Here is a 57,671-nt window from a genome sequence, read left to right on the forward strand (position 1 = left end):
GCTGAGAATATTACCAACTCCGAAATTGTCGCCAATTCTAGCAATATTTCTCTCCAACCTTTACAGGGAATGGATGAAGATGGGGAAATTGTCGGTTTCAGAATTACCCAACTTCCTGTTAATGGACGACTGTTTTTCAATGGTGAATTACTGGATGTTAATGAAGAAATTCCCCTCAACCAAGCAGGAAATCTTACCCTAACTCCTGATACTGATTTTGTCGGAAATCTGCAATTTCAGTACACTGCTATTGATGACGATGGCGATGAAGATTTAACTCCTGCTACTTTTAGCATTCTTGTTGTTGCTGAAAATATTCCGACAAATATTCCACCTGTTGCTGAAAGTCAAACAATTCCTACTGTTAAAAACACTCTGTCTCAAGTTTCACTTCCAGCTTTAAACGCCACTGATGAAGATGGAATTGTTGAGAGTTTTACGATTCTAGAATTACCAACCGGAGGGGAATTACTTCTCAGTGGGGAAGCGGTTCAAAATAATCAACCTATTTCGATTAATCAAGCCAGTCAATTAACCTTTATACCCAATCAAGATTTTGTTGGAGAAAGCCAATTTAGTTTTATTGTAACCGATGATGACGGAGCAACTTCCAATCTTGCAACTGTTACTATTCCCCTGATTGCAAATCAACCGCCAATCGCTGAATCTGTGGCGACTCAACCTTTTTTCAATAATCAGGTTAATGTTGCTTTTCCGAGTTTAATTGCTAGCGATTCTGATGGGGAAGTAGAACTATTTTCTCTTACGAACTTACCAGCGTCTAATCAAGGTAAACTGTTTTTAGATGGGATTGAAGTTAGCAATATATCTCAAGTTAAACAGTTAACCGATTCCCAGATTTCTTCACTGAGTTTTACGCCGAATTCCACCTTTGTCGGTAATCTAGAGTTAGGTTATTTTGCGATTGATAATGATGGAGAGTCTTCTAATATCGCAACGATTACTTTTCCGATTATTACCCAACAAGTTCCATTAGATCCTCCCAACTTACCACCGATTGCTGAAGATTTAAGTCTTTTTGATTTAATAAATGATGCTTCAGATATTACCATTCCGACATTAACTGCAACTGATACTGATGGTCAAGTTGTTAGTTTTATTATTAACAGTTTACCCTCTACAGGTCAACTTTTTCTCGATCAAACCGCCATTACAACGTTAACTCAGGTTCAACAATTAACCCTTGATCAAGCCTCTCAATTAACCTACGTTCCCAATTCGGGCTTTTTAGGAACTGTTACATTTACTTATCAGGCTACTGATAATGATAACGCTATTTCTAATATAGCAACAATCACCCTAGAAATTGACAGTACGACGATTCCCAGAGAAGATGATGAGATTGACCTAATTTGTGGCTGTATTCCTCTACCCATATTAGAAGGAATTCCCCTACCGGAACCGCCCGTTTTCCCCAGAATTTCCTTTGATTCTATTCCTATATCCTTAGAAGGAACAGAAAACGATGATATTTTATTCGGTTCTAATGAAAGTGAAAGAATTGTTGGTCTAGGTGGAAATGATTGGATATTTGGAGAAGCTGGAAATGACTCATTAGAAGGAAATTTAGGGAACGATTTCATTAATGGGGGAACAGGTGATGATCTGATTGATGGCGGAAGCGGAAATGATGTTTTATTTGGCTGGTTGGGTGAAGATACTCTGTTCGGAAATTCAGGAAATAATACCCTTTTTGGCGGAACAAACGATTTATTTATTCCTGACTTAAACGGGCGAGATTGGTTAATTAGCGGTGATAACGATGACTTTCTCCAAGGAAATGAAGGAAATGATGTTATTAGTGGCGGGAACGGAAATGATCTCGCCTTTGGGGGAAAAGATGACGATAAAATCTATGGAGATTTAGGAAATGATACCCTATTTGGAAATTTAGGAAATGATACTTTAATTGCTGATCCAGGTCGAGAAAATATTCTTGATAATACCAACAATGCTGATGTTTTGTATGGGAATCAAGGTAATGACTTACTGCAAGGTAGCCTGGGTAACGATACGATTTATGGCGGAAAAGAGAATGATTTTGCCTACGGTGGAAAAGATAATGATTTACTGCGAGGTGAATTGGGGAATGATACTCTATTTGGAGATAAAGGAAATGATACCCTATTTGGAGATACAAACGACCCCAATCAAACTGAATTAGAAGGACGAGATTTGTTATGGGGAGGAATCGGAAATGATGTAATTTTTGGGAATTCCGATAATGATACTCTGATGGGTGGTGAAGCCGAGGATAAACTCTACGGAGGAAAAGGCGATGATTTGCTGTTTGGAGAAGTCGGAAATGATCTGTTGTTTGGTGATTTAGGAAATGATACTTTATGTGGAAATGATGGCAATGATACTTTATTTGGAGATATTATTAGTCTTGAAGATTCATCGGAAAATGTAGATTTTCAGGATCAAGTTTATGGCGGGAGAGGCGATGATTTGCTGTTTGGAAATGGCGGCGATGATCTCCTCTGTGGAGGAGAAGGAAATGATACCCTCTATGGCGGTAGAGGTGATGATACGCTTGTTGGAGGTGACGGAGATGATAGACTCTTTGGTGATATCGGAAATGATACTTTATACGGAGATTTAGGTCGAGATGGATTTATCTTAAGTTCAAACAGTGGAACCAATAGGATTATTGATTTTACAAATGGCGAAGATTACTTAGGATTAATTGGCGGTTTAACCTTCTCCGATTTAACAATTGAAACCGGAGAAAATCAGACTTTAATTTTTGTTGAAACTAAACTTATTGCTCAATTAATAGGTGTACAGGTCAACTCTATTACGGCGGAAGACTTCCTTGAGTTGGAATAAATTTGCTAGATATTAGCTGATCAAGTTCTGGCAGTATAGATTATTATTAGTGATCTCTACTGTCTGTCCGACTCCCCCAATCAGCGAAAAGTTAGGAAGGGTTTGTGTCAATGCGGTTTTGTAAAATCGGTTGTTGCAGTTGATCACTCTCTACAACTCTTCGTTAATATGAAGCTAGAATGCTTATAGTATGTTAGTTTGGCAGGGTAAAGATAAAATGGATGAGACAACCCGGATAAAAAATGCCAGACTGGGTAAGGAAGTCAATTTTTCAGTCTCTGACTAGAAAGCTTAGTGAGTTTAGGGTGCTTCTAAGTTTAATCCTGAGTCAGCCAAGTTACCTCTGAAGTATCTATGCTTGATTTTAATCAGCTTCGTCTATCCTCTTATGTCAAATTAAAATTGATTAACGCTGGGATAAAATGTCTATCAGGCTTATTCTGCGTAGCATGGCTTAATGTTGCTCACGCTCAAGCTCAACAACCTAATCTAGTTTTTCCTCAGCCATCAAACATTACAAATTCAGCAGATACAGACGCTTACACCCTCGGGCCAGGCGACCTTTTGCGTGTGGATATTCTGGATGTTCCCGAATATAGTGGAGAATATCTCATCCTCAACGATGGTAGCCTGACTATGCCTTTGATTGGACGCCTGAATGTTGCTGGCTTAACTGTTTCTCAATTAACGAATTTAATTACAACAGAATACACTCCGTTTGTTCAGCAACCTTTTGCGACAGTCAGTCTTTTATCTCCTCGTCCTCTCTCGGTTGTGGTTGCAGGTGAGGTGCTTCGTCCAGGAAGTTATGTGATCCCGCTTTTAGTTCCTAACTCTCAAACCCGACAATTTCAGTTTTTCAAAGTAACACAGCTTCTTCAACAGGCGGGAGGAGTGACTCAGCTTGCTGATATTAGTCAAATTCAGATTCGCCGCATTAATCCCAATCAACAGTTAATTACTGTGAATTTGAAAGACTTACTAGAACAGGGGAATATCAGTCAGGATGTACTTCTGCGAGATGGAGATACAATTTTTGTTCCCAAAGCCCCAACCTTTGACCCGATAGCCATTCGTCAACTGACTTCAGCTAGCTTTGCCTCAAAGGAGATTGAGCCATTTTCTGTTGTCATTGTCGGTGAAGTGTTTAACCCCGGTACTCATCAGGTCGGTGGACAGTCCGGAGCTACAAGTTCCCAGCCTCCTACTATTACCCAAGCCATTACCAGTGCAGGCGGAATTACACCTCTAGCAAATATTCGTGAAATTCAACTTCGCAGACTCACAAACGCTGGGGTAGAAGAGGTGGTGACAATTAATTTGTGGGAACTTCTCACTCAAGGAGATGTGACTCAGGATGTGGCGTTGCAACCCGGAGATTCGATTACCATTCCCCAAGCGAGGGAAATTGACTCCACAGAAGTTACTGCTTTAGCTAGAGCGAGCTTTTCTCCCCAAACGATTCAAGTTAATGTGGTGGGTGAGGTGATCCGTCCTGGCGCTGTTAATGTTGCACCAGATACTACCCTAAATCAAGCAATCTTAGCGGCTGGAGGATTTGATCAACGCCGAGCCAATAAAGAAACCGTTGAACTGATTCGTTTGAATCCCAATGGAACGGTTTCTCGACGAAATATACCGATTAACTTAGAAGCCGGAATTAATGAAGCGACCAATCCTATTTTAAAGCGAGATGATGTGATTCTTGTGAGTCGCTCTGGTGGCGCTAGATTTGGTGATTCTCTAGAAGAGGCGTTGAAGCCTTTTGGCGGAATTATCGGCATTTCGTCCGTGTTAAATGTGATTCAGTTCTGGAGTAGATAATCTGAAAGAAGACTATATTTTTATACATTTAAGGAGGAACTTATGGAAGATAGAGAATCAATTGATTTAGACATTGGTAAGTATTTACAAACAGTCAAACGATATTGGTTAATAGTGATTAGTGTTTTTTTACTCTGTGTAGGTTTGTCTGTCTATGGTACTAAATATTTAAAGCCCACTTATGCAGCCAGTGGCAAACTCTTATTTAAAGTAGATAGAACTTCCTCTCTCGCTGGTATTGGTGAGGGTTTAGGAGAGTTGAAAGCCTTACTGGCTGACCAAACGCCTCTCAGCACACAGATTGAAATTATCTCTTCTAATCGTTTATTGAATCAGGTGATTGAGCAATTAAATTTAGTGGATGATGAAGGAAAATTAATTGATCCACAAACTATTAGAAATAGTCTAGAAGTTAAGATCATTGGTGGAACAGATATTGTTTCTCTATCTTATGAAAGTCCAGATCCGCTAGAAGCAGCGAATATTGTGAATACTTTGATGGAGGTGTATATCCAAACCAATGTTAATATGAACCAAGATGAAGCAAGAGAGGCAAGAGAATTTATCTCTCAGCAACTTCCTCCAGTTCAACAAGAAGTTTTTCGAGCTGAACAAGCTTTACGGAGCTTTAAAGAGAAAAATCAAGTATTAGATTTAGAGGAAGAATTTAGAACAGCCGTTCTAGAACAAGCAGAATTAAATCGAAAAATTACAGTTTTAGAATCAGAACTCAGTGGAGTTAATGCTCTAGCAGAATCCCTACAAACTCAAGCCGGATTCGACCTAGAAGAAGCAATTGCAATTAACACGCTCAGTCAATCTCCAGTGCTAATTGGGATTCTCACAGAGCTTGAGAATGTCGAGTCTGAATTGGTGAATGAAAGAAAACGTTTTAAAGATAAAAATCCAAGAATTATTGCTTTGAAACAAAAGCGAGATTCACTCAATGCAGCTTTACAAGAACAAGTTGAACAAGCGTTAGGAAGTCAAGCTGTTGTTCCAGAAGGTCTATTACAAGTTCCACAAGGTCAGAAAAATAATCAGCTTGAAAGATTTATTGCCAATGAGATTCAGCGCGTCGAATTAACTCGTCAACTAGAGTCTCTATATGCTTCTCGCAGAAACTATGAACAGCGATCGCAAAATCTTCCTCAACTTGAACAGGAACAACAAGAACTCCAACGAAAAGTTCAGGTTGCACAAGTGACCTATGAAACATTACTGAAAAATTTAGAAGAAGTACAAGTTGCAGAAAATAAAAGTACCAATAATGCTAGAGTAATTGAAGAAGCTGTGGCTCCGGAAACAGGCAGCACGGCAAAAACCAAACTTATAGCTTTAGGGATAATGCTCGGATTGGTTGGCGCAACAACATCTGTTTTAATTTTAGCAATGGGAGATCAAAATGTTAGAACCGTCGAAGAAGCTAAAAAGACATTCAGATATACATTATTGGGTATTATTCCCATGTTTAAGAGTAAGCGGTTATCTCGCTATTTTCAAGGAGAAAAAGCAACTCCAGATATTCCGGTTGTTGAAGCATCGGACTCGTTTATTAGCGAGATTTACCGGATGCTACAAGCCAACCTCAAGTTTCTGAGTTCTGATAAACGAATTAAAACTATTGTGGTCACTAGCTCCGTTCCTAAAGAGGGAAAATCAACCGTTTCTGCGAATTTATCTGCAACATTGGCTCAACTGGGATATCGGGTAATGCTGATTGATGCAGATATGCGTCAGCCTTCTCAACATCATCTCTGGGGATTAACAAATGCCGTCGGGTTAAGTGATATTTTAGTCGGTCAAGCTGAACTCTCAAGCGTGATTCGTCAGGGAATTGAACGATTAGATATTATTCCATCCGGAGTCACTCCCCCAAATCCTCTGGCTCTCCTGGATTCTAAACGAATGACCTCTCTAATTCGCAACTTTTCAGAAGACTATGATTTTGTGATTATCGATACTCCACCCCTAATTTTAGCGGCGGATGCTCTAACGTTAAGTCAAATGGCGAGCGGTGTCCTACTCGTTGCTCGTCCTCGGGTTTTAGATCGAGCCAGTGCCAAATCAGCAAAAGAAATGTTAGAACGATCTAATCAACGGGTGTTAGGTTTGGTGGTTAATGCGATTAGTAAAAACGAATCTGCTCAGTATTTCTACCATGCAAAACGTTACTTTCCGACGAAAAAAGTGAAACCTCAGATTTATCCAAAGTCTTCGACTAGAGTTTAGTTAAGTTTCTCAACTCAAACTGTCTATATTAAAAATCAACCCTACTATTTCTAAATAAACAACCATGAAAATGACTATTGTTGCGATGGAGATTCCTTATCCTCCCATTCACGGAGGAAGAGTAGATGTTTGGCGTCGGGTGAAAATGTTAGCGGAACAGGGAACAGAAATACAGCTAATTTGTTGGTCTCGTGAAATGCCCAATGCTGAGAGTTTAGGTGTCATTCATCAGTACGTTAAAGAGTTTGATCTCATCATTTATAAGCGGGGTTTAGAGGTTTATATTCGTCGGGTATTGGATTTATTTTCATACCCTTTAGAAGTGACATCTAGAATTGTGCGAGGAGAAGAATGGAAACGAATTTTAGACTCGGTTCAGGGTTTTCAGCCCGATGTAATTTTCTGCGATCACATTCACAGTGGTTGGGTCGCTTCTCGGTTGAGTAAGGCTTTAGAAATATCGATGATTGTGCGATCGCATGATATCGAACATTTGCATTATCGCTATTATCTTCAATGTGCTAAGGGATATAAAAAGCTCCTTAGATTGTTGTCTCTTAATCATTTAGAAGCCTATGAAAAGTCGCTTTTAAAAGAAAGTTTAGCTTTTTATGATATTTCCAAAGATGACTTAAATTTTTGGAAAAGTCAGGGATTACAAAACGGCTATTTTTTGCCTCCTCTGATTGAATTTTCTCAAGAAAATAATCAAAATAATGATACAAATAGAGAAGTAAAATCCTATGATGTCGTCTTTCTCGGAAATCTGAATTCCGAAAACAATGTAGCAGGTGTAACTTGGTTTGTTGAAGAAGTTTTTCCGATTTTGAAAGGGCGATCGCCGGGGATTAAAGTTTTGATTGCGGGTTCAAACCCCGTTGCGAAAATCAAAACAATGTGCGAAAATAAGGAAGGTTTGGATTTAAAGATTAATCCCCCTGACGCCATGACAATTTATCAGTCCGGTCGAGTTTTAATCGATCCGGTAGCAACCGGAAGTGGTGTTAGTATTAAGTCAATCGATATGTTGGCGATTGGTCAACCTATTATTTCTAGACCCAAAGGATTGTCCGGTTTACCAGAAGCCGCGAGACAATATTTCCGAGTCGCATCCGATGCGCCATCTTTTGCCAATGAGATTCTAAATTGTTTGGCGGAGGAGCAATCAAACAGACCGGACCGTGCTTTGCTGGAGTCGCTATTTGGGTATGGTGTAATTGAGAATTTTCTCTCTCAACTCAACTCCCTTCTCAAACAAGATTAATTCACAAAATTAAGCCAAAAATTATCAGTTTTTTCTAGATACCGACTGCAAATAATCTGCTTTTATATAATAAATCGTGAGTAATTAGTGCTGATAATATTCACGAATTGTTTTCAACAAAATACTCTCAATTCCATCGATCATTGTTTGAGGACTAAAGCGATCAACCACATACTGACGACAGCGCCGACCCAATTCGGGGTCAAAATCTCGCCAATCTGCAACCGACAGGAGAACTTCGGCTAATTGTTCTGGACAACTCGGTTCAACAAGATACTGACTGAGTTCACCCGTCATCATTTCCGGAATTCCTCCGACTCGGCTTCCGACAACAGGCGTACCACTCGATAAGGCTTCTAAGACCACGCGGGGACAGGGATCGGGCCAAATACTGGGAACAACCGTGACATCGCTCGCTCGGTAAAGATCGGGTGTATTGGGAACGTGTCCGAGAAACTGAACAACTTCTCCAATACCCAAGTCATGTACCATTTTTTCTAAAGATTGACGGTAGGCAATCCTCGCTTCTGGTGAATCTTCTGTCGGTTCAAGGGCGGGATTTCCTGCAATCAGTAAACTCACATCCGTTCTGCGATTGGCAACCAAAGCAAAGGCTTGAATGAGAACTTCTATCCCTTTATTGGGGTTAAGTCGTCCGAGGAAGGAAAAAACTCGCTTTGATCCCAAAATATTAAAATGATTGCAGCGAGATATGATATCATTCCCGGGACTAAACTTTTCGGGATCTATGCCATTGTAAACCACATCAATTTTGTCAGAATCAACACCACAAAACTTAACCCATCTGTCTTTAGTGACTTGAGAAACAGCAATAAATTGATGCACACCGGATAAGCCCGGACGCCACTTTAACTTAAACGGAGTTCCCGGTAACTGCAAATAAGAGACTAAAGGAATTATTTTGAAAACTGATAAACTATAACCCCAAAATACCGAGCGAAAATCATTAGAAAAAATCACCGGATCGGAGCCTGTAGAAATTTTCAAAACGTCCCGAAAAAGATCTAAAGTAAACTGGAGGATATCTGCCGGATTCTTGTGGTAAAGTTGATAGCGTTTGACGGGAATTAAGTTTTTGCAAAACTTCCCGTAGCTCTCCAATAGATCTCCTTCTTCTGTATAGACTAAACTAATTTCATGCCCGCGACTGGTAAGACTTTGACAAATCTCAAGCAGATTTAATTCTTGACCCCCTAGAGTGGAGGAAGGTTGGCTTTCTAAAGCAATCAGGTGCATGGCTGATGATTTTTTATCCTACTCTAAAAAAACGATGAACCAGTATTTGCACCTCTAGCCAATTCAATCTCGGTTTAACGTTCTAAGATCGAGTTGGCTAGAATAGACATTGATGCTGTAAATAAAACTCTAAGCGATTTTATAAACAGTCGATTCAGGTAAGGGAACAGCCAATAAATCAGCATCACTACAGGAACGTTCAAAAGCAGTTTGGAGAGAATACTTAGGCTTCCAGTTTAAAACCTCTTTAGCCTTGTGATTACTATATCTTAGAGGCTTAAACCGAGCGTGCAATTTTGCGGGGACAAAGATACCCGGTAAACGGGCTTTACCTTTGAGAAACCAGTGGTTGTACAACCAGGCACTGCGAGCAATTAATCGGATTACAGTCCAGCTTACAAAAAAAGTACGGGGCGTTTTTTCCATGTACTCCATGAGTTTTTTTGCATAGATATTTTGCGTGGGTAAATCATCGTCAACGATGTTTATGGTGTGACCCACAGCCCCCTCGCACTCGCTAGCAATGACAATGGCTTCCGCGCAATTTTCAACGTAAGTTAGAGGCATAATGGCGTTGGCGCCAATTCTCAACCAGGCGCTTTCCCCCAATTCCGCACCCAAGCAAGCATTCCAAAGGTAATCCCGACCATAAATCATCCCCGGACGAATGATAGCAACTTGTCCGCCATCGCGCTCAAAATTTCGATAAAGTTCTTCTTGAATCAGTTTGGTTTGAGCATATTCATCCCGGTTCAGTGGATTTTTTTCTAGGGAAGAATTTTCATCCAAAATTTGACCGGAACGCATATTCAGATAATCATAAACTGAGAACGTACTGATCGCTGTTAAACGTTTAACTTCAGCTTTTTTCATCGCAGTTAAAAGATTCTCGGTGGCAATCACAGTCCCCGCAAACTGAGTATAAAAATCTCCAGCTTTTACGGCCGCCAAATGAATCACATTATCCACGCCCTGAAGCGATTCTATCAGACCGGACATTTCCCTGAGATCGAGCCGGACTAATTTCACCTCGGGATGATCGTACCAAGACAAGCGGCTAAGATCGGTTTTCGGCCGGATAACAGCACTGACTTGATGCCCTTTTCGCAAGGCTTCGGCGACAATATACTGTCCTAAAAATCCCGATGCGCCTGTGACAAATAATTTCATAGATAGTTCTCCTTGGTTACTAATGCGTTGACTAAACGGCTGGTTAACTCCATGTCTTCAAAACTGATCGGTAGTTGCTTGTTTTCCTGCAAAGCTTTGTAGGTTTCATCTAATAGAAAATGCAGCCCTTCGTAAGGAGTTTGTTGCAAAAGCTTACGACGAAAATTATTGACGCTTGCACTCATCAGCGTCCATCCATTGGATAACTGATTCGCCAATGGTGAAAGTTGTTTACCTACAGCACGAGGAACGATACATCGAACGTAAGGTTGAAAGATATCGGCTTCTGCATAGCCTCTCGAACCCCGTAAAATTACAGAAAAACAGTCCGGTTGAGTATAGGAACTAAAGCGAATGCGAGCGTGTTTACTCCCGGAAAAAACCAGTGCATCAAGGTCGTCATATTTGAACAAATCACCACCCCCGTAATTGTTCCATGCGACTTTAACGCCATCAAAGTCTTGAAGAAAGAGCAATGTCAGGTAACATAAGTGGGTAATGAAATCGTGAATGACACCTGCTGGAAGTTTGTGAAGTGGACTGGGAAGATTTTCATCCGCATAACGTCCCCCACTGCGAATATCCAACGCCATTCTAACTTCAATATCCTCGACTTCCCCTAAGGTTCCCTCTTGAACTAACTTTTGTAGCTTTAAAATCGGTTGGTTGAAACGATAGTTTTGGTTTTCGATTAAGTGGCGATCGCATTGTTTGGCGAAAGACCAAAGCTCTTTAAATTCGTCATAAGTTGGAGTAATTGGCTTTTCGCAAATGACATGGGCGCCCGCTTGAAGACAGTCCATTGCTATAGTTTTGTGGGTGTGAGGCGGGGTCAGAATATGAACAACATCTGGCTTCGCCTCTTCGAGCATCTGGCGGTAATTCGTATAGAATTTTTCCGCACCGAATCTCTGGGTTGCATAGTTGGCAGCCGCTTCAGAAAGGTCACAGACTCCGACTAAATTAACTCGACTAGACTCGGCTAAAAAGCTCAGATGCTCCTTGGAAATTAAGCCGGTACCAATGACCGTAGCTTTCAAGGTAGATATTTGTATTAGTGTTGTCATCACAATTTTTATTTATTGTTCTTTTTAGCAGATGCTTTTAACCTAAATTATAGTTCATATAAAATCAAAAAACAAGAGTAAATCCTCGATAAAACAATTTTTTAAAAGTTGCAGATAAAAGAGCTTATAGACTGGAAAAATGATGGCTGTGCTAGCCCGCTCGACTTGAATCTCATCACTAATATTCTCCCCCTTAGCAAGCAAGATTTGTAACTAGCCTGTCATCATTGGATTGGGTAAGTTGTTCGGAAAAGCTCTACTTAGAATCAGTCCCACTATTGAGCAATGTCTTGTGCATACATTGGGCTACTTTCTGAGTAAAGTTCCCCAAATTGTATTTTTGTTCTGCAAGATAACGAGCTTTTTGACCCATTTCTTGAGTCTCTTGGGGATGGTCTAAAAGATATTGGATGGCTTGTTTCCAAGCTAAACTATCTTTAAGGGGAACAGTGATTCCAATTCCTTCTTTTTCGAGATCAACTCCCATGTCTTGATTTTCGGTAGCTATAACAGCTTTTCCCATACACATGGCTTCAATTAGACTAGATAATCCTACGGTGTTATAGGGTTTATGCTCAGGAAGTGCAAGCGGAATAGCTACTGCATAAGCATGATGATATTTCGGTAAGAGTTGAGCTGTCGAGAGTAATTTTTCTAAAACTTTAATGTTTTGAGGGAGTTGATTGACTTGATAATTATTCGGAAGATGTGCTAATACATCAAGGGCAAGAGTTAGGGTAATATTAATATGTTTAGGGATAGAGTTGAGGCGTTCTAGGATATTATCGCTATAGCCAATAATTTCTAAAGGAAAGTCAATCTCTTCAAAAGCTTTTATTAGAGTATCGTAGTCTCTGAATGATTTCCCCGCACTCAAAATATATCCTTCTTGACGACAATTATCAATATTAGATAGAGCGGGTGGATGAAATTCTGTATTATAGCCCCATTCAATAAATTCTAATTTTTCAGGGGAGATATTAAAATCGTCTTCAAGATGCTTTTTAATACCATCACTAAGGCAGATGATCTTATCATTACCTGCTAGGGTCAACTTGGCAAATATTTTGGCAAAAAAACTGGGTCGGGGAGATTGAAAAGCTACCGCTACTATAGGTTTTTTGAGTATTCTCAATCTTCGCAATAGCCCCAGTAAAGATGTCGTTAAATAGTGTCCCGAATAGATTAAATCGTATTGAGAGATTTGTTTGATTACCCTTATTTCTTGATCCAGATCGCCTAATATTTTTAGCTTTTGACTAAGATTCTTAAGATTTTCATAAACCTGATATTGAATAAGATCAGCTTTGATTTCATACTTGTCGAGTTGTGTTATTCCCCAGAGTTGATGTTCTGCTTGACCATCTTCTTGCCATTCTTCTAGGGTTCGATTCAAGTCGTAATTATTTAAGAGTAGTATTTTCATGCTTTAAATTTGTTGTCCGTTTCAAAATTGCGAAGCTGAAACATAAACGGGACTATGATCGATCCCTCAGTTGCTTGATGTTCCGGGTTGAATCGGTTGTAAATTGCTCTGTACTTAGCATAGTTTAGGATCGGTTAAACGTCAAGAAAATTTGATTTTAATTTTTTTTAAAAGCGATACTATTTTTTGTGCTTGAGATCACTTTGTCGAACTTGTTGCTGGTAAAAAAATGCCACGGCTCCCCACAAAAGCAACGTTTTTATACTATCTGAAGCCAGGGTAGCCCACGTTGCTCCTTTCCAAGAATAAATAGGAATCAAGAAGTAATTAATAGTGACATTAAAAAAAGCCGTGCATAAGGTGATCAATCCCCGAATTCGTTGATATCCAGATCCGCTCAACGTATCAGCCGCAATCCATTGCATTCCAATTAAGAATGGCATCGGTGATAACCAAAGCAATACTGGAGTAGAGGCTTGATATTCTTCTCCTAAAATATAGGGAATAAAAGGATAAAAAAGCCAATACCCGATACAAGCAACAATCCCGTAAATTATAACAATAGGAACCAAACGTTTTGCCAAGGCAAGAGTTCCAGAAATGCCAGTCTTTCCCTGCTCAAAAAATTTTGCATAAGTTGATGAAAATATAGATAGGAGAGGTATATATGCAACTTCTATTAAACGATAAGCCGCAGCATATAAACCTGTTTCATTGGGCGTTGCCAGACTTGTCAACATAGTTTTGTCAATACTGGCATTCACCACATCAGCCGAGGCTCCAATTGAAAAGTAAATACCTTGGTTAAAATTGGATTTAATTTTTGATAAGTTTGGTTTTCCGGGGAAACCTACCATTTTATTAACCAGCAAAATCGCAACTAAAGCGGTTATCCCATTTCCTAAAAAATACAAAATTGACCAAACAAAAACATTTGGTTCTTGAAAGCCCACCGCCAATAAAATGGCAGCAACCAGCTTAGAAAAATTCAAACAAACTTGAAGTTGAGCTGCTTTTTTGAGCAAACCCACTGCAATTAATGCGCCGGAAGAAAGATTCCACAGTGCTAATCCGACAAGATCGGATGCTAGAATTAGTAATATTGCTAAAGGAGGAATCTTTTGAGGAAAAATATACAATGCTGTCAACAGGGCTAAAATAATTAGACAACTGCCCGAAACTGCTGTCGTTAATAAAGCATTAGCCCATCCTTCTCGAAACAATGAGCGATCGCGAGAAACATCTCTAATTAGAAGATCTGCACTTCCCAGAGTCGAAAAGGGATTGAGTATCACAGCTAAAGCACTGACTCCCATAAACATCCCAAAATTATTAGCTCCCAATGTTCGAGCAATGAGAACAAAATAACCGGCTTGCATTGCGATGCCAATCACTCGGCTACCCAGCATCCATAAAGTTCCCCGAAATAGCGGTTTTTCCAAGATGCTGATGATTTTAGACTTGAAATTATTGAAGTTAATCACAATCAGTTTTTAGTGAGTAAGTGGGATGAAATTTCTGATGGCAGTTTGGGTTGAGTTGGTTTCTCAATTGGCATCGTCATAGAAAGTGATAAAGCCGTGTACAAAACCCAAAATATATTGTTCTGAGCAAGAATTCCCCCTTCTGAGGCATTCGTCAGAATGAGATACGTGAGAAAAATCAAAGGCCAAAGTCCATCCAAGTCCAGACTAAATCGAGCCAAAAAAATGGCTTTCAAGAAGTTAATTCCAAACCCCAGTAAGTATGCAGAAACACCCAGCAAACCGATGTCCAACCAAAGATCAAGAATGCCATTATGGGAGTAAGGTACTGGCCATCTAGCCGCTCGAATTATATAAGCAGACTCACCATCTAATCCCTGCCAAAATGCTGTATAGCCATATCCCAGCCAGGGGCGCTTGTCAATCATTTCTCCGACCCAAGCCCAAATATCAGTACGACCTGTCAAAGACGGATCTTTACCAATTAATCCTAGCAATTCCTCAGCATTTGCAGTATAAATTTCAAAAATAGTCATACTCAAAGTGACCAGGGCTAGGAATGCAGGAATTAGCAAAAGAAAACGAAACCGAAGAATTCGATAGGCTGTCAGGCTGATGATTAACAGTGTAAAATTAATCAGTGAACTTGATGATTTCGCCATCAATAAAAGAAAGCAAGCGAGACCCAAAGCCGTTCGACAAAGCCACCGATCTTTCTTTTCAAAAAGACTTGGTGATAACGCAAAAACGACTCCTCCCATTGTCATCCCTCTTCCCAAGAGATTCTTATGGTTATATATTCCTCGCCAAGCCCCCGCATGAACGGCTTGTTCGACCCCATATCTGGGCAAAGCGATCGCGAAAAGGACACTCAATACTGCGATAATTCCATAAGCCCAAACTAAAAGCTTCAGTTGCTCTTTCAGGGTATAACGACTCCCCAAATAAACGCCGAAAAGTGTGCTTCCAATTAACCCGATACAGCTTCTAAGCGTTCGCGCCGGAAAGTCAGACCAAAAATAAGAAGCCAGTGCGATCGCCAGCATAACCCATATAATTGACCCTTTTTTAACACAAATCAGAAACTTTTTCCATCGCAGTAATAATAGACTTGCCGAAATCACATAAGTCAGGAGAAACAGAAGAACATTTAAGGTAAAATCAAATGAATTTATATCGGTTCCATCTCCCTCACTTGCCCCTCCTGATAAAATCAAAGGAAGCCAGTTTGCAGAATAATGAATGATTGCCAGAACAGCAAAAGTCGGTTCAAAATACTTGAGTAATTTTTCCATAGAAAAATCTTTTGAGTTTGACTAGGACTGCGGTTCTCGCTTGGCAATAAAATGTGAAAGCAGCTTTAGATACGAACTTTGATAATAAATACCCGGTTCAGTAATTTCCCAAGTATTGACTGGATAGGCATCATTGCGATCAATATAAGCTTTCATCGGAGGTTGTGTTCTAACTTTTTTAATTGAGCCAGTGTAGTCTTTGTTTGCTCCTCCTGTCAGATATCCTGGAGCCGGACCAAATTTAGAAGAAAGCGCATTGTCATAAACCCCTTTCCCAAACCATTCGTGATACATTTCATTAGCTGAATATTCGGCTCCATTCTCATACATATTGCTGAGATAAACCATACCTAATGGATTAACTCCATGCAAATAATGTAAATGATCCAGCGCCCTGATTTTGTAACGTTCTTGCTCGCCAGAATCTATGTTTAAAATAACGACATCGTAGTTCGTGTTGCCATAGTTTGCTTTCACAGCATTACTTCCCCAATGATACTGCGAATCCGGCATATAAGAACGATAAGGAGCAAGATTTTCATTAAAACCATAAGAGTTAGCATTAGAAGTAACCATCTCTTGAAATCGGCTCAAAATCTGTCGGCTTAAATCTCGATCGGCTTCGGGAAGTTGAGCATAAAACAGCAGCGCATCACCCTCGTGAGGTCGATACCGAGACCAAGTATCATCTAAAAAGGGTTGCGTTGAACTCAAATTTGGTTTAATATAATCGCCGTATTTAGAGTCTCCATTCAGGGCAAATAAATAAACCGCAGCAACCACAGAAGTTGCCGTCTGTTCCTCCAAACTTCTATCCGCATCTCCCGACTTAATTTCCTGGGAATCACAATCGGTTTTCTTCGGGTTACTTTCGTACCATTTCCAAGCCTCTATTGCTCTGTTATTTAAGTCATTAGCCTCAGCTTGTAAAGCAGGAAACTGCTGCAAAACGAATGCAGAATGAGCAAACATACTGGCCGTTGCAATCGTTGCAGAAGAACATTTCGGCCCGTAATATCGAGGACGCCGATCTAGACTCGGTTTTTCAGCAGCATTATGATCGATATTGCCAATTTTAATAAAAACTCCGCCATCATTATCCTGCATTCTTTTCAACCAATCGAGTTCAAACTTAATCTCATCAATTAAGTCAGGAATGCCATTTTTTGATTCAGGAATATTAAAATCATCAGTCCAAATTGATGGGTTTTCCATGTATGCACTTAAAAGCTGATGAATCGGTTGATTGGCAAATGTAACGTACTTATTCATATCACCCGCATCGAACCAACCCCCCCGCATATCTTTTTCTAAGTTAGGGTTTTCCTTATCATATAAATACCGAGCAGAACTATCTTGTTTATCTCCTAAAAAAGCGGCTCCATCTTGCCATTTTGGATCAGCAAAGGGAGGACGTTTTGCAAAGCCACTGCGTTGATAAAAAAACATCCGAGTGGCAGTAATCAAAACCTGACGATAGACATCATCTCGAATATCAAACGGGAAAGAACGCTCGTTATTTTCAGGATCATAAATATAGTAATCACCCGGATTTTTAACTTCCGAAAAGTCAAACCACCAGGCTTTATCTCCCGATTGAGAATCTATTTTTCCATCAGCCCAGAGTTGAATTTCACCAGAATATACGGTTCGATCTGTTTTCGCATCTCGAACTTCATAGGTTTGTCCGGGTGAGAAAGAAACTTGCTCGTTAAAACCCAACTGCGGATCGACAATAACTGCAACTTTATGATCTTCCGGTCTATAGCCAAATTGATCGACCCTAATCAAGTTAGCTGATGTGGCTTTGAGTTTAACTCCAAAAAGAAGATTTGTCGTTAGAAAAAATAAGCTACTAATGACGATATAACTGAAGAATCTTAACGGTTTACCCATAATCATCAGTATTTTCCTCAACCCGTTCTTGAAATTCTCATTCGATATCCCTAGTCAACATTTATTGCAGAATGTACTTGATCATGTAAATTGTTCGCTTTAGCGATTGCGCTCGGGTATAATCTTGTACCAGAAAGTCTGAGACAAACTTCCAGAAAACTAAAGTAATCCCTAGAACTTAAGATAGAACTACCAGATCACTCAATAAGTATTCACTTTTGCAAAAAATACTTGCTCTGCTGTAGACTTACCACATTTAGGATCTCATCTTACCCAAACTAGCATCTACGCTGATATTTGAACACCCCGACTCTTTTGAAAAAAAGTACATTTCAAACATATCATAAGATCTTGATAGGTGTCACCTTTTGAAGTCATTAACTCGAATCTCAACAGAAAAGGGTGCAACCATTCAGGTTACACCCTTTGATTCATTCACAGAAACAGTTGGCTAAGAAGCTGTCACCGCAACTTTCGACCCAGAACCCTCCGAACTTGCTTCCGGTGAATTTTCCTCAGAAGGCGGAACCACCTGCCAGAACATCGGTAAATAATTCGACCAATCCGCGAGAATTTGCTTGGCCTTCTGACTGCCTGTGCGTTCCGCGTGTTGTTCAATCAGTCCCTTCAACTGCTTTTCTCCCGCAGGCGTACAAACCCGTTGAATCTTGACAATTTCGCCATTAACTCGTTCCGGGAACTGATTATTTTCATCAAGAAAATAAGCCAAACCCCCAGTCATTCCAGCCCCAACATTGCGACCAACCGCACCCAACACAACGACAACACCACCCGTCATATATTCACAACAATGGTCGCCAGCGCCTTCTATCACTGCCTGTCCCATCGAGTTCCGCACCGCAAAGCGTTCACCTGCTTTACCCAAAGCATAAAGCGTTCCGCCCGTTGCGCCATACAAACAGGTGTTGCCAATAATCACATTTTCAGAGGCATCAAAGGTTATTGAGTCAGACGGCTTGATAATCAACTCTCCGCCGTGCATCCCCTTCCCGACATAATCATTCGCCTCACCCGTCAACACCAGAGTCATCCCCGGTAAATTAAACGCGCCGAAACTCTGACCCGCAGAACCGATAAAATTCAGCGTAACTTGTCCGACATATCCGGTATTGCCATACAACGCCGCAATCTTACCCGCAATTCGCGCCCCCACAGTCCGATCCGTATTCACCAGTCGAATAGTTTTTTCAACAACACTCTGATTGCGAATAGCCGTCGCAATATCAGTATCTTCCAGCAACACATCATCCAATACGGGGCCGTTGCTGTGAACGCCATCATGCTTCAACCAATCTCGGTTTGTGCGAGTATCCGGCAGATTCATCAGACAGTCGAGGTTAATCCCCCCAGTCTTGGTTAATTTCACCCCTTCCCGCATTTTCAGCAAGTCGGAACGGCCCATAATTTCTGTTAAAGAACGATAACCCAACCGCGCCAACAACTGCCGAACTTCCTCTGCAATCATATAGAAGAAATTCACTACATGGTCAGGCGTACCGGGGAAGCGTTTCCGCAAGTCTTCTCGCTGCGTTGTTACTCCCACCGGACAACCGTTGGTATGGCAAATCCGCGCCATAATACAACCCTCAGCAATCATCGCAATGGTACCAAAGCCAAACTCTTCAGCCCCCATGAGTGCGCCCATAACCACATCCCAGCCGGACTTCAAGCCGCCATCAACTCGTAACCGCACGCGATCGCGCAGTTTGTTCTCCATCAACACCCGATGAACCTCAGTCAACCCCAACTCCCAAGGGGTTCCGGCGTGTTTAATCGAACTCAGAGGACTCGCCCCCGTACCGCCATCGTGACCCGAAATCTGGATATAATCAGCATTAGCCTTCGCTACACCCGCCGCAATCGTCCCAATGCCAATCTCTGCGACTAACTTCACTGATACCATTGCCTGGGGATTAATCTGGTGCAAGTCAAATATCAGTTGAGATAAATCCTCAATCGAGTAAATATCATGGTGAGGCGGCGGAGAAATCAACGTCACACCGGGCTTTGAGCGTCGCAACATGGCGATATAAGCACTCACCTTCTTACCCGGTAACTGTCCGCCTTCTCCGGGTTTTGCCCCCTGAGCAATCTTAATCTCAATCGAGTGAGCATTCATCAAATATTCCGGCGTCACCCCAAAGCGTCCCGAAGCCACCTGTTTAATGGCGGAACTGGCGCTATCGCCATTGCGTAACCCTTTGAGATAGGGACGAGTGGCGGAATTTCCCTGTTCATCGACATCCTCAAACGCTTTAAACCGGGCTGGATCTTCCCCGCCTTCACCCGAATTCGATTTTCCGCCTAGACGGTTCATGGCGATCGCTAACGTCTCATGGGCTTCAGGTGATAACGCCCCCAAAGACATCCCTCCCGTACAGAAGCGCTGAACAATTTCGACAACAGATTCAACTTCTTCGATGGGAATTGATTCGCGATCGCTGTTCAAATCTAACAAATCTCGCAACGCCGAAATCGGTTGACCTTTCAGATACTCTTGATAGGCTTGATAATGGTCATATTTCTCAGCCGAACCATTGCCATTTTCAGAGCGAATAGCTGCGTGTAAAACCTTCGCCAATTCGGGGTTATTGCTGTGAAATTCACCTCGTTTAAAGAAGTTGACAAAGCCAAAGTTTTCTAACTTTTTCTGAGTCATTTCTGGGAAAGCTTTACTGTGGGATTGATTCACTTCTTGACTGAGTTCTTGAACCGTTAACCCGCCTATGCGAGAAGTGGTACCTTTAAAGCCCAAATCCAGTAAATCACCCCCAATCCCAATCGCCTCAAAAATCTGCGCCCCTTGATAACTTGAAAGCAGGGAAATTCCCATTTTTGAGAGGATCTTTAACAACCCATCTTCAACCGCTTTGCGATAATTTTTCTGAGCGACACTAATACTAATCTGCGGTAACTTACCCCGCTCCATCGCCCCTTGAACCTTCGAGCTAGACCACCAAGCCCGAACACTTTCAAGCGCTAAATACGGACAAATCGCCGCAGCCCCGTAACCAATCAAACAAGCAAAATGATGGGTACTCCAACACTGCGCCGTCTCCACAATTAAAGACGCCTTCAACCGAAAACCACTAGCAATCAAATAATGATGAACCGCACCAACAGCTAACATTGGCGGAATATAAGTCAATTCAGAAGACAAATTGCGATCGCTTAAAACAAGAATGTTCTTACCGGATTTTACCGCATCTACCGCCTGTTCACAGAGTTGTTGAACGGCTTGTTTTAATCCCTCGGGTCCTGCTGAAACTGGATACAAAGTTGAGAGTTTAATACAATCAAACTTACTGTGAAAGATTGTTTCAAGTTCAGCTTCATTGAGTACGGGAGACTCTATTTGCAACATTCCCGCATCTTGGGGTTGAGGGTTCAGCAAATTTCCCCGTTCACCGAGTCGCATATTCAACGACATGACAATCCATTCGCGCAACGGATCAATCGGCGGATTCGTCACCTGAGCAAACCGTTGTTTGAAATAATCATAAAGCAAATGGGGTTTATCCGACAGCACCGCCAACGGGATATCATCACCCATACAAAAAGTCGGTTCTTTCCCCAAACTCGCCATATCGGCGATCACCATATCCAGGTCTTCCGAACCGTAACCAAAAGCCGTTTGCAGACGAAGCTGAGTTTCCTCATCTAAATGAGTTTTTTCCTCAAAAGGCTGCGGTTCGAGGTTAACGCGATATTCATCCAACCACTGGCGATAAGGATGAGCCGCCGCAATGCGTTCTTTGATTTCCCAGTTTTTCAGGACTTCGTGGCTTTCCAGGTCAACCGCCAACATTTGTCCAGGTCCCAAACGACCTTTTTCAACAATGTCAGCATCAGGAATATCAACCACCCCAGCTTCCGAGGCGACAATCACCAAATTATCTTTCGTAATACAATACCGCGCCGGACGCAAGCCATTTCGGTCAAGGGTCGCACCGACTTGTTTTCCATCACTAAAGACTAATAACGCCGGCCCATCCCAAGGTTCCTGCAACCCACTGTAATACTCATAGAAATCAACAATTTTTTCCCGTCCCTTCAAGTCAGGCTGATTCTTATAAGCCTCCGGCACCATAATCATCAACGCCTCTATAGGAGTCCGTCCGGTTCTCACCAACAACTCCATCACATTATCAAGATTCGCCGAATCACTATTATTCGCATCCACAAACGGCTTTAAAGTCTTGAGTCGTTCTCCCCAAACCTCCGACTCCAGCTTACCTTCAGCCGCCCGCATCCAGTTAATATTGCCCAGAAGCGTGTTAATTTCGCCATTATGACCCAACAACCGCATCGGTTGAGCCAGAGGCCACTTCGGCATCGTATTGGTACTAAAGCGGCGATGATAAACCGCAAAGGCACTCTTGTAGGCGGGATTTTTCAGGTCTAGATAAAATTCACCCAAAACCGCCGAACGCACCATCCCCTTGTAAACAATCGTTCGACAGGAGAAAGAGCAAATATAAACATTTTGCCCCCAAACCAGTCCTTGCGCCTCCAGAGCCACACCAGCCCCACGTCTAGCTAAAAATAACTGTCGTTCCAGGGCATCTCCGGTTAAGCTGGGGGAAGACACCACCAACTGTTCAATTAAAGGCTGATTTTCCCGCGCAAGTGGCCCCAAAACCTCAGAATTCACCGGAACTTTCCGCCATCCCACCGCCTGCAATTCCAACGGCCCCAATGTGTCTTCAATAATTTTTCGGGCAGTCAGAGCCTGTTCATCGGGGGGGAGAAACACCATCGCTACTCCCAACTGTTCTAGGGGAATTTCTGAAGATGCTGACAGTTCCGGGGTTTGTTGCAGCAACTCCCAGGGAATAGCGCTCATTAACCCTGCCCCATCTCCTGAGTCATAGTCAGCGCTGCATCCGCCTCGATGTTCTAAACAAGTCAGCGCAGGTAACGCTTTCGCAATAATATCATGGCTAGCAATCCCCGATGGGTTAGCTATAAATCCCACTCCACAAGCATCTCGTTCTTCGACTAACCAGCGTTGACCTGCGTAGGGCATTCCCTGAGAAGATGAAGACTGGGGAGTATTCTCTGTTCCCTGTTCCCTGATGTTTGTGTTCTCAACTGTTGTGAGTTGATTGTGATTGTCGATGCTGTTGATGTGATCCATGTCAATTTTCGATTCAACTAATTGTGGGATGGTGCGATGCGCCAAAAATAGCTACAGATGCAAGTTTGGCGATTGAATTGAAGACTATTTAAGTTCAGTTGACTCTTTCAGTGAGCGCGCTTTACATAAACCGATCATCGATCATTGACCCTTAATCCGATTTTCTACTGATGGCGATACCCCTGCTTCTATGCTTGAAACAGTCCCGACGGCGGGCGTTGATAGAAATTGTTAAGTAATTTACGATAAAGAAAAACAGGGAAAATTTCCATTCCTCGGAGTCACTAAAAAGATATCTATTCAAGTGTCAATTGCAGTTGGTATAGACTTAGAGTTGTGCTGGAAATTACGGATTGAGTCTTTTCCACTTCAGAATGTTGCTCTCTTTGAGGCGACATTGCCACTTGAGTCGCTGATTCTGTTGTGACCTTGTTTGATCTAAACCGATCTACCGGAGCTGATTATGTAGCCTAGAACACGGGATCGACGAGCTGCATAACTAACTGTCTTCAGTCACAATTTTGTGTAGTCACTAGGATACACTCAACCATAGTGTTGTGTGCATAGACTCTAGCATCTGAGTTGATGTCTGTTGTGTCTTTAGAGGTCTGCGGCGTTTCGGGATCAGGCTTCTCAAAAATTTAACCTTTAGGCTGAACTGACTTCTCCTTCATGCTCAAATTGATCAAGCTTTCCATTGCGGACATTGCCCTTTACACGACTCTATCGCTGATGTTTGGCTTTGAGACTTCTGTCGCACAAGCTTCTCAATCACCGAAAATCATTCGACAGGGTTCATCCGTGGAACTCAATCGCCAAAAGCTTGATTTGGCTTGGGTTCAGTGGCAAAGTACAAGTCTGATGCCGCTACAAATTGGAATTCAGGATACCGGGTTAATGACACTCATGGGTATAGACCTACTCAACACAAATGATAGCACTGAGCAACCTGTTGGGTGGTTTTCACAACCGGACTCAACTCCCCTGTCTTTACCGACTCTCTATCACTCCCCAAACCGATACTTAGAGATTACAACCTTAGCTGAAAAGGAACAATGGCAGCTTTCAATTGTAGGAACAAGTCTGAAAATTACCACCCCTGCCGCCAGCATTCAAGCCCTTCAACAAACTCCCCTTTCTCCCCCAGTTAACTTACCTTTTTCTCCCCAACTCAAACCCGCTTATCGACAGTTAAAGATTGAGTTAAATCGTCCCACTATCTGGGAACATCCTCAAATCGCTCCTCCTCATTCCTCCACAACTCCACAAACTCTTTCAGACGACCCCCAGACGCCCTCTATCCCCCCGTTAACCCCCTGGACGATCAGTTTAGCTGCTCAACTAAATCAAAAGATTATAGCCCCATTTCCGTCTCTCTCCGAGAACCCCCTTCAAGGACTCGAACAAGTCAGCGCTCAAAATCAAACTCAGCTAAAATTTAATGTTCCTGTGGGTTGGCGTCCTGTTGTTTCGAGCTTGAATGATCCTGATCATCTGATTGTCGAAATTCGACCCGATTTTTTAGTTGAACGGGATATCCTTTGGATACCGGGACTTCGTTGGCGTCAGCAATATATCGAAATTCCTCACTCTCAACAAACCGCTTCATCCGAGCCTTCTCGTTTTCCCGTCTTCTGGCTAGAACTCGATCTCAGTCAACCTCAACTGTCTTTAGAACCGATCCTCAGTCGAACTCAATCACGGGTGGGGTTAGCTCCATTATTAACTACTGCTGGGCGATCGCAAGCGGTAGCCGCAATTAATGGAGGATTTTTTAACCGTAATAATCTTCTTCCCCTGGGAGCAATTCGACATCAAGGACGATGGCTGTCGAGTCCGATTTTAAACCGAGGGGCGATGGGTTGGACAGATCAAGGTGAAATTTACATTGATCGCCTAACTCGTTCAGAAACCCTAATCACTGGGACGGGAGAACGTCTCCCCATTTTGCATCTCAATAGTGGGTATGTGGAAGCGGGTCTTTCTCGTTATACCTCAGATTGGGGGTTGAGTTATGTTCCCGTGATGGATCGCGAATGGGCGATTGTTACTCGCAATTCTCGCATTACTCAGCATATTCTACGGGAAAGACCGATTAAAAATCCGGTTTCCATTCCGACCGATGGAGATTTGTTGGTGATCCGTAATCATACCGCCAGAGTCGCTCAACTCCCGGTAGGAACAGCAGTCAAAATCGAGAGTCAAACCTCACCTGAAACTTGGGAGGCTTACCCGCAAATTTTAGCCGCAGGGCCGTTATTATTGCAGTCAGGTCAAATTCTATTGGATGCCCTTTCCGAACGCTTTAGCGAGGCTTTTAGCAACCAACAGGCGATTCGCAGTGCAGTAGCCAGAACCCCAGAAAATAAACTTCTGTTCGTTGCCGTTCACAATCGTCCTCTGGGTTCGGGGCCAAGTTTAACAGAACTTGCTGAAATTCTCCAACAACTCGGGGCTGTTGAAGCTTTAAATTTGGATGGGGGAAGTTCTACCAGTTTGTACTTAGGCGGGCAGTTAATTGACCGTCCTCCGCAAACAGCCGCCCCGATTCATAACGCATTGGGTGTATTTTGGCAACCCTAAGTTATAGGGGTAATATCAGCTTTAATCTTCTATACATTCATCGATACTTAAGTAAAGATTGCGTAAAGATTACTAAAAATCCGTAGAATCAGGGATGACAACCTACCATATCTATTTGCTATGTTGGTTTATAGCGTCTAAGAGGCGGCAGGTTCTAAAACGAGTTCGGGCCTGAGTGTTTCTTAAGAGCAACTTGTAGGCTTCAGCCAGTTGAGTTGAGCCAAAAGCTTCATGCAGTGATCGCTGAGGTTTACTCAAATCCCCTCTGGATGTTGTGGATTCTCCATCAAAACTTAAATTAAACTTTAGTGCTGAAAGCCTGGGTGCATTGACTCAAATTTTTCTTTCAAATCATTTATCTATTAAGGACAGATTATTATCATGGTAGCCATTCAAGCAAAGCCCTCAACTGCCGCCCTATCTAAAGCGAATTCTCATGGTGTTGCTGCCACTGAGTTACGTCCCTGGGGATCTTTTACCACTTTAGAAGAAGGCTCGGGTTATAAGATTAAGCGTATTGAAGTTAATCCCGGACATCGCCTCAGTTTACAAATGCACCACCATCGCAGTGAACACTGGATCGTTGTTTCAGGAACAGCCAAAGTGACTTGTGGAGATCACGAAGAGGTGCTTTTTGCCAATCAATCAACTTATGTTCCCCAATGTACCTCTCACCGCTTGGAAAATCCCGGCGTGATTCCTCTGGTGTTGATCGAAGTTCAAAATGGGGAATATTTAGGGGAAGATGATATCGTTCGTTTTCAAGACGATTATTCTCGCGCTCCAGCTAAGGCAAAATAGGATAATATCTATATTGGATAACTAGGGATGAGACAGTAGGCTTTAAGGGTTTATCCCTGGCCTTTTCAGTCCCTAGTTTTCAATTAGTTATTTGAAGTTTGAGTTATGATCCAAGTCACTCCATCGGCTACTCGTGAGGTGTTGCGTCTGAAGTCAAAGCAAAAAGATCCCAATGTTCTGTTTCGCTTGGCAGTGGAGTCAGGGGGATGTTGTGGTTGGTTTTATCGGATGAGGTTTGAGCCAGCCTTACAGCCAGATGATATTGTTTACAACTGCGGTGCAATTCAAGTTGTGATTGATGCTCAAAGTTTGAGCCACGTTGAAGGTTTGATCTTGGACTACTCAGAAGATTTGATGGGAGGAGGATTTCGCTTCAACAATCCCAATGCCGCTAAAACCTGTGGTTGTAGTCATTCCTTTGTCGCTAGAGCTTGACAGACTTGAAGGATGTTTAAGACTTTTTTGAGAAATACCCTTGACAAATTATAGTTTTATTACCTATAGTAACAATTTGGGTATCAAGATTCTTAAAGAATCGGTCGAGTATCCCCGGTTCAGCCGCTAATCTTTTGGAGACAGTCACAGCTTGAGCTTTAGGCAGAAAGTTGTCGGCTTGTCAGCAAAGCGATCAAAGCGAGGGATTGGATAAACGGTCAGTTAATCCTGTAACGATGATGAGTCCTGGCGAGTGAGTCTAGGTTAATAGACTAACTCTTCAAAAATCTTTAGAGATGAAGCCGAAAAGCATACTAGACAGAGATTTTGTTAACGAGGGGATTCATCTGCTACAGGGTAGATGTTAAAACATCGGAAGTGGATTGACAATCTTCCGAAACTAGAAATTGCCGATTTGAGGAAATATGTTATAACTCATGCCCACTATACAGCAACTTATTCGATCTGCACGAGAACAAGCCCAGAAAAAGACAAAATCTCCAGCTCTTAAGAGTTGTCCGCAACGCCGAGGCGTTTGTACGAGAGTCTATACAACCACACCGAAAAAGCCCAATTCGGCACTTCGCAAAGTCGCAAGGGTACGTTTGACATCAGGCTTTGAAGTGACTGCTTACATTCCAGGGATTGGCCATAATCTACAGGAACATTCGGTTGTGATGATTCGCGGAGGTCGGGTTAAAGACTTACCGGGAGTCCGATACCACATTATTCGAGGCACCTTGGATACTGCCGGAGTTAAAGATCGCCGCCAAGGACGGTCGAAGTATGGGGCTAAACGTCCGAAGTCGTAGAGTAGAAAGTCAGCTTGTCAGATGACTGAATCTTTGATGAAATGACCAATAACCAAAACAATTAGGGTAAAAGTTAGATATGTCTCGTCGTAGAGTCGTTCAAAAACGTCCGGTTCCCCCGGACTCGGTGTATAATAGCCGTCTGCTCAGTATGATAGTCCGTCGCATTATGAGGCACGGGAAAAAATCCCTAGCTTACCGAGTGATTTATGATGCGATGAAAATTATTGAAGAGCGAACCGGGTCTGAGCCGTTAGAACTGTTTGAAAAGGCAGTGCGAAACGTTACCCCCCTAGTGGAAGTCAAAGCTAGACGAGTTGGTGGTGCAACCTACCAAGTTCCGATGGAAGTTCGCTCAGAACGGGGAACAACTTTGGCATTACGTTGGTTGATCCAATATTCCAGACAACGTTCCGGTCGGACAATGGCGATGAAACTTGCCAATGAACTAATGGATGCTGCCAACGAAACCGGAAGTGCTGTCCGCAAACGCGAAGAAACCCACCGTATGGCAGAAGCGAACAAAGCCTTTGCCCATTATCGGTACTAAAATGAATGAGGTGGGGATAGCAGTGATTTCCGCAAACAGATAGAATCTTAATGAAGGCTTAAAAAGGAGGTAGCTGTGGCACGTACTATCCCGCTTGAGAGAGTACGTAATATTGGTATTGCAGCCCACATCGATGCGGGCAAGACTACCACGACCGAGCGTATTTTGTTTTATTCGGGTGTGGTTCACAAAATGGGTGAAGTCCACGAGGGTACTGCGGTAACTGACTGGATGGCTCAAGAGCGGGAGCGTGGTATCACAATCACGGCTGCTGCAATCACAACCAGTTGGAGAGATCATAAGATCAACATCATTGACACTCCGGGTCACGTTGACTTCACTATTGAAGTCGAACGTTCCATGCGGGTGTTAGATGGGGTGATTGCCGTCTTCTGCTCTGTCGGTGGTGTTCAGCCTCAATCCGAGACCGTTTGGCGACAAGCAGAACGCTACAAAGTTCCTCGGATTGCATTCATCAATAAGATGGATCGCACAGGTGCTAACTTTTTCAAGGTTTACGAGCAAATTCGTGATCGCTTGAGGGCGAATGCCGTTCCGATTCAAGTTCCGATCGGCAGTGAAACTGATTTCCGAGGACTGGTGGACTTGGTGGCGATGAAAACCTATATCTATACCAATGATTTAGGGACAGACATCCAAGAAACTGATGAGATCCCGGATGAAGTGAAGGATTTAGTCACCGAGTACCGGGAAAAAATGCTGGAATCTTTGGCTGAAGCCGATGAAGGCATTATGGAGAAGTACCTCGAATCCTTAGAAGGGGGCGATCTGCCGACTGAAGAGGAAATTCGCCTGGCGATCCGTAAAGCAACGATTGCCGGAACAATTGTCCCGATATTGTGTGGTTCTGCCTTTAAGAACAGAGGCGTGCAACGGTTGTTAGATGGTGTGGTCGATTACCTCCCCGCTCCGACCGAAGTTCCGGCGATTAAAGGTACACTTCCAAGTGGAGAAGAACAAGAACGTCCCGCCGATGACGAAGCTCCTTTGTCTGCACTGGCATTCAAGATCATGGCAGATCCTTATGGTCGTTTGACCTTTGTGCGGGTCTACTCTGGAGTTCTTCAGAAGGGAAGCTATGTTTTCAACTCAACTAAAAACAAGAAAGAGCGAATCTCTCGCTTGATTGTGTTGAAAGCAGATGATCGAATTGAAGTCGATGAACTGCGATCAGGAGACTTAGGAGCCGCTTTGGGTCTCAAAGATACCTTAACCGGAGATACGCTGTGTGATGATAGCTCTCCGATCATTTTGGAATCTTTGTATGTCCCTGAGCCGGTCATTTCGGTAGCGGTCGAACCCAAAACCAAACAAGACATGGAGAAACTCTCCAAGGCTCTACAATCTCTATCAGAGGAAGACCCAACCTTCCGAGTTTCTGTTGATCCAGAGACGAACCAAACCGTAATTGCCGGAATGGGTGAACTCCACTTGGAGATTCTCGTAGACCGGATGTTGCGGGAGTTTAAGGTCGAAGCGAATGTGGGCGCACCCCAGGTTGCCTATCGGGAAACCATTCGCAAGTCTGTTAAGTCTGAGGGTAAATTTGTCCGTCAGAGTGGGGGTAAAGGTCAATACGGCCATGTTGTGATTGAACTCACACCCGGTGAACCTGGAAGCGGATTTGAATTCGTCTCCAAAATTGTGGGCGGTACTGTACCGAAAGAGTATATTAACCCAGCCGCAGAGGGGATGAAAGAAGCCTGTGAATCCGGTGTGATCGCGGGATACCCCTTGATTGATGTCAAAGCTACCCTCATAGACGGCTCCTATCACGATGTAGACTCTTCTGAAATGGCCTTTAAGATCGCCGGATCAATGGCGATCAAGCAAGGTGTAAAGAATGCCTCACCTGTGCTACTTGAGCCGATGATGAAGGTAGAAGTGGAAGTGCCAGACGATTTCATCGGTAACGTTATTGGCGACCTCAACTCCCGTCGAGGCCAGATAGAAGCTCAGGAAACCGATCAATCCCAAGGTCTTGCGAAGGTAACTGCGAAAGTTCCCCTCGCAACAATGTTTGGTTATGCGACTGATATTCGGTCTAATACTCAAGGACGGGGCATTTTCTCAATGGAATTTAGCCATTATGAAGAAGTTCCTCGCAGTGTGGCTGAAACCATCATTGCCAAGAGTAAAGGCGAATAACTGTTGAAAGGGGGCAGTAAGTGCAAGTGAGAAGATAAAATACAGATCGGTTCATCTTGTCTTCTGCTCCCCCAAACTCCATCTCAAGTGATCAGGCTTGAGCCTCAATCATTCAACATCTAAAATCTCGAATCAAAGATCAAGTAGGATATGGCACGCGCAAAATTTGAACGGAATAAACCCCACGTTAACATTGGTACAATCGGTCACGTTGACCATGGCAAAACCACTCTGACTGCTGCGATTACCATGACATTGGCAGCAGCAGGCGGAGCCAAAGCCCGTAAATATGAAGATATTGATGCGGCTCCTGAAGAAAAAGCACGGGGAATTACGATTAACACCGCTCACGTGGAGTATGAAACCGAAAATCGTCACTATGCTCACGTGGATTGCCCTGGACACGCAGACTATGTAAAAAACATGATCACCGGAGCCGCTCAAATGGACGGAGCGATTCTGGTTGTGTCTGCGGCTGATGGCCCCATGCCCCAAACTCGGGAACATATTCTGCTGGCTCGTCAGGTAGGTGTTCCGAGCTTGGTGGTTTTCCTCAACAAGAAAGACATGGTTGATGACGAAGAATTGCTCGAACTGGTTGAACTAGAAGTTCGGGAATTGCTCAGTTCCTATGATTTTCCAGGGGACGATATCCCGATTACTTCGGGTTCAGCTCTACGGGCTGTAGAAGCCTTGACTAGCAATCCCAAAATTAAGAAGGGAGAAGATGAGTGGGTAGATCATATCTACGCGCTGATGGATAGCGTAGATGAATATATTCCCACGCCCGAACGTGCCGTTGATAAGCCTTTCCTGATGGCTGTAGAAGATGTGTTCTCCATCACTGGTCGGGGTACTGTCGCTACAGGCCGGATTGAGCGGGGTAAGGTGAAAGTTCAAGAAACCGTTGAACTGGTTGGAATCAAAAATACTCGCAGCACAGTCGTAACGGGTGTGGAAATGTTCCAGAAAATCCTAGACGAAGGAATGGCTGGAGACAACGTAGGACTATTGTTGCGGGGTCTGCAAAAAGAGGACATTCAGCGCGGTATGGTGCTGGCTAAACCCGGTAGTATTACCCCTCACACTAACTTTGAGGCTGAGGTGTATGTTCTCAGGAAAGAAGAAGGCGGTCGCCATACTCCCTTCTTTGCTAACTATCGCCCTCAGTTCTACGTGCGGACAACCGATGTAACGGGTATAATCCAAGGCTACACGGCTGATGATGGTTCCAACATCGAAATGGTCATGCCCGGAGACCGGATTAAAATGACCGTTGAGCTGATTACTCCCATTGCGATTGAGCAGGGAATGCGTTTTGCAATTCGTGAAGGTGGTCGGACGATTGGTGCGGGCGTTGTGTCTAAAATTGTGAAGTAGGCGCAGACTCCAAACACTGATCACTTTCAACAGCTCGTCTTTTACCCGAGAGTTAATTGGCTCCTTGGGAACTTAGACGGGCTGTTTATCCCCATGCCCCTCGCTCAATTGTAGGCTTCTGAATTGGACTCACGCAGGGAAACCGCCTGAACATGAGTCCCTGAAAACTTAAAACTGAACCTGGAAAACTCAAAATCTAATGGCTACTATTCAACAGCAAAAAATTCGTATCCGTCTCAAAGCATTTGACCGCCGTTTGCTGGATACCTCTTGTGAAAAAATTGTCGATACGGCAAATCGCACGGGTGCAACCGCCATCGGCCCGATTCCCTTACCCACAAAACGACGCATTTATTGTGTTCTTCGTTCTCCTCACGTCGATAAAGATTCACGAGAACACTTTGAGACTCGAACTCATCGCCGCATCATTGATATCTATCAGCCTTCCTCTAAAACTATTGATGCTTTGATGAAACTGGATTTACCCGCAGGCGTAGATATTGAGGTGAAGCTTTAGGCTAAACCCGCAAAATAGAGACTTCACTGAGAAACAGGGGTAAGAAATCCGCTAAAGTAAAAGAAAGAAGCGCACACCTTAAACGGACAATGGCATCATCTTCCTCAATTGCAGTTCGAGAACTACCCCTGTTTCCACTTCCAGAAGTGGTTCTATTTCCAGCAATCCCTCTGCCGTTGCATATTTTTGAGTTTCGTTATCGGATTATGATGAACACTATCCTTGAAAGCGATCGCCGCTTTGGGGTTGTGATGTTCGATCCGATTCAAGGAAAAGTCGCTTCCGTGGGTTGCTGTGCAGAAATCATTCAGCATCAGCGTTTACCAGATGATCGTCTGAAAATGATCACCCTGGGTCAGCAACGGTTCCGCGTCTTAGAAGCTGTTCGAGAAAAACCTTACCTGGTTGGGTTGGTTGAATGGATAGAAGATGTCGCCCCTCAACAAGATCTCAGACCTTTAGCAACAGAAGTTGAAGGTTTGCTGCGAGATGTGGTTCGTCTCTCCAGTAAGTTAATGGATCAAAGCATTAAACTTCCAGAGGATATTCCCAGTTTACCGACGGAGTTATCCTACTGGGTGGCGAGTAACCTCTATGGTGTACCCGCAGAACAGCAAGCCCTTCTAGAAATGCAAGATACTGCTGCTCGCTTGGAACGGGAAGTGGAAATCTTGAGTTCTACTCGAAGTCACTTAGCGGCTAAAACGGTTCTCAAAGATACTTTTAACCCTGTTGATCCCAACTAACTGAATTCCACTCAGGATCATAAAATCATCCCCATTTGATCGAAAATCCTTTAATTTGGTTTTTCAAAATTCCATCTAAGCCTCCCTTGGGTACTGCAACCATAATCAAAGATTTGGTTGTACGGGGAATCGGAGACGGGGTTTGTGTTATCATTCTTTTATTCTCAAAGTATGATCTACTGGTGGTCAGCCAGAAAGTTACGCCCTAACCTGAAACAACAGGTTTTTTAGGAGAAATGATTGTCGGAGCGATGATCAGCCTGGGAATCGACAGTTAAGGTGCTTGTGCCTGAAAATCGAATGCAGGATTTGGAAACATTTCCTGAGAATCTGAAACCCTAATTTTTGATTCGGTTTTAGAGGTTCAAATCTTGTACCAATTTTGGACTGCTAGCCACCCCCCGGAGAGCAGTCCTGCTAGACTCAGGGTTAAACCGCTATAGGGTATTAATAATCCGAAAATCGGTAAAGCCACGCCTGCGATCGTGCAAATTATAGCGGCTAGAGATGCTTGACGATTGCTTCCTAACCCCCAAACTAGACCCAATAAAATCGGACAAATCAAAGTAAATGCGAGTCTAGCATCAATCAAGCGACTGGTATATGTCAGAGTTAGTATACAAGCAAAGAAAATTCCGGCGGCAATTGCAACATCTCTTAAACTCAGGGGTAATGAGAGATTGAGTAACAAAATCCACCACAAAAATATTGCAGGAGCTAACAATAGCAAACGCGGTAAAACGCCTGTATTCGTAACCCGATCAGTCGCCGTAAAGACACCAAAGGGATTGCGTACAGAGACATTTCCTTCAAAAATCCAAGTCAGTTCTCGCTCTCGAACTCCCTCTTGCGTCACAGTCGGGAGAGCGCCTGCAAAATCAGCATTAGGAAAGTTGGCGAAAGCCGTCAGACGAAAATTAGAAAGCAGTTGTCCCATAGGTTCATAAACCCAACGCGGCGCACCTTGGGCTTGATATGTCACCCGAAAACGAGTGCTTTCTCCGGGCGCTAAACGAAAGGGAAATCCATAGTCGCCTGGGTTAACGGATACCAACGCTTGACCCTCTCGTTCAACTTGAAAGTCTTGAAGAAGTTTATACCCAAAAGGCGGACGAATTTCAAAGAAAAACTGCTGAATATCACTCAGTCGGTTTACCACTTGATAATCGGCTTCAAAGCTAACATTATATAACCATTGACGAGTTGCTGGATCAGTTGCTTGATCAATTCTCACTTGAATTTGTGAAGCAGCGATCGCCAAAAACCGATCCACCATGCGTGTCGCTTCTTCCTCGATTTGTTGATTATCAACCCAGCGATAGTTTTTATAAGTTTCTTCCACCTGATAACGCACTTGAGGTGCTGCTTGTTCAAGCCGTTCACCTGCAACAGTGGTTGCAACTTGAGCAACTTTTTGTTGTTCCCAGTGATGATATCGGTTAGCCAGAGTCGAACACAGAAAAAACCCCCCCACCAGAATGAGTAAAATTAAACCAATGTGAGGTAACTTTTGAATCACTAAAACATAGCGTTCTAACCATTCTTTAAGAACTGTGGCAGTCGGCTCACCTTGACGAGAATTCGACCAAGTAATCAGAGCCATTACTACGCCAAACGCCACAATTAACAATCCCAATTGAAAAGAGAATTGAACAATTTGAGAGCCAAAATTAATCAGCTTATCAGGATGAGTTAAATCCGGTAAATTCGGAATGCCTTGAGACGAAGGATACATGAGAAAATCCTACGAGAAAAAACGTATAACTATACTTACATTCATCTTGTAAGTCTCTACTCCGGTCTGAATACAAAGAATTACACTCTTGTTTCCTTGTATTCCTGATGATTAATAAAATCCTCCTGCTCAACTCCACTTAACGATCAATGATCGAATAACTACCGAAAATTTTGAGTTGTTTTGTATAAGCGGCTAATTCAGTTAAAGCGGATTTAACCGATTCTTCACAAGCATTAGCTTCGAGATCGATAAAAAATAAATAATCTCCGAGCAAGCGCTTTGTCGGACGAGATTCAATCCGACTCATATTAATCCCTCGCTCTGCAAACAGCTGTAACGGTTTAACCAATACACCTGGCTTATTTTCCGGTACACTGAACGCTAAAGAAGTATAATTCCCTCCCGGCGAGGGTTGCAAACTTACCACCCAAAAGCGAGTACAGTTATCGGGATAATCATTAATCGGATGAGCAATAATGGGCAACTGGTATAAACTCGCAGCACGTTCTGATGCAATGGCGCAGGCGGTTCTCTCTGTATCTAAATGTTGTAGGGCTTCTGTTGTGGAATTCGTGGCAATTTGCCGCACTTGTGGAAGATTTTGATTTAACCACTCCTGACACTGGGCTAGGGCTTGAGGATGGGAATAAACAACTTGAATGTCTTCTTGACGACTCGCCAGGGAAATTAAAGCATGGGAAATCGGCAACACTAAAGCTTGCTGAATGTTCAGGGTATCAATTTGCCAGAGTGTATCTAAAGTCATGCTGACACTGCCCTCAATGGAGTTTTCCACAGGGACTACGCCTAAATGGACTTCTCCCTTCGCCACAGCCCAGAGCGTTTGAGCAATACTGGGATAGGGACAAAGAGATGATTTTAGGCTTTCGGGTGTTGTTTTTACTAAATATTCAGCGTAGGCTGTAGCGGCGGCTTCTGCATAGGTTCCCGCAGGGCCTAAATGAGCGATGGAAAGTTTCATTTTAATTAATTTGAACAGAGGAAAAGCTGACAACGGATAGAGAGTAAATTCATCCAAAAGGTGGAAATTACTTCCATTTTTTCTAGGTTTTGGTCATAGGTCGATCAAATGCGTTACAATTCTTAACTCTAGGCTCATTATTTGTACGCCTATGATGAGAAAATTAACTAACCCAATTGAGGCATATATAGCAGTCGAAGGATAGGTTAGGACATAGATTGATACTGAAAAGTAGACTGTGAACTACTTTTTTCCCAGATCCACTGTTTTTTGTTCCCTGCTATATATTGTTTTGCTCTCATCTGCACCTGCTCCTGACAACATCAAAAACTGTTAAACTTTATTAAAGTCCGTTTACAAAGCTTGAAATTAAATTTTTTTATGCTTACCCAATTCAACGCCTCTCAGTCTATTGAAATTGCCCTACCCCAACAGCAAATTCCCATTCGACATTATTTGCGTCAACCTCGGCGTTTGATGAACGCTTTAGCTGATTCCACAAGGTTAGAACAACTCAGTAAAGATACTTTTCGGCTAAAAATGCGCCCTCTTTCGTTTATGATGCTGAGTATTCAACCGACAGTCGATCTGAAAGTTTGGGCTTTAGCGGACGGAACCATTGGCTTAAAGTCAGTGGGCTGCGAAATTCGCGGCGTAGAATATATTAATCAACGCTTTTCTTTAAAATTAGTGGGACGTTTATCCCCCATAGAGATAGAAGGCGTCACTCATCTGACAGGCCAAGCGGACTTACAAGTTCAGGTAGAATTGCCTCCTCCATTGCAATTTACACCCCTATCAATATTAGAAACAACAGGCAATGGATTACTCAAAAGTGTTCTTCTAACCATCAAACAAAGACTGATGCACAATCTACTCTGTGATTATCGCAGATGGGCATCCGAACAGAGCGACACCTTGGTTAATCAGCCTGAGTCTGTTCTTTCGAGTGAAGGTCAAACCATCTAACCGGATTCAATCATATCCTTTTTAGGGCGAGATTCCATCCATCAACGTCATATTAAACCCAAGCCGATTTGACAAGGACTAAACGAAAGTCGGTGTTGCAAACAAGGGCCATAGCGTTGTAATGCTTGTTGGTGTTTTTTCGTTCCATATCCTTTATTGTTAATCAAGTCATATTCGGGATATTTGTTGGCTAAACGCACGATTAATTCATCTCGCCAGACCTTAGCCACAATACTCGCAGAAGCAATTACCGTTGAAGTTTGATCGCCTTTGATCACAGTTTGTTGGGGAATCAATAATCCAGGAATGGGTTGATTCCCATCAATTAAACACAAGTCAGGAGGCGGTTTCAACTTCAAAATTGATCGCTTCATCGCCAACAACGTCGCCTGGAGAATATTAAGGCGATCAATTTCTCGCACCGATGCAATGCCAATTTTACAGTCTAAGGCGATCGCTCTAATCTGATATGCGAGTCGTTTCCGAGCCTTGGGCTGTAACTGTTTGCTATCTCGCACACCAGAAGCCGCTAATTGAGCGATCGCTTCATCCGACAAGATCACCGCCGCCGCGACAACCGGGCCAAACAAAGCCCCCCGTCCGACTTCATCAACACCAGCAATGAATTGAGGCATAGAATTCTTTGATTACGAGGACTTGCTAACCCGGTTTCGTTCTCCACTGTTTCTGCTCTACAGTGACCAGTTTTTACAGTGAGCAGTTATCAATATTCTCTGTCTACTGGTCACTGTCTACTGGTCACTGTCTACTGGTCACTGTTCACTGTTTACCTAGTCAGGTACCGCAGAGGAACGCCGACGCCGACGCCGACGACTTGAGGAGTCTGAATCATCCTCTAAATCCAGAGAATCTTCTAAATCCTCTGCAACAGCTAACGATGGAGAAGGGGAAAACTCCTCAACAGCAATTTCCTCTGGAGGCTCAATAGAAAAAGAATCCATGCTCACCGTTGACTCAAAAAAGGGTTCAGGTGAAGGTACTTCTATGGGTTCTTCCTCACTTTCCTCTAAAAGATCCTTGGGTGAAGGCGGTTCTTCTCCAGGTAAACGGACAGTAACAATCACATTTCTGGTATTTTTTAGGGTTTGATGAGAAAGCAACAACGGTGAGATGCCCATCATGGCATACATCTGTTGTTCATCAGAAGTCATTTCAACAGAAATCACTTCCGGCTGTTCTGTTGGCGGTTTCAGGGTTTCGGACTTAACCGTGCGGCTTCTTTCTGCTAAGGTGCTTCGGGTTGGTAATCCTTCCGATAACTGAAGTTCTGGACGATTTTCATTGTATCCACTGGTAGGGGCGAGTCGCAAATGATTGCGGCTCGGTTCCGAATCACGAACCAAAGAATCCAACTCCCCAATTCGCCGACGCCGACGCCGACGAGCATTACCGGCTGTACTAATATCTTGATAGCTGGGATGGTTAATTAGCTCTAAATCTTGCAAATTGCTAGAAGAATCAAGCTCTACAGTTTCGGGTTCTTCTCGGGGTTGCGGTGCATCCAAAACAATCGTTTTCTCAGGAAGAAGCCGTTCTGTAATCTCCGGTAGACTACTGACAGACAATCCACTGCGAGGTGTTAATACCACCCGTTCCCCTGTCGTCATGCTTTCAGTCGGTTCGACTTCAGATTCACCCGGAAGATGAACTAAATGCCCTAATCCGTTACAAGTCTGACAAGGACGCCCAAACAACTCATAGATATTTTGTCCCTGACGCTTGCGGGTTAACTCTACTAACCCCAACTCCGACAATTGAGCAATTTGGGGTCGTGCTTTGTCAGCTTTGAGAACCTTATTAAAGTGTTCCAGCACTTGCAATTGATCACGGCGGGAATCCATATCGATAAAATCGACAATGATCACCCCGGCAATATTGCGTAAGCGCAACTGACGGGCAATTTCCGTTGCCGCTTCACAGTTTGTCCACAAAACGGTTTCTCGCGAGGTTGCTGAACGGGTAAACGAACCGGAGTTGACATCAATCACCGTTAAAGCCTCTGTTGGCTGAATCACAACATACCCTCCCGAGGGTAGATCAACTCTAGGTCGCAGGGCTTCACGAATCGCCGCATTTACCCGAAAATATTCCAGAATCGGAATGCGTTCTCGGTGGTGATCAATCAAAACTCCCTGGGGTGCTTTACCTGCACTCCAGTTCATCAAATGTTGCTTAACGCGCTTAATCCCGGAGTGAGAATCTACGACAATGCGATTGACATCGCCACTGTACATATCGCGCAACACCCGTTGAATAAAGTCATTGTCGCGATTGAGTAAAGCCGGAGGTCGAGTTGAACTGCCTTCTTGTTGAACGTTTTCCCATTGTTTTTGTAGACTTTCCAAGTCTTCCAAAATGGCATCTTCTGCCATCCCTTCCGCTTCTGTTCGCACTAACAATCCCATCCCCGAGGGTTTAATTAAAATGGCAAGTGCTTTCAGGCGATTTCGTTCCGTTTCCGAACGAATCCGACGGGATAAATTGACACCCCGTCCGTAAGGCATCAGGACTAAGTAGCGACCCGGTAAGGTAATATTTCCGGTGAGTCGCGGGCCTTTCGTCCCGGTGGGTTCTTTCATCACCTGCACCAACACTTTTTGTTGAGGTGCTAATAATTCGGTGATCGAACCGGAAGACTTTTTCAACCGTAAAGGGCCGAGATCAGAAACATGGATAAATCCGTTCCGTTCTGCGTCCCCAATATTCACAAACGCTGCATCAATTCCGGGCAGGACATTTTCAACAACTCCTAAATAAATATCACTAACTTGGTGATTTCCGGTTGCAACAACGAGTTCTTGAATTTGATCTTCGGAAAAAACAGCTGCAATTCGATGCTGTTCGGCAATGATAATTTGTTTTGACATCTAATTTCCTCAAAACTTAGCAACACAGGAGGCAGCTACGCTGCGTGTACCTCTGATGTTGACTTGAATTGTTCGCGGAGCGTCTCCGGAGGAGCATCGTTGATCAATGATGTTTCTTCTAACGATTTGAGTTGGAACGGGAGAATAAACCCTGCGATCTGCGGCTCACAGAGAATTTCTAGAATAATAAACTGAAACAGATATTTATTAAGAAAGAACGGATTTTAGACCGGGTACTGGGCAATGGGTACATCAATTAAAAACTTCAGAAGTTCAGGAGTTCATAAGTTTAATAAAAAACAGTCACCTGTCATCTATAAACTCTCACCTAAACAGTCCCCTATCACCTTTCACCTGTTCCCTAAATTATCCGTTTTTCTGCTGACTATCCGTTGTCACTTAACAAGCAAATTTTCGCAACTTGGGTAATTCCTTGAGAACTAGATTAGCCTGTTAACATTGAGTAAACTGTAATCATTTTTTGTCAAGCAATTCTTCTCTGACTAGAGATTTTGTTGACGTTTTACCGTCCTCAATACCCGCTCAAATACTCGTTCACCGTAGAAGAAAATCACCCGATCAATGGTCGTTGGTCTTTGGGATGAACGAGGGCTGATTAACATTAAATCATTCCACTGTTCGGCTAACTCACCGTTTGACTGACTGTTGATCATCCCTTCTAGCCTGAGTGGAGTTGGTTTGCTCAGTTTGGGGGTTGCTCAACAGATGCCTGGCTGAATATACTGCCTACCCTACAAGAAAACTTTGCCCAGATCAAGAGCAAGTTCGCCGATCATTTGGGCAATTCTCAAGCAAGGGTTCGCTTGGGTTCGCTAGCCCCTTATTCCCCCAATTTAGAATAAAGGTTGCTTCATTTACCATTGACACCACGATTTGCAATTAACTCCTTTAGCTATCTGTTTTGGTCACGAACGATCTGCGGCTCACCTCTGCTGCAAAAAAGCAAGTCCGGAATTTTTCAACGCTCCAAGATCAACGAAGAAATCTTACAAGTGTTGAGAAGTTCCACAGTGATCAACCGAATCCTTCGACTGGAATTTTATACCGATCTGTCGGTTCAATCCTCCAAATCTTGATGAATCGCTCCTAACAGAACAGCTTTGCTGGATTCTCACCCCAAACTCTATGCAATTATCCCATCAGAGGTTGTTTGGATAAAACGGTTTAAAATTTTTCCGAGGTGAAATACCTATTATGCTCACCCAATGTCAGCAAGAGGGCAGCTTTTTTTCCGGAACCTTCCCAGTTGAGTTCTTCTCAGTCTCGGTTGTCTCACCGATCTCAATAAGCGACTCTAGCTAAAGATTTTTAGGCTTGTAGCCTTAGCCCTAGATTTTATAATAACACCTATTTTAATACAACAAAAGGTACGAAATCTCCCGAATCGGAGTAAGACTCGGGCAAACAACCCCAAAGATCGCCATTCACTATCAATCTCGGGGTTGTTGTCTACCTGTCTATCTTAACGGGGGGGGCTGGGGGGCTATAGCACTGCCCCCATAATCTTTGATTTGGGGGTAGGTACATGGACACCCCAGGTAAAAAGCGAGGCATTCGACCTGTCCGCTTTTTACAATCTCCGTATCAATTGTTAAACTTAATGACATAGAGTCAAAACAGCCATGTTGGTATTCGAGGCTAAATTACGAGGAACAGACGAGCAGTACGTCATCTTGGATGAGATGATTAGAACTGCTCGTTTCGTGCGTAATAGCTGCCTGAGATACTGGATGGATAACAAAAGGGTCAACAGGTATGATTTGAACAAGTATTGCAAAATACTCAGAGAACAATTTGAATGGTGCAAAAAACTTTCAGCGCAAGCCTGTCAAGCTAGTGCTGAAAGGACATGGAGTGCTATCGCCAGGTTCTTTGATAATTGCAAGAAAAAGGTTCCGGGCAAGAAAGGTTTTCCTAAGTTTAAGAAGCATCAAACTCATGGCTCAGTCGAGTACAAAGTTGATGGATGGGTGTTATCGGATGACCGATTAACCATTACATTTAGGGATGGTTTCAAAGCTGGAACTTTTAGAATGTGGGGAACTCGCGATTTGCATTTTTATCAAAAAAAGCAGATTAAACGAGTGAGTGTTGTGCGTCGAGCCGATGGATATTATGTTCAGTTTTCCATCGACCAAGAGCGAAATGAACAACATAAACCCACAAATCGGATGGTAGGCATAGATGTTGGTTTAAACTATTTCTACACTGACTCTGATGGTAACAAAGTAGAAAACCCAAGGTTTTTGAGGAAAGCCGAGAAGTCTTTAAAACGCGCACAAAAACGTGTTTCTCGTAGAACTAAAGGGTCAAGAAATCGCTTCAAAGCCATTAAGAAATTAGGTAAAACGCATCTCAAGATATCAAGGCGGCGTAAAGACTTTGCGGTAAAAACTGCTTGGGCGCTTATCCTGTCGGCAGATTTGGTAGCCATTGAAGACCTAAAAGTGCGAAACATGGTTAAGAATCATCGTCTAGCTAAATCAATATCTGATGCTAGTTGGACGTTGTTTAGGCAGTGGTTGGAATATTTCGGGAAAGTGTTTAACGTGCCAGTGATTGCTGTTGCACCTCATTACACTTCTCAAAATTGCTCCAATTGCGGACAAGAAGTTAAGAAAACTTTGTCCACTCGCACACATCAATGCCCACATTGCGGTTATTTAGATGACCGTGACACAAATGCCGCCATTAATATTTTGATGAAAGCATTGCAAGGGTTAGCACAACTACCGAGGGGCACTCGGAAAGTAACGCCTGGGGATGAGATGATCCACTGCTTAGAGGGAGAAATCCCAAAAAGTAAGGTTGCTCGTAGAGCCAGGAATTCTCATCAGTAATGATGGGAATCCGCCTCCATAATCAAAGATTTGGAGGTGGAGGATGTCAAGGTTATGCACAAGCAACAGTTCAAGGTTTTCCAAAGTGCAAATGCTCTCAAGCACAATTTTGTTTCATCACTAGCTTTAGCTGGAGGTGTCGCGATCAGCTTGGGATTTATTAATATCATGCCGCTTCCAACTCATCGTTTTCAGTTTCAGCAACAAATTGGGGATCATCAACTCTCGGGCGTGTTTGAAGGAACAGACAAAAACGCCAATGGCCTGGTGGAATTATCGGAGTTAGACTCCTTTGAAGCCAGTTGGGGCGACTATTCCTGGACGAAAGAAGATTTAGAAGTCTTTAGCTGGGGAGAAAAAGCAATCAGTCAAAACCAAGAGAAAGTTTACGGTATCGAAGGACTGAACTTTTTCGCCCGAAGCCGCCAACAACTCAAATCCCAAGCTTTACAGGTTTGGAACCGACAAGTTAGCACGCCTGAAGGTTCATCCGAGAATCAAGGTGTTTACGGAATCGAGTATGCCGCCAACACACCCGATAATACCTTATTTTCTCAAGAGCAACTGCCCTTAGTCGTTAACCCCCTCCAATCTCCGGCAGATGTCTCTGTGTTGATGATGTTACTCTTGGTTGGAAGCGCAGGTTTATTGGTTTTAAATCCCTGTTTTTATGGCAACAGCCCAGACGGTAAACCCTGTTCGAGTCAAGGAAAAATTTAAAATTTGATCAACTCTTAGATCTTTGCTAGAGAACTCCTTTTGAACTGGGAATCGTTCCTGCACGTCGGGGATCAATTTCTACAGCCATTCGTAGCGATCGCGCTAAGGCTTTAAACGTCGCTTCAATAATGTGATGGGAATTAATCCCGTCTAACTGACGAATATGCAGAGTCATCAAACTATTATTAGCCAGGGCGACAAAAAATTCTCGCACAAGCTGGGTATCATAGGTGCCAACCCGTTGAGTGGGAATCTCTAAGCCATAACTCAGATGAGGACGCCCAGAAAAATCCAACGCCACCTGAATTAAAGCTTCATCCAGGGGGGCGACAAAATGACCAAACCGAGTAATTCCAATGCGATCGCCTAAAGCTTTGGCGAGGGCTTGTCCGAGCGTAATTCCGACATCCTCATTGGTGTGGTGATCATCTATTTCTAGATCTCCGACGGCTTGCACCTGCAAATCTATCAAGCCGTGAGAGGCGATTTGCTGCAACATATGATCGAGGAAAGGAATGCCTGTGTTGGCTTGACAGGTGCCGATACCGTCTAAATTCACTGTTACGGTGACATCGGTTTCCTTGGTTGTCCGTTTGACGGTTGCTGTGCGGGGACTCAAGATCAGTTAAAAGGTAAACTGTACAACTCTTATTCTACAAAACTTTCAACCTACAAGCTTACCAAGAGAAGCAGGTTTAGAGCAAGGTCGTTCACGACGGATTATTTTATGCTAACATAAGTTTATCGTGGCTCGATGCCGATAATCTATGCTTGTGTATGAAATGAAGCTGCAAGGAACCCAATACCAGTACAGAAAGTTAGACGAAGCTATCCGTACTGGTAGGTTTGTTCGTAACAGCATCATCAAAGCATGGATAAATATATCTGTTTTGAAAATACCGTCGGGCAGACGGAAATCAACGCCTCCCGAGAGACTGATCTCTGCTTGGGCGGGGAAACCCAATCCTTGTAAGTCAACTCATAGAAAGAGGAAGCCCAAATAGTGATGTTTGGAATCTCCGTTGTTTACGACGGAGAGGATGTCAATAGACTTATTGATGGAATAGTTGAAGGTATTAATAACAAACTGAAATTGCTAAAACGTTGTGGATTTGGCTTGAGGAATTTTAGTAATGCGTGAATTAAGAGCTTTACTCTTCTGGCATTTGCCTAAAAATTTAGCACAGTAACTACGGAAGACCCGAAATCTTAGACTTGTCCTCAGAAACCGGGTTGATTTAGGGCTTAATTAGCCTCAGCCTCCACTTGAATCATTTCAACATCCTCAATCGCTTGACCCTGATGGACTAAATCTTGATGATCGTTGGTACTTAAACTGACTCGCAGTTGATTTTGTCCGGGTTTGAGGGTGCTGAGATAATACCAATTCCCATAAATTCTCGTTATTTTTTCCCCATTCACATACAAGTGAGCGTGTCCTTCTCCGGGGCGGGCGTCGCGGCTGGCCTGTTCGGGGGCAAAGCGGAAATTCGAGACTTTGACTTCAAGATTCCATCCTCTAACGTTATCAGGATGAACCACTAAATCAACGGTTGGAATGGGTTGACCCTCGGGAATTTCCATCGGTTCGTGAGGGTGATTTCCCTGAGATTCGTGAGTCAGTCCTAGTCGATTTCCAGTGACAATCATCGCGATCGCCATCACAATTGTTATCCAATATTTCGCGCTCATCTCACAACGCAACTCCTCTATCTGCAACAATCGCTATAAAAGCAATAGAGGGATTGTAAGTCGCAGGTTAAAGCGCGTCAAAAGACAGGCTGTCAAAGTTCAATCTATTCAACTAAAATAGGGGCTTTAAACAACTTATAACAGCCTGTAAGCCTGTTGAAATCCAGGTTTGATCAATTCAGAGGTTCAACCCATTAAGTTTGTTAAATTTCCGCATAAGCCCGTTCAACTAAACGACGAGCCAGGGTTTGAATTCCCGTATGTTCATAATAATTGGTACTCATATCCAGGAATGCACCCAAATAGTCCAATTTGTCATCGCTAAATTCTACAAAACCTTGCAAGCTATTAGCAACATTTGTAGGGGTAATACCGCGATCGCTGACAAAATCTCCCATCCAACCGGAAACCGAAGAAAACGCTTCTCCAATAAAGCCCAACTTACTACTTTTACTCTCCCCAGGAATTGCGTCTTCCATTTCTTTGAAGCCAGGGTTTTCCTCTAAGTCTGAAGGGGAAAGTCGTTCGATCCATCCTGAAACAGCTTGTATAAAATCAGGCCCCAAAGGAATTAACCCATCAAAACAAACTAAAGCCGCCATCCGCATCAAAGCGTCCCCGCTATAATCCCCCAAAGATCCAACAAAGTCACCAATACTATCTCCCGGAATGCCATTGATCGCACAGAAACCCAATAATTCCCCAACAACTTTCAGTGAGAGATCTATCGTTTGGGCTTTGGCGGGTTTGGGAGTCAGACTCGTCAACAAACCTCCCACCAGAGGAATTTTGCCTCCCACCATATTGGCAAGGGTAGCCGTACCGATCGCCCGACCCGATCCGCTAATCGTTTGATAAAGCCACAAAGCCCGTTGATAGCCTTCTGACTTATCATTGAATAGGATTACAGCGCGATCGCGGATTTGCTGAATTAGGTCTTCGTCGTCTTCTCCGGTAACAGTACGGATAGTATTGTCAAACCCGACCAAATTATCCCATTCCCCCGGAATCACAAAATCTAGGGCGTGTAGGGCTTTAATCGTAATATTATTGTCTTTGGGAAGCTCATCGACCAACGTAATAATGGATTGGCTCACAGTCGTTTTCCTTGTTAATAGAGGGTAGTTTTCTTCAGTGAATTCAACCAAAAAAAATCGATAATTTCTATCGTTTTTCTGGCAATTTCGAGATTATTTAACTCGGGCTAAACCCGTCAGATTAAAGTTTATTAACCATTCTTCGCGATCGCTTTCTGTAAAAGAATCGGACTGAGAAGTGACTTTGACTTGATAGCGATCAGCAACTAAAATAGCGGTTGTATTTTTACCCTGAGTGACTGCGGGATATCCAGCAATCTTTTTACTACTTTCTCGAAACTTAGAAACCGCACTGGGATTACTAGCAATATCATTAATAGAAAGTAAAGCTAAATCTGTACTCCCCTGTGACAATTTAGCTTGAGCAAACCCTGATTTTTCTTGACGATAAGTAACTTTATAGTCTCCCTCACTTTTCGGGAAGAATTTGTTAAACGAGCCTCCTGAGACAGGTTCAGCCGCTATCGTTTTGTTGCCTCCTGAAGTCGGTTGACTCGTCGTTGGGGGAGCAGAAGTCGTCGTCGTCGAACTACAACCGGAAACAAACAGCGACAACGCTAACACACAGGCGATGAGAATACTCGGTAAACGTTTGAAGATCATCATCATCACTCTCTGAGAAGGTAAAGGAACGGGAAAAATTATCCCTCTATTCTAGAACTCAACGGCATCGTTGACATCTTCTTCTGGAGGGATTTAGACAGTCACCAGTAAAAAAGTCCTGTAGGGGCGGGTTCTGCAATGATCTCTGTTTCCCAGTAGTAAGTTAGGTCAACCAGCCCAACCCGATAACCGACTGGGGTGGGGGGCGGGTTTATACAGGTTATTTGTCAGAAACATACATCAATTGAGAACCCGCCCCTACAAAACTCTTGCCTGTTGCCTATTGCCTGTTGCCTATTTCAAGTTGTTGGTTGAGAAATTTACCCCATTGAGCAGCCAGAGGAATTTCTGTAAAGGGAACCCGAACCGGAGTTGCTTCAAGTTTTAACTGAAATTCCAACTCGATCTCCTTACCCTTTTCTGGGGGAGAATCCAAATCAACCGAGTGATGATCAACGACGAGCCAAATTGATTGTACATCTTCTAACGACAGGGTTTGCAGATTAATCGGGCCTGTTCGCGTGGGTTTTCCCCAAGTCAGTTCAGTCCCTTTTAAACCCAATACGGCATAGATATCATACTTGGCTTTTTCAAACGTCTTCGCCCATTCACGATAGGCTTCAACCTTTTGGTATTCATTCCAACCTGACCAGGCTAACCCAAAGAAAACAATCAGTAGCGGAAGCCATAACAAACCTCGTTCCATAGCTTACCCTGCATAAATTGGCACTCAATTCTCATTCGTTACTATATCGGGATAGATACAATGGGAGAACTACGTTATTTGTCTGGGACTCTTTCGACGAATAACCCGTAACGCAGGATAACGAATGATGAAAAGATTTTTTCTGCTGTGCTTATTCTTAATTGGGCTTGGCTGGGCCGTGTCTAGTTTCTCCGGTTTGGCTGCCCGAGGCACATATGATTCGATTGTACTAGACTTTCGCGAAGAGATTGGGCAAGCTGAGATTACGAATCAAATTCAGGCGATCGCTCAAAAGTATCAAGTGATTCCCTATCTCAACAGCGAATTCTCAACATCCGACAATATTTACATTGTTCGCGGTAACAAGCAACTGCTCAAATCCTTGAGAAAAGCTCAAGCGAAGAACACCGAATACATCGAACCCAACTATATCTACTCTATCGGTTACAGTACAGACTTCGACAACGGCGTACTCTATGATGCTGTTCCTAGCACTGATGCTGTTCCCTTTTATGGTAGCATTCCCAACGATCCCCTTTACGGTCAACAGTGGAACCTCCGCAGTATCAATATCGAAACCGCTTGGAGTGAAACTCATGGCGAAGGCGTAACTGTAGCGGTGATTGATACTGGAGTCAGTCAAGTTCCTGATTTAAAAGATACGGAATTCGTGGGCGGCTACGATTTTGTTAATGATCGCACGGAAGCGTCCGATGATAACGGTCATGGTACCCACGTCGCTGGAACGGTTGCCCAATCAACGAATAACGGTTACGGTGTGGCTGGAGTTGCCTACAACGCGAAAATCATGCCGTTAAAAGTCTTAAGCGCAGGCGGTGGCGGTACGGTTGCTGATATTGCCGAAGCGATTAAATTTGCGGCAGACAATGGCGCTGACGTGATTAACATGAGTCTTGGTGGTGGCGGTGAAAGCCAGTTAATGCAAGAGGCGATTGATTATGCTTATGACAAAGGCGTTGTCATTGTAGCGGCCGCCGGAAACTCTGGACAAAACGCAGCCGGATATCCTGCCCGTTATCCGAAAGTGATTGGCGTTGCGGCTTTAGATGCGACAGGCAAGAAAACCCCCTATTCCAATTTTGGGGCTGGGGTTGATATTGCTGCCCCGGGTGGGTTAACTGAGGGTGAAAATACAGCAGGCGGTATTCTCCAAGAAACCATTGATCTGACAACAGGCGGATCAACGTTTGCTGCATTTCAGGGAACCAGTATGGCATCCCCTCACGTTGCTGGAATTGCCGCGTTAATTAAAGCATCGGGAATTACTGAACCCGAAGATGTTGCCCGTGTGATCAAAGAATCGGCCCGCAAGGTAGAAGAAGACCCCCTCAACCATTTTGGTGCAGGTCATGTTGATGCGGGGAGTGCGGTACAACTGGCGCTAAAAGGACAAATTACCTTCCGTGACTTCTTCCGATGGTTGCGTGATAGCGGTTATCTCAATCCTCGTTTTTGGATCGATGGCGGCGCTGTGGCGTTATTACCGAAGATTGGCATGGTATTGGGTTCTTATTTATTGGCTTGGTTCCTGCGAAATTACTTCCCCTTCCAATGGAGTTTTTCCATGATGAGTGGCTTGGTTGCAGGTTCTAGCGGTTTATTTTTCCTACGAGGATTCTATATCTTTGATCTTCCTCAATGGCCGATGCGAATGATGGGAAGTTCGCTGCCAGAATTGGGAAATGCGATCGCTGGAAATAGTCTATTAAACCCGATTTTTGCTAGTGTATTTATTCCGGCAATTCTCGTTGTTTTGTTCCTCGGACATCCAACTTGGAAATGGATCGCCATTGGTACGACTATCGGGGTTGCCAGTTGTTTAGGAGTTTCGGCGTTTATTTCTCCGGCTGTTTGGGGATTGGGTTCGGGAATAGTCGCCCAAAGCTTCCTCGCCGTTAATGCTTTGTTGTGTTTAGGATTGGCGTCTTTAGCCCTAAAAGCTGAAACAAGGACAATATAAACCATGAAAATTCAAGGCAAAATTGAACACAAAGGGTTCGGAACTGGCGCTTGGGCGTTAGTGACGGATGACAAAACTTACGAACTTAAAGATGCGCCTTCTGACCTGAAAAAGAAGGGGTTAAAAGTAGAGGTTGAAGGTGAAGTTCGTGAGGATGTTTTTACGACTGCAATGATCGGCCCGGTGTTAGAAGTGAAAACCTTTAAAGTGAAGGAATAATTTCAGGGTTGGTCGTTATTGAAGGGGTTTGTAGTTGTATTTCGGTACAGCTACAGCCCTGACTACCGGATCAAAAATTCATTCCACTACAGAAACATTTCAGAGACCTCTTGACAGTCCATGACTCCGATCTGTTATAGTAAAAGAGTTTAGAACGAGCGTTCGATATAAAACGAAATGCCGAAAGTTGTTGATGCGGATCAATACCGGAAAGAGCTGCTGTACCAGTGCTTTGACTTATTTGCCGAGAAAGGATATGCTAATGTCACGACTCGTCAGATTTCCAAGGAGCTAGGGATTTCAACGGGGGCTTTGTATCACTATTTCCCCAGTAAAGAGTCTCTATTTGAGCAATTGGTGGAGGAGTTAGGACATCAGGATATACAAGTCTTGAAAGGGGCGGTAGTTGCTCAAAAAACGTTACTTGAACGGGTTAAAAAACTGGGTGAACTGTTGCTTGAAAATAGAGAATATTTGGTTAAGCAAGCAGCGATTTGGATGGATTTCTATCAATATCGTCAAGGCGAACCCATTCTAGCTAACCCGGTGTTTCGACGAATTGATCAGCAGTATCAACAGGCGATGGCTGAATTTTTAGGGATCAATGATTTGAGTAAAGCGCGATTTGTTTGGGTATTGGTTGATGGCATTTTGATCGACCAAGTGGCGACGAATGATCCGGCAATATTTACTGAACAAGTTTGGTTTTTTGTTGAGATGGTGACCGCTTACTTTGAGAAATATCCAGTATCAGAGTAGAGGTTTTAAGTCTTCCAAATTCTCTAAATCATCAAATCTTGAAACCTTAAGAGGATTTTTTGTATTTTTTTATAACGAACGCTCGGTTTGATTATTTTCAACTCAATCTTTTGGAGGTTTACGCCATGAAACTGATGAACTTACTCTCATTCAACACTTCTACTAAAACAGAAATTAAACAACCGAATTATTTTCAATTGTTGAAAGTTGCCAAGCCATTTTTAGCGATGTTAGCAGGAGATGAAAGCCTCAAACCCGTTCTAGAAATGTCGGAAGTCTTATCTAAAATGCCTGGGTCTGAGTTCACGGTAAAACAGTTAAAAAATGATCCGGTTGCGGCTGAAATGATACAGGAACGATACATGGCATCTCATAATCTCGATGAATTGTTGCAATATCCTGAAGACTCTCTCGGATATATTTATGCCTCAAAAATGAAAGAAAAAGGGTTTCGTTCAGAAGATTTGTATGCGTCTATTAGTATTAACTCCGATACCAGTTATATTGATGCACGCATTGGTCAAACCCATGATATTTGGCATATTATTACGGGATTTGAGACTTCTGAAATTGACGAAATTGGCTTACAAGCATTTTATCTCGTTCAATTTCCAAATCCGATGGCTACAATGTTAATTGCTAATGCTTTAATTGCAGTAACGCTGTTTACTCCCGAAGAATTACCAGAGTTATTGAGTGCTATCGCGAAAGGTTGGGAAATGGGAAGTCAAGCTAAACCCTTATTTGCCCAAAAGTGGGAAGAAAACTGGGAAAAACCGTTAACCCAGTGGCAAACTGAGTTAAATATTCGGCTATAATTGGTAGGGTGGGCAATGCCCACCTTCTCAAAAAATTGCTGTTGGCAGGAATAATAAGTCATCGATAAAACCTTTAGGGAAGTTTGTAACTTGCAACTCGAATGATTAATTTTCCTTCTTTTGGGTTGCGAGTAAAAATAAAAGCACCTGATGCTTCTTCACCCCCAGAGAGATAGTCTATTTGTTGTTCGCCTGCTTGTTGAATATTTTCCTCTTCGATTTGAAGTTCTGCAAGAATTTGAACAGCAGTTGCGGTTTCGCCTCCTGTATTAGAAACCGTGAAGGGAACATAAAATTGAGTTCCAAACTGGCGAATTTCTTGCTCGACTATCACGGACAAGATGGGAGGTTGATCTTCTTGAACTTTCCATTGATAAAGAATCAGAAATATTAGCAATCCTAGAATAGAAATTGCGAGTCCAAAGCTTAAACGTTCAGGAAAAGAACGACGTTCAATCGGTTGGGAATGGGGATAACTTTCACTCATACGGCTAAACGTCCTGCTGCACCACCAATACTTGCGGGAAGTCCTAATAAAATAGTATAACGCATCCAGAGAAACCACGGATCAGCGAAACTTAATTTTTGAAAAAACAACAACATTAGAACGGAAGCTATCAGAGAAACCAAGTAAGAAAAAATCGTTTCACTTTCGGGGGATTGAAAGAGTCCTTGGTGCTGTCTACGTTCTTTCTGTCGAGAAAAACCAGCCACGAAAACAATCATATAGGAAATGAGTAAAGATGCAAAAATAATGGCAATTAGCCAAGGCGGAGAAGACGCAACGCCTAATTCCGTGACTTCATCTGTCGGTGCAATACTAAAAGCAATAATCATGGCTCCCGTAATTGTTCCGCCTAAGTCGGATAATGTATCATTTACTCTTGCTTTTTTAGAGCTTGTTTTGAACGTAGAATGTTTATTTTTATCTTGATGATCTGAAGAATTATTCTGGTCATCTTCACTCAAAATTAATCGACTCAAAGCCACACCGATTGCAAAAGGAACACTCTCGAATATAATTTTGCCAAGTGCTTCTTCTAAAGACGTTTGTAAGGTAATTCGCTGCAACAGAATCATAATCAGGGTAGCACAGACAACTGCAATTGCCAAAGCTTCTATACTCTCAAAAAAAGCATCACTGAAGGTCTTTCGTTTTTTTCGCCGAAAGCCTTCAATCCGATTAAAAAATAAAACAACACAGTAGGTTACTGCTAAAATACAGAGCATCAAAGGAGGCTGTAAATAAGAACCTGCTTGCCAAACTTCAAAGGTATATAGTAACGGAATTCCAAATAGGAAACCTCCGGCTGCTCCTCGAATAATATCATTAATTTCTTTTTGCCAGACGGGATTTAGTCGTAGATTATGGATCTTTTTGATCATTGACTCAATTCGTCAACCGTGATGTGAGTTTTTCCTCTCCTTGAGATCGACTGAGATTAATCGCTTGATCTGAGTAGAGATAATCTTTTTATTATACCCCGACTAAAATTGCTTGTGTTAATCAAGTTAGAGTTGGTTTACTGTAAAGCATTGGCCTGACTCTATCTTATCAAATAGTCCATAGGGCTGAATTGTATTAAAATTTATTCAATAAAAAGATCAAGAATCCCTAGATAAAATTCACTGAATAAGATAATTTAACGATCAAAAAAATCGGCTAACCTGAGTTAATTTTGGGTGAATCAAAGTTTGATAATGTTCTTTAATGACATCACTCCTTAAATCAGGGATGAACCGAAAATCTTCAGTTTCTCAAAGAAGCGGCTGATTGATTCACAAGTCGTTGACTGTAGATGACGATATACAAAATTAGGCAAACCAATGATAAACTAATTTATCTGATTCTCTAAAATTTTTGCAGTACACTTAAAAAAAAGTAATACAGAGCAATGATCAACCGGAACAGAATCAACTCAAAAAAGGAGCGTCAAGCCTCTCAGCGTCGCCTTTTGACAACATTGAAACGCAGTTTAAGTAGCAGTTATGGGCTATTGTTACTGTTAATTCCGCTTGTACCAACTCTAGCGATCGCAGGAGAAGAAGCGACAACCAAGCCATCAGGATTTCTCGGTTTGCTGGATGCGGTGTTTTCCCAGATGGTGAACTTTCTCGCCCAAATCTTCTTCTTGGAAATCTTCGGTTTTCCCTTTATTGTATTGTGGTTGATGATCGGGGCAATTTTCTTCACACTGCGGATGGGTTTTGTCAATATTCGCGCCTTTAAACACGCAATTGATGTCGTCACAGGTAAATATGACGATCCCAACGATGAAGGGGATGTTTCCCACTTCCAAGCCCTCGCTACCGCCCTCTCGGGAACCGTTGGACTGGGAAATATTGCTGGGGTTGCGATCGCGGTACAAGTCGGTGGCCCTGGGGCGATTTTTTGGATGACGCTTGGCGGCTTTTTTGGGATGTCGAGTAAATTTGTTGAATGCAGTCTCGCCCAAATGTATCGCCGCATCCAACCGGATGGCACCGTTGCAGGCGGACCGATGTATTATCTATCCAAAGGCTTAGGTGAACGAGGTTTACGCCCTCTCGGAAATGGACTGGCGATATTATTTGCTATTCTCTGCATTTTAGCCAGTATGGGCGGCGGAAATATGTTCCAGGCGAACCAAGCTTATGCCGCATTAGCCGGGATTATTCCGGCTTTACCCAATTGGGTTTTCGGATTAGTTGTAGCGGCATTAGTTGGGTTTGTAATTATTGGGGGAATTCATCGAATTGCATCGGTTACGGCGAGATTAGTTCCGGCAATGGCAGTCATTTATGTATTGGTTTGTTTGTGGATTTTATTAAGCAATTTCACCGAAATTCCGGCGGCATTCGGCACTATTATTACACAAGCTTTTGCTCCCGAAGCGGTTGGCGGCGGGTTTATCGGAACATTAGTTCAAGGGGTGCGACGCAGTGCTTTTTCTAACGAAGCCGGAATGGGTTCAGCCGCGATCGCCCATTCAGCCGCCCGTACCGATGAACCGTTACGAGAAGGAATTGTCGCCTTACTTGAACCGTTTATTGATACCATTGTCATCTGCAATTTAACAGGTTTAACGATTGTGATTACAGGTGTTTATCGCAATACCAATGCTGCCGAATTAAATGGCGTTGAATTGACGGCGGCGGCGTTTAGTTCGGTGATCAGTTGGTTTCCAATTATTTTAGCCATTGCAGTCGTTTTATTTGCTTTTTCAACGATGATTTCTTGGAGTTATTACGGCGAAAAAGCTTGGGGTTATCTGTTTGGTGCAGCCAGTTCTATTATTTATAAAGCCATTTATGTCGCCTGTGTGTTTATTGGTTCAGTTGTGAATTTAGGCTCAGTGTTGGATTTTAGCGATATGATGTTGCTCGCAATGGCATTTCCTAACTTGCTAGGCTGCTATATATTATCAGGAAAACTCGCATCTGCACTCAGCGATTATATGAACCGTCTCAACTCAGGACAAATGCCTGTTTATTCTCGCGAAACCTCTAGTTAATCTCTATTTTTCTGTAAAGGCGTGCCATCAGCACGTCTCTACAGCCGCCAATTTATTCCTAAAGTTAGAGAAAATCTTGACGATTTATCGAAGTTCCCTCAAACGATAGATGAAAAACCTTGTGCTTTTTTGGTGTAATGGTTGTGATGACACCAGAAAAAGGTTTTTATTTATGCCTAAGATCAATATTGGTTTAACAGACGAACAACGTCAAGGTGTGATTGAATTATTGAATGTTGGTTTAGCAGATATGTATCTGCTGTTAATTAAAACCAAAAAATATCATTGGGATGTAATTGGGCCTCAATTCCGCACGCTACATGAACTGTGGGAAGAACACTACGAAGCTTTAACTATCAGTATTGATGCTACAGCCGAACGTACACGGATGTTAGGCGGTTATCCGATTGGTACTGCACAAGGATTTTTAGATAAAGCAAGCATTCGAGAACACGCTGGAGATTTGCCGAATGCGAGCGAAATGGTACTACGTTTAGTCAACGATCACGAACAAGTTATTCGGAATTTACGCGAAAATATTGATCGCTGTTCTGAAGAATTCCATGATGAAGGAACGGCTGATTTCTTAACGGGATTGATGGAACAACATGAAGAAATGGCGTGGATGTTGCGTTCTTTCCTAGAGGGAGAACAGTTAGAACCGAGCGGCAAAATTCCGAGCGATCGCATTAAAGCTGGAATGAAGTAAGATTCAGGTGCTAATACCAATTAGGCTGGAATTAGTGATTGATGCCTAATTTAAGCTTGAAGTTTGGAGTCAGAAACTTTGAGTCTGGCTTCAGACTTTTGAAAATCATTCGGTTCATCTCAAACTAGACATTTTCATCAAAAACGCATGGTTCCATTAAAAGACGAAAATCCGATTCACATTACACCAATTGTTACCTATGTTCTCATTGGTTTAAATGTTCTGATATTTTTGATCGAGTTAATTTTATCACCGGATCAACTGAATAATTTCTTTCATCTCTTTGCCGTTGTTCCCCAAGAGTTATCCGCCAGTTTTAACGGAATTTCAGTTCATCAACCTGTTCCTGAGTTTTTGACTCTGTTTACCTCTCAGTTTCTTCACGCTAGCTTTATTCACGTTGGCTTTAATATGTTATTTCTGTGGATTTTTGGAAATAACATCGAAGAAGAACTTGGAGGCGTTAAATTTATCATTTTCTACTTAACTTGTGGGGCTTTGGCAGCTCTTTCTCAATATATTTTAGCAACAGAATCAGCGATTCCTTCTTTGGGGGCGAGTGGTGCAATTGCTGGGGTAATGGGGGCTTATATTCTGAAGTTTCCCAAAGTGAGAATATTAACCTTAATTCCTCTGGGAATCTTCTTTTACACTATCCGAGTTCCCGCCTTTCTTTTCTTAGGATTTTGGTTTGTTCAACAAGCTTTTAGCGGAATTTCTATGTTAGAAGTTCAAACCGCAGTCGGAATGGATAGCGGCGGTGTTGCCTATTGGGCGCACGCAGGCGGCTTTATCTTTGGTGCAGTATTAGCGTTCTTATTAGGGTTATTTTCCCGCACCTCTTACAACGAAGATTCGATAGTAGATTGGTAGTTTAATAGCAATTAAAACTCTCTTTTAAATCGCTACAAAAATTAGAGTTTTTACCTGTATCCCAACAGTCCAAAGGACATGATAAACTCATGTTCTTTTTTCTTGATTAATTTCATCCGATCACTGCGATCGCACCCATTTTCTAAACTCTCGCATTCTCGCATTTTCACCTTTCTGCAAATCTGGGGTGATAAATTTTCTTAACTCTTTTACCGGAAAGGATTCAAAAGCCAAACTGGTTTCTGACTCGATATATTCTTTCCCATCCTGTAATAAATGAACGCTCAAGTTTCCATTTCGCCAACGCCAAACCTCGGGAATACCCAGTTCCGCATAAATAGCCATTTTATCCATTGAAGAACTACTTAAATCAATTTCAATCACCAAGTCCGGTGGCGGATCGGTGCGGAGATCAATATTTAACTTTCCGCGAACTTTGGCTTCATTCTGAATATAAAAACATTCATCCGCCTCTTTACCCGCTTGTTTCGGTTGCGATCGCCATGTTGTTGACTTCAAACCCCGAATTTCCAACCCCAATTCTTCCGAAAGAACAACCACCAACCTTCCCAGCGTCCAACTGTAAGTTTCATGTTCGGGTAGAGGTGTCATTAATTCTAACGTTCCTTTATAATAAGTTAGTCTGGGAGTCGAACGCTCTGCAAAAATCTCCAATAGTTTTTCGTAGGTTTCCCAACTGACATCATATAAAATTAGCTGATAATCTACAGAATTGGGAGGAGAGGGGATTGCTTGAACCATAATAATTTAGATAATGTTAAGTAGGGTGGGTGAAATTAATCCGTTAGTGTTTAAGCAATTAAATTATCGTTTCTCACCCTACAACTTACCAAATTTCTTGAAGATTGAGAATAAAAGCCGGTAAAACATCTTCTCCCGATAACATTGTTGGAGACTCTAACACCTGAACCTCTTGATTTGGGCGATAGATTTCGACTTGACGAGATTGAGGGTTAATTAGCCAACCTAGACGAGTCCCATTCTCAATATATTCTTTCATTTTATCTTGAAGTGTTTTTAAGCTGTCACTCGCCGAACGCAATTCAATCACAAAATCAGGACATAAAGGAAGAAATTTTTGGCGTTGTTCCGCAGTTAAACTTTCCCAACGTTCTAACGTTATCCAAGCAGCATCGGGAGAACGATCTGCACCATTGGGGAGTTTAAAACCCGTAGAAGAATCAAAAACTTTACCCAATTTATTTTCTTGATTCCAAAACCAAAGTTTAGCCGTTAATCCCGCATTATAGCTTCCCGTTTCTCCCCCCGTCGGTGACATGATGACTAAATCTCCATTATAATTTCGTTCAAATTTCAGATCCCGGTTATTCTGACAAAGCTGAAAGAATTGCTCATCTGTCAGTTCAATTGATTCTAGGTTCAGAGTGAAGTTTGTCATGGGGATGAATCAACTCAACGCTATTTATTAGTATAAATTATAAGATAGGCGATCGCGAAGCGTGTCGGAGGCGATCGCCTCTAACCCACCCGACAACTCAGTAGGGGGGGTGAGATTAAGCAGTTAATGTTTAACCAATTAAATTATCGTTTATCACCCACCTTACAAACGTGGTTTTGGTTCGGAAATGGTTCGCCCTAATTCTTGAGCGGTTTCTATC

47 protein-coding genes and 2 pseudogenes (1 of these 49 only partly in view) are annotated in these 57,671 nt (G+C 42.9%); 25 read left to right on the plus strand and 24 right to left on the minus strand.

The genetic code is table 11. The features are described from left to right. From VB836_RS02390 to VB836_RS02405, 4 genes are all read left to right on the plus strand, one after another. Positions 1-2,853 (plus strand): Ig-like domain-containing protein (locus VB836_RS02390; protein ID WP_323217831.1); only part of this gene is annotated, 2,853 nt, incomplete at its 5' end. A gap of 354 nt (positions 2,854-3,207) precedes the next feature. Then, positions 3,208-4,677, plus strand: coding sequence for a polysaccharide biosynthesis/export family protein (locus VB836_RS02395; RefSeq protein WP_323217832.1), 1,470 nt, complete (start codon positions 3,208-3,210; stop codon positions 4,675-4,677). 42 nt (positions 4,678-4,719) lie between these two features. Then, positions 4,720-6,909: a GumC family protein gene (locus VB836_RS02400; protein WP_323217833.1), complete on the plus strand. Its 2,190-nt coding sequence runs from the start codon at positions 4,720-4,722 to the stop codon at positions 6,907-6,909. Between the two features lie 64 nt (positions 6,910-6,973). Beyond that, on the plus strand, positions 6,974-8,173 hold the full coding sequence (locus VB836_RS02405) for a glycosyltransferase (protein ID WP_323217834.1): 1,200 nt from the start codon (positions 6,974-6,976) through the stop codon (positions 8,171-8,173). 84 nt (positions 8,174-8,257) lie between these two features. On the opposite strand, the gene VB836_RS02410 is transcribed toward VB836_RS02405, so the two are convergent. The 8 genes from VB836_RS02410 to gltB form a co-directional block, all read right to left on the minus strand. Further along, complete coding sequence (locus VB836_RS02410) at positions 8,258-9,430, minus strand: glycosyltransferase family 4 protein (RefSeq protein ID WP_323217835.1); 1,173 nt, start codon at positions 9,428-9,430, stop codon at positions 8,258-8,260. 129 nt (positions 9,431-9,559) lie between these two features. Then, positions 9,560-10,600: an NAD-dependent epimerase/dehydratase family protein gene (locus tag VB836_RS02415; RefSeq protein WP_323217836.1), complete on the minus strand. Its 1,041-nt coding sequence runs from the start codon at positions 10,598-10,600 to the stop codon at positions 9,560-9,562. Continuing rightward, positions 10,597-11,667: a Gfo/Idh/MocA family protein gene (locus tag VB836_RS02420; protein ID WP_323217837.1), complete on the minus strand. Its 1,071-nt coding sequence runs from the start codon at positions 11,665-11,667 to the stop codon at positions 10,597-10,599. Before VB836_RS02420 ends, VB836_RS02415 begins: the two co-directional genes overlap by 4 nt. Before the next feature lie 256 nt (positions 11,668-11,923). Beyond that, on the minus strand, positions 11,924-13,093 hold the full coding sequence (locus tag VB836_RS02425) for a glycosyltransferase family 4 protein (protein ID WP_323217838.1): 1,170 nt from the start codon (positions 13,091-13,093) through the stop codon (positions 11,924-11,926). A gap of 179 nt (positions 13,094-13,272) precedes the next feature. Next, the gene (locus VB836_RS02430; protein WP_323217839.1) at positions 13,273-14,577 is read right to left on the minus strand and encodes a flippase; all 1,305 of its coding nucleotides are present in this window, start codon (positions 14,575-14,577) and stop codon (positions 13,273-13,275) included. 2 nt (positions 14,578-14,579) lie between these two features. Then, complete coding sequence (locus tag VB836_RS02435; RefSeq protein ID WP_323217840.1) at positions 14,580-15,872, minus strand: O-antigen ligase family protein; 1,293 nt, start codon at positions 15,870-15,872, stop codon at positions 14,580-14,582. Positions 15,873-15,893: 21 nt separating this feature from the next. Then, positions 15,894-17,774, minus strand: coding sequence for a glycoside hydrolase family 9 protein (locus tag VB836_RS02440; RefSeq protein WP_323217841.1), 1,881 nt, complete (start codon positions 17,772-17,774; stop codon positions 15,894-15,896). Positions 17,775-18,219: 445 nt separating this feature from the next. Further along, positions 18,220-22,929, minus strand: coding sequence for a glutamate synthase large subunit (gene gltB, locus VB836_RS02445; RefSeq protein WP_407659553.1), 4,710 nt, complete (start codon positions 22,927-22,929; stop codon positions 18,220-18,222). Positions 22,930-23,601: 672 nt separating this feature from the next. Between gltB and VB836_RS02450 the strand changes: the two genes are divergently transcribed. From VB836_RS02450 to VB836_RS02490, 9 genes are all read left to right on the plus strand, one after another. Further along, complete coding sequence (locus tag VB836_RS02450) at positions 23,602-25,512, plus strand: phosphodiester glycosidase family protein (protein WP_323217842.1); 1,911 nt, start codon at positions 23,602-23,604, stop codon at positions 25,510-25,512. 381 nt (positions 25,513-25,893) lie between these two features. Next, a complete protein-coding gene (locus VB836_RS02455) occupies positions 25,894-26,313 on the plus strand; it encodes a phosphomannose isomerase type II C-terminal cupin domain (RefSeq protein WP_046277074.1) in 420 nt (139 codons plus the stop codon). Positions 26,314-26,418: 105 nt separating this feature from the next. Further along, a complete protein-coding gene (locus VB836_RS02460; RefSeq protein ID WP_323217843.1) occupies positions 26,419-26,748 on the plus strand; it encodes a HesB/IscA family protein in 330 nt (109 codons plus the stop codon). A gap of 437 nt (positions 26,749-27,185) precedes the next feature. Then, the gene (gene rpsL / locus VB836_RS02465) at positions 27,186-27,560 is read left to right on the plus strand and encodes a 30S ribosomal protein S12 (protein WP_323217844.1); all 375 of its coding nucleotides are present in this window, start codon (positions 27,186-27,188) and stop codon (positions 27,558-27,560) included. A 79-nt stretch (positions 27,561-27,639) separates the two neighbouring features. Continuing rightward, positions 27,640-28,110 carry a 30S ribosomal protein S7 gene (rpsG, locus tag VB836_RS02470; protein WP_046277071.1) on the plus strand — a complete coding sequence of 157 codons (471 nt, stop codon included), beginning with the start codon at positions 27,640-27,642 and terminating at the stop codon, positions 28,108-28,110. A 75-nt stretch (positions 28,111-28,185) separates the two neighbouring features. Next, positions 28,186-30,279: an elongation factor G gene (gene fusA, locus VB836_RS02475; protein WP_323217845.1), complete on the plus strand. Its 2,094-nt coding sequence runs from the start codon at positions 28,186-28,188 to the stop codon at positions 30,277-30,279. Positions 30,280-30,429: 150 nt separating this feature from the next. Then, positions 30,430-31,659, plus strand: coding sequence for an elongation factor Tu (gene tuf / locus VB836_RS02480; protein ID WP_323217846.1), 1,230 nt, complete (start codon positions 30,430-30,432; stop codon positions 31,657-31,659). Between the two features lie 199 nt (positions 31,660-31,858). Beyond that, positions 31,859-32,176, plus strand: a complete 318-nt coding sequence (gene rpsJ, locus VB836_RS02485; RefSeq protein WP_023068084.1) for a 30S ribosomal protein S10 — start codon at positions 31,859-31,861, stop codon at positions 32,174-32,176. An 89-nt stretch (positions 32,177-32,265) separates the two neighbouring features. After that, on the plus strand, positions 32,266-32,922 hold the full coding sequence (locus tag VB836_RS02490; RefSeq protein WP_323217847.1) for an LON peptidase substrate-binding domain-containing protein: 657 nt from the start codon (positions 32,266-32,268) through the stop codon (positions 32,920-32,922). Positions 32,923-32,947: 25 nt separating this feature from the next. Here the strand turns inward: VB836_RS02490 and VB836_RS02495 are convergent, their stop codons facing one another. The 3 genes from VB836_RS02495 to pheA form a co-directional block, all read right to left on the minus strand. After that, positions 32,948-33,076 carry a hypothetical protein gene (locus tag VB836_RS02495; protein ID WP_323217848.1) on the minus strand — a complete coding sequence of 43 codons (129 nt, stop codon included), beginning with the start codon at positions 33,074-33,076 and terminating at the stop codon, positions 32,948-32,950. A 210-nt stretch (positions 33,077-33,286) separates the two neighbouring features. Next, the gene (locus tag VB836_RS02500; RefSeq protein WP_323217849.1) at positions 33,287-34,657 is read right to left on the minus strand and encodes a hypothetical protein; all 1,371 of its coding nucleotides are present in this window, start codon (positions 34,655-34,657) and stop codon (positions 33,287-33,289) included. Positions 34,658-34,796: 139 nt separating this feature from the next. Further along, complete coding sequence (gene pheA / locus VB836_RS02505; protein ID WP_323217850.1) at positions 34,797-35,642, minus strand: prephenate dehydratase; 846 nt, start codon at positions 35,640-35,642, stop codon at positions 34,797-34,799. Between the two features lie 381 nt (positions 35,643-36,023). Between pheA and VB836_RS02510 the strand changes: the two genes are divergently transcribed. Then, a complete protein-coding gene (locus VB836_RS02510; protein WP_046281336.1) occupies positions 36,024-36,611 on the plus strand; it encodes a DUF1997 domain-containing protein in 588 nt (195 codons plus the stop codon). A gap of 47 nt (positions 36,612-36,658) precedes the next feature. Here VB836_RS02510 and VB836_RS02515 read toward each other — a convergent pair whose 3' ends face one another. The 3 genes from VB836_RS02515 to VB836_RS02525 all read right to left on the minus strand — a co-directional run bounded on the left by VB836_RS02515 (position 36,659) and on the right by VB836_RS02525 (position 40,173). Next, positions 36,659-37,246 (minus strand): ribonuclease HII, encoded by a 588-nt coding sequence (locus VB836_RS02515; protein WP_046277584.1) that lies wholly within the window; start codon positions 37,244-37,246, stop codon positions 36,659-36,661. Positions 37,247-37,402: 156 nt separating this feature from the next. Continuing rightward, a complete protein-coding gene (locus VB836_RS02520) occupies positions 37,403-39,499 on the minus strand; it encodes an Rne/Rng family ribonuclease (protein WP_323217851.1) in 2,097 nt (698 codons plus the stop codon). 503 nt (positions 39,500-40,002) lie between these two features. Continuing rightward, on the minus strand, positions 40,003-40,173 hold the full coding sequence (locus tag VB836_RS02525; protein ID WP_160315416.1) for a hypothetical protein: 171 nt from the start codon (positions 40,171-40,173) through the stop codon (positions 40,003-40,005). Positions 40,174-41,142: 969 nt separating this feature from the next. Here VB836_RS02525 and VB836_RS02530 point away from each other — a divergent pair. Further along, positions 41,143-42,360 (plus strand): RNA-guided endonuclease InsQ/TnpB family protein, encoded by a 1,218-nt coding sequence (locus tag VB836_RS02530; RefSeq protein ID WP_323217852.1) that lies wholly within the window; start codon positions 41,143-41,145, stop codon positions 42,358-42,360. A 54-nt stretch (positions 42,361-42,414) separates the two neighbouring features. Next, a complete protein-coding gene (locus tag VB836_RS02535; protein WP_046280997.1) occupies positions 42,415-43,080 on the plus strand; it encodes a hypothetical protein in 666 nt (221 codons plus the stop codon). 25 nt (positions 43,081-43,105) lie between these two features. Here the strand turns inward: VB836_RS02535 and hisB are convergent, their stop codons facing one another. Continuing rightward, on the minus strand, positions 43,106-43,705 hold the full coding sequence (hisB, locus tag VB836_RS02540) for an imidazoleglycerol-phosphate dehydratase HisB (RefSeq protein ID WP_323217960.1): 600 nt from the start codon (positions 43,703-43,705) through the stop codon (positions 43,106-43,108). Between the two features lie 142 nt (positions 43,706-43,847). Here hisB and VB836_RS30290 point away from each other — a divergent pair. Then, positions 43,848-43,961, plus strand: a pseudogene (locus tag VB836_RS30290) (RNA-guided endonuclease TnpB family protein); the annotation flags it as partial. Positions 43,962-44,086: 125 nt separating this feature from the next. Continuing rightward, a complete protein-coding gene (locus VB836_RS30295; protein WP_407659554.1) occupies positions 44,087-44,221 on the plus strand; it encodes a transposase in 135 nt (44 codons plus the stop codon). 104 nt (positions 44,222-44,325) lie between these two features. On the opposite strand, the gene VB836_RS02550 is transcribed toward VB836_RS30295, so the two are convergent. From VB836_RS02550 to VB836_RS02565, 4 genes are all read right to left on the minus strand, one after another. After that, positions 44,326-44,772: a hypothetical protein gene (locus tag VB836_RS02550; RefSeq protein ID WP_323217853.1), complete on the minus strand. Its 447-nt coding sequence runs from the start codon at positions 44,770-44,772 to the stop codon at positions 44,326-44,328. Positions 44,773-44,975: 203 nt separating this feature from the next. Beyond that, positions 44,976-45,869 carry a hypothetical protein gene (locus VB836_RS02555; RefSeq protein ID WP_323217854.1) on the minus strand — a complete coding sequence of 298 codons (894 nt, stop codon included), beginning with the start codon at positions 45,867-45,869 and terminating at the stop codon, positions 44,976-44,978. Between the two features lie 93 nt (positions 45,870-45,962). After that, positions 45,963-46,478: a hypothetical protein gene (locus tag VB836_RS02560; protein WP_323217855.1), complete on the minus strand. Its 516-nt coding sequence runs from the start codon at positions 46,476-46,478 to the stop codon at positions 45,963-45,965. A gap of 274 nt (positions 46,479-46,752) precedes the next feature. Further along, positions 46,753-47,178, minus strand: a complete 426-nt coding sequence (locus VB836_RS02565; protein ID WP_323217856.1) for a hypothetical protein — start codon at positions 47,176-47,178, stop codon at positions 46,753-46,755. A 127-nt stretch (positions 47,179-47,305) separates the two neighbouring features. Here VB836_RS02565 and VB836_RS02570 point away from each other — a divergent pair, with 127 nt between their 5' ends. The 4 genes from VB836_RS02570 to VB836_RS02585 all read left to right on the plus strand — a co-directional run bounded on the left by VB836_RS02570 (position 47,306) and on the right by VB836_RS02585 (position 50,955). Further along, on the plus strand, positions 47,306-49,159 hold the full coding sequence (locus tag VB836_RS02570) for a S8 family peptidase (protein WP_323217961.1): 1,854 nt from the start codon (positions 47,306-47,308) through the stop codon (positions 49,157-49,159). A 3-nt stretch (positions 49,160-49,162) separates the two neighbouring features. Then, a complete protein-coding gene (locus VB836_RS02575) occupies positions 49,163-49,378 on the plus strand; it encodes a hypothetical protein (protein WP_046281344.1) in 216 nt (71 codons plus the stop codon). 177 nt (positions 49,379-49,555) lie between these two features. Beyond that, complete coding sequence (locus tag VB836_RS02580; RefSeq protein WP_323217857.1) at positions 49,556-50,137, plus strand: TetR/AcrR family transcriptional regulator; 582 nt, start codon at positions 49,556-49,558, stop codon at positions 50,135-50,137. A 125-nt stretch (positions 50,138-50,262) separates the two neighbouring features. Continuing rightward, entirely contained in the window at positions 50,263-50,955 is a 693-nt protein-coding gene (locus VB836_RS02585; protein ID WP_323217858.1) for a Coq4 family protein, read from the plus strand. 73 nt (positions 50,956-51,028) lie between these two features. Here the strand turns inward: VB836_RS02585 and VB836_RS02590 are convergent, their stop codons facing one another. Together VB836_RS02590 and VB836_RS02595 are read right to left on the minus strand one after the other, a co-directional pair. Continuing rightward, positions 51,029-51,442: a TIGR02588 family protein gene (locus VB836_RS02590; protein ID WP_323217859.1), complete on the minus strand. Its 414-nt coding sequence runs from the start codon at positions 51,440-51,442 to the stop codon at positions 51,029-51,031. Next, positions 51,439-52,341, minus strand: a complete 903-nt coding sequence (locus VB836_RS02595) for a TIGR02587 family membrane protein (protein WP_323217860.1) — start codon at positions 52,339-52,341, stop codon at positions 51,439-51,441. Before VB836_RS02595 ends, VB836_RS02590 begins: the two co-directional genes overlap by 4 nt. 509 nt (positions 52,342-52,850) lie before the next feature. On the opposite strand from VB836_RS02595, the gene VB836_RS02600 reads away from it, so the two are divergent. The 3 genes from VB836_RS02600 (at position 52,851) to VB836_RS02610 (ending at position 56,031) form a co-directional block, all read left to right on the plus strand. Further along, positions 52,851-54,449, plus strand: coding sequence for an alanine/glycine:cation symporter family protein (locus VB836_RS02600; protein WP_323217861.1), 1,599 nt, complete (start codon positions 52,851-52,853; stop codon positions 54,447-54,449). A gap of 172 nt (positions 54,450-54,621) precedes the next feature. After that, positions 54,622-55,158 (plus strand): Dps family protein, encoded by a 537-nt coding sequence (locus tag VB836_RS02605; protein ID WP_323217862.1) that lies wholly within the window; start codon positions 54,622-54,624, stop codon positions 55,156-55,158. A gap of 147 nt (positions 55,159-55,305) precedes the next feature. Beyond that, a complete protein-coding gene (locus tag VB836_RS02610; RefSeq protein WP_046281349.1) occupies positions 55,306-56,031 on the plus strand; it encodes a rhomboid family intramembrane serine protease in 726 nt (241 codons plus the stop codon). Between the two features lie 120 nt (positions 56,032-56,151). On the opposite strand, the gene VB836_RS02615 is transcribed toward VB836_RS02610, so the two are convergent. From VB836_RS02615 to VB836_RS02625, 3 genes and pseudogenes are all read right to left on the minus strand, one after another. Next, entirely contained in the window at positions 56,152-56,793 is a 642-nt protein-coding gene (locus VB836_RS02615) for a Uma2 family endonuclease (RefSeq protein ID WP_323217863.1), read from the minus strand. An 85-nt stretch (positions 56,794-56,878) separates the two neighbouring features. After that, a complete protein-coding gene (locus VB836_RS02620; protein ID WP_323217864.1) occupies positions 56,879-57,451 on the minus strand; it encodes a Uma2 family endonuclease in 573 nt (190 codons plus the stop codon). A 162-nt stretch (positions 57,452-57,613) separates the two neighbouring features. Next, positions 57,614-57,671, minus strand: a pseudogene (locus tag VB836_RS02625) (type II toxin-antitoxin system HicB family antitoxin) (its annotated part continues 95 nt past the right edge of the window); the annotation flags it as partial.

The sequence above is a fragment of the Limnoraphis robusta BA-68 BA1 genome (genome assembly GCF_034932365.1).
Taxonomy (GTDB): domain Bacteria; phylum Cyanobacteriota; class Cyanobacteriia; order Cyanobacteriales; family Microcoleaceae; genus Capilliphycus; species Capilliphycus robustus.

Coding starts and splice junctions, on each gene's coding strand:
- VB836_RS02395 (WP_323217832.1), top strand. CDS start 3,208: ATGCTTGATTTTAATCAGCTTCGTCTATCCTCTTATGTCAAATTAAAA.
- VB836_RS02400 (WP_323217833.1), top strand. CDS start 4,720: ATGGAAGATAGAGAATCAATTGATTTAGACATTGGTAAGTATTTACAA.
- VB836_RS02405 (WP_323217834.1), top strand. CDS start 6,974: ATGAAAATGACTATTGTTGCGATGGAGATTCCTTATCCTCCCATTCAC.
- VB836_RS02410 (WP_323217835.1), bottom strand. CDS start 9,430: ATGCACCTGATTGCTTTAGAAAGCCAACCTTCCTCCACTCTAGGGGGT.
- VB836_RS02415 (WP_323217836.1), bottom strand. CDS start 10,600: ATGAAATTATTTGTCACAGGCGCATCGGGATTTTTAGGACAGTATATT.
- VB836_RS02420 (WP_323217837.1), bottom strand. CDS start 11,667: ATGACAACACTAATACAAATATCTACCTTGAAAGCTACGGTCATTGGT.
- VB836_RS02425 (WP_323217838.1), bottom strand. CDS start 13,093: ATGAAAATACTACTCTTAAATAATTACGACTTGAATCGAACCCTAGAA.
- VB836_RS02435 (WP_323217840.1), bottom strand. CDS start 15,872: ATGGAAAAATTACTCAAGTATTTTGAACCGACTTTTGCTGTTCTGGCA.
- VB836_RS02440 (WP_323217841.1), bottom strand. CDS start 17,774: ATGATTATGGGTAAACCGTTAAGATTCTTCAGTTATATCGTCATTAGT.
- gltB (WP_407659553.1), bottom strand. CDS start 22,929: ATGGATCACATCAACAGCATCGACAATCACAATCAACTCACAACAGTT.
- VB836_RS02450 (WP_323217842.1), top strand. CDS start 23,602: ATGCTCAAATTGATCAAGCTTTCCATTGCGGACATTGCCCTTTACACG.
- VB836_RS02455 (WP_046277074.1), top strand. CDS start 25,894: ATGGTAGCCATTCAAGCAAAGCCCTCAACTGCCGCCCTATCTAAAGCG.
- VB836_RS02460 (WP_323217843.1), top strand. CDS start 26,419: ATGATCCAAGTCACTCCATCGGCTACTCGTGAGGTGTTGCGTCTGAAG.
- rpsL (WP_323217844.1), top strand. CDS start 27,186: ATGCCCACTATACAGCAACTTATTCGATCTGCACGAGAACAAGCCCAG.
- rpsG (WP_046277071.1), top strand. CDS start 27,640: ATGTCTCGTCGTAGAGTCGTTCAAAAACGTCCGGTTCCCCCGGACTCG.
- tuf (WP_323217846.1), top strand. CDS start 30,430: ATGGCACGCGCAAAATTTGAACGGAATAAACCCCACGTTAACATTGGT.
- rpsJ (WP_023068084.1), top strand. CDS start 31,859: ATGGCTACTATTCAACAGCAAAAAATTCGTATCCGTCTCAAAGCATTT.
- VB836_RS02490 (WP_323217847.1), top strand. CDS start 32,266: ATGGCATCATCTTCCTCAATTGCAGTTCGAGAACTACCCCTGTTTCCA.
- VB836_RS02495 (WP_323217848.1), bottom strand. CDS start 33,076: ATGATAACACAAACCCCGTCTCCGATTCCCCGTACAACCAAATCTTTG.
- VB836_RS02500 (WP_323217849.1), bottom strand. CDS start 34,657: ATGTATCCTTCGTCTCAAGGCATTCCGAATTTACCGGATTTAACTCAT.
- pheA (WP_323217850.1), bottom strand. CDS start 35,642: ATGAAACTTTCCATCGCTCATTTAGGCCCTGCGGGAACCTATGCAGAA.
- VB836_RS02510 (WP_046281336.1), top strand. CDS start 36,024: ATGCTTACCCAATTCAACGCCTCTCAGTCTATTGAAATTGCCCTACCC.
- VB836_RS02515 (WP_046277584.1), bottom strand. CDS start 37,246: ATGCCTCAATTCATTGCTGGTGTTGATGAAGTCGGACGGGGGGCTTTG.
- VB836_RS02520 (WP_323217851.1), bottom strand. CDS start 39,499: ATGTCAAAACAAATTATCATTGCCGAACAGCATCGAATTGCAGCTGTT.
- VB836_RS02525 (WP_160315416.1), bottom strand. CDS start 40,173: ATGATCAACAGTCAGTCAAACGGTGAGTTAGCCGAACAGTGGAATGAT.
- VB836_RS02530 (WP_323217852.1), top strand. CDS start 41,143: ATGTTGGTATTCGAGGCTAAATTACGAGGAACAGACGAGCAGTACGTC.
- VB836_RS02535 (WP_046280997.1), top strand. CDS start 42,415: ATGCACAAGCAACAGTTCAAGGTTTTCCAAAGTGCAAATGCTCTCAAG.
- VB836_RS30295 (WP_407659554.1), top strand. CDS start 44,087: ATGTTTGGAATCTCCGTTGTTTACGACGGAGAGGATGTCAATAGACTT.
- VB836_RS02550 (WP_323217853.1), bottom strand. CDS start 44,772: ATGAGCGCGAAATATTGGATAACAATTGTGATGGCGATCGCGATGATT.
- VB836_RS02560 (WP_323217855.1), bottom strand. CDS start 46,478: ATGATGATGATCTTCAAACGTTTACCGAGTATTCTCATCGCCTGTGTG.
- VB836_RS02565 (WP_323217856.1), bottom strand. CDS start 47,178: ATGGAACGAGGTTTGTTATGGCTTCCGCTACTGATTGTTTTCTTTGGG.
- VB836_RS02570 (WP_323217961.1), top strand. CDS start 47,306: ATGAAAAGATTTTTTCTGCTGTGCTTATTCTTAATTGGGCTTGGCTGG.
- VB836_RS02575 (WP_046281344.1), top strand. CDS start 49,163: ATGAAAATTCAAGGCAAAATTGAACACAAAGGGTTCGGAACTGGCGCT.
- VB836_RS02580 (WP_323217857.1), top strand. CDS start 49,556: ATGCCGAAAGTTGTTGATGCGGATCAATACCGGAAAGAGCTGCTGTAC.
- VB836_RS02585 (WP_323217858.1), top strand. CDS start 50,263: ATGAAACTGATGAACTTACTCTCATTCAACACTTCTACTAAAACAGAA.
- VB836_RS02590 (WP_323217859.1), bottom strand. CDS start 51,442: ATGAGTGAAAGTTATCCCCATTCCCAACCGATTGAACGTCGTTCTTTT.
- VB836_RS02595 (WP_323217860.1), bottom strand. CDS start 52,341: ATGATCAAAAAGATCCATAATCTACGACTAAATCCCGTCTGGCAAAAA.
- VB836_RS02600 (WP_323217861.1), top strand. CDS start 52,851: ATGATCAACCGGAACAGAATCAACTCAAAAAAGGAGCGTCAAGCCTCT.
- VB836_RS02605 (WP_323217862.1), top strand. CDS start 54,622: ATGCCTAAGATCAATATTGGTTTAACAGACGAACAACGTCAAGGTGTG.
- VB836_RS02610 (WP_046281349.1), top strand. CDS start 55,306: ATGGTTCCATTAAAAGACGAAAATCCGATTCACATTACACCAATTGTT.
- VB836_RS02615 (WP_323217863.1), bottom strand. CDS start 56,793: ATGGTTCAAGCAATCCCCTCTCCTCCCAATTCTGTAGATTATCAGCTA.
- VB836_RS02620 (WP_323217864.1), bottom strand. CDS start 57,451: ATGACAAACTTCACTCTGAACCTAGAATCAATTGAACTGACAGATGAG.